The following is a 40,814-nucleotide window of genomic DNA, read 5'->3' as shown; positions in this document are numbered from 1 at the left end:
CGCCGGATGCGGCCGACGGCGACCCGGGAAACCCTCGGCGTTTCCCGCGGTCGCCACAGTGGACAAAGGCCAGGGAGGGCTTTGTCCACGTGAAGTCAGTTCGGCCGCCGGATGCGGCCGACGGCGACCCGGGAAACCCTCGGCGTTTCCCGCGGTCGCCACAGTGGACAAAGGCCAGGGAGGGCTTTGTCCACGTGAAGTCAGTTCGGCCGCCGGATGCGGCCGACGGCGACCCGGGAAACCCTCGGCGTTTCCCGCGGTCGCCACAGTGGACAAAGGCCAGGGAGGGCTTTGTCCACGTGAAGTCAGCGGGCGGCAAACCGCTTTCCGACCGCGTCCCAGTCGATCACGTTGTAGAACGCGTTGACGTAGTCGGGGCGGCGGTTCTGGTAGAGCAGGTAATAGGCGTGCTCCCAGACGTCGATCCCGAGCAGAGGCACGTTGCCGTGCATGATCGGGCTGTCTTGGTTTGCGGTGCTCTCCACCACCAGCTTCCCGCCCGGGGCCCGCGACAACCAGGCCCAGCCGCTGCCGAACCGGCCGAGGGCCGCCTTGGTGAACTCGGCCTTGAAGTTGTCGAACGACCCGAACACGCTGCGGATCGCCTCGCCGAGCTGGCCACCCGGCTCGCCCCCCTTGCCCTTGGCGAGCGACTCCCAGAACAGCGTGTGGTTGGCGTGGCCGCCGCCGTTGTTGCGGACGACGGTCCGGATCGCCTCGGGGACCTTTTCGAGGTCGGCGATCAGCTTCTCGACCGGCAGGTCGCCCAGCGCGTTGCCCTCGAGCGCCTTGTTGACGTTGGTGACGTACGTCGCGTGGTGCTTGTCGTGGTGGATCTCCATCGTCCGCGCGTCGATGTAGGGCTCGAGGGCGTCGAAGGCGTAGGGCAGGGGAGGCAGCGTGTAGGCCATCGGTGAACCTCGCTTGGAAAGGTGTGCGGGAAGTTGTGGGATCCTAGCCTTTCGCCGTGAGGGGGGCAAACAACCGCCGACGATCGGCGGCGCCGGTGGCGACCGGGAGGACGGTGCCGAACCTACCGACGGTGCGCGTTGGGATCGTGGGCCGCCGGCGGGTGCAGGTTGGCGGGGTGGGAGGTCGAAAAACCATCGGGGCGCGATTCCCGTCGGCACGGATGCCGCGGTCGTCCCCGGGGCACTGCCGCCCCCACCTGGATGGATTCTCCGGTCAGCCATGTCCTCCGCCGGCAGCCAGCCCTCGGCCGGGCAATGTCGCTCGTTGCTCCCCCTCGGTCGTTCCACCCACCGGCCCGCCCGCTCGGCGCCGCGCTATTGGGCGGCGGCCGCACCGGAACGGCAAACGCCCCCCGCCGTCTGGGTTCCGACCGGCGTGGCGCGGTTCATCGCCCTGGCCGGTGGCACGATCCTCCTCACCGCGGCCGTCATCGCCGCCGGCTCCCCGGCCGTCATCGGTCGGCTGGCCGGCGCGCCCGAGGGGCGCTTCGCCCGCTCGGCGTCCGCGTTGGCGACGTGCCTCGACCCGACGACCGCCGCGGGGCTCGCGGCCTGGCTGACGCAGCAGCTGCTGCTCGTCGCGGCGGCCACGAGCCTCGTCGTCCGGGGCATGCTCCGCTTCCGCCAGCCCCCGGCCGGGCGCGGCTTCACGGCCCTGGCACTGGTTCTCTTCGCGGCCAGCATCGCGACCACCGTCCCGGTCGGCCGCCTCGTGGCCGCCGTCGGCACCGATCTCACCGGCCTCCGGTTCGGTCCGGACGGCTGCGGGTGGTGGTACCTCGTCGCCGGCATCGCGCTGCCCGCGGCGCTCGTGCCGGCGCTGTCGGCCCTGTCGAACCGGGCAGTGCCCGCCGGATGGTTCGCCACCGGGCTGATCGGCTGGGTGATCGCCGCCTGGGCCACGCTCTCGGGTATGGCGAACGCCCCGTTCGTGGCGGCGGCGGCGACGTGCGGGGGAGCGGCGGCGATCGCCGTCGGGCTGCTGGTGACGGCGCGGGGGGTGATCCGCGAGATCCGCGGCGTTCATCCCGTGCCCGCCGGGGCAGCCAAGCCGAAAGCGGAGACGAAGCGGCCCGCCGAGGGCCCCCGGCAGGTGCCCGACGCCGAGGTCGTCGTCGCCGCGGCCACGGCCGAGACGGTCACCGAGCCGACGCTCTACACTGACGGCTCCGACGTCGATCCCGACGACGCCCGGCTGAGCAAGTCGGAGCGCAAGCGGCTCCGCAAGCTGGCGCGGATCCGCGAGGCCGAGGAAGCGGCGGCGGCCGCCTGACCGCGGGCCGGCGTCGGCAGCGTCGCCGCGATCTCCTCCCCCTGGCGAGAGTCCCGTGACAGTCCGCACCCGCTTCGCGCCCAGTCCGACCGGCTACCTCCACATCGGCGGCGTCCGTACGGCGCTGTTCAACTGGCTGTTCTCACGGAAGCACGGCGGGGCGTTCATCCTCCGCATCGACGACACCGACGCCGAACGCAACGTCGATGAAGCCCTCGCCCCGATCCTCGACGGGCTCCGCTGGTTGGGGATCGACTGGGACGAGGGACCGGGAGTCGGCGGCCCCCATGCCCCCTATTTCCAGTCGCAGCGCTCGGCCCACCACAAGGCGGCCGTCGAGCGTCTGCTCGCCTCCGGCCATGCCTACCGCGACTTCGCCACGCCGGCGGAGCTCGACGATGAGCGGAAGGCGGCCCAGGCGGCGGGCAAGCCGTTTCTCTACAGCCGGCGCTTCGCCGCCTCCGACGACGCCGCCGCGGCCCGGTTCGTGGCCGAGGGGCGCAGCGGCGTCGTCCGCCTGAAGATGCCGCGCACGGGGGCGCTGGTGATTCTCGACGCGGTCCGCGGCCGGGTGGAATTCGCCTGGGAGCGCGAGCAGGACCACGTCATCCAGCGCGCCGACGGCTCCTGCCTCTACCACCTCGCCAGCGTGGTCGACGACCAGGATTTCGCGATCACCCACGTGATCCGCGCTGAAGAACACCTCTCCAACACGCCGCGGCAGGCGTTCATCGCCCAGTCGCTCGGCTACCCGCTGCCGGCCTACGCCCATCTCCCGCTGGTCGCCGAGCCGGGGAGCCGCACGAAGCTCTCGAAGCGAAAGCTCGCCCAGTACCTCAAGAACCAGGATTTCAAGCTGGTTGCCGAGCACGGCACGCGGATCGCCGAACGGATCGGCTTGGCCCCCGAGGCCGACACGTTCAATCCGGTGATCGTCGATTTCTACCGCGAGGTCGGCTACCTCCCCTGGGCGATCGACAACTATCTCGCGCTGCTCGGCTGGTCCTACGACGACTCGCGGGAGTTCTTCTCGCGTGCCGAACTGGTGGAGGCGTTCTCGCTCGAGCGGATCAACGCCTCGCCGGCCAGCTTCGACCCGAAGAAGCTGTGGGCCGTGCAGGACCATTACATGCACGAGCTGTCGGTCGACGACAAGCTGGCCCTGATGCTCCCGTATCTGGTGCGCGCCGGCCTGGTTGGCGACCCGGCGACGCCGGAGCAGGTCGCGATCGTGCGCCAGGTGATCGAGGCCTCGGGCGACCGGCTGAAAGTGGCCGGCGACATCCTCGCCTACGCCGACTTTTTCCTCGTCGACGAGCCGCCGTTCGACGACGCCGCGGTCAAGCAGCGCCTCGCCAAGCCGGGTGTCGCCGACCTGCTGCGGGCCTATGCCAAGCGGCTGGACACCGCAGGGGCGTTTCAGCCGGACGAGCTCGAGCGACTGCTCAAGGAAGTGGTCGAGTCGCGCGGGCTGAAGGTCGGCGACTTGATCCATGCCGTCCGCGTCGCGGTCACCGGCCGCTCGGTCGGGCCGGGCCTGTATGAGACGCTCGCGATCCTCGAACGCGACAAGGTCCTCGCGCGCATCGCCCGGGCGCTGCCGCTGGCGGGGTGAGAGGGCTGGCCGCGACGCCGGGTTCATGGGCGAGCCGGGCTCGTGCGCGACGCGGGACCTAGCCTCGGCTCGGGCTCTGCAGAGGGGATCGCCAGCCCATGGGATGGTGAAGGGGGGCCCTGGGTTGTGCGGCGGGAGGTGCGGCGCTGAGTGGCGCGCTGGGCGTCGCGGGGTAGCGCGGCGTGGGTAGCGCGACGTGGGGTTGGGGCGGCGTGCGTCGGCCGGGTCGGGCCGCGCGGCCGGCGCGTCGGGCTGCCCGCGGTAACCGCCGCGCGTGGGCCGGGCGTGTGGAACTGTTTGAAGGCTGCGGACAATCTGCCCGGCCGCCGGATACGGCCGAGGGCCGCCTGGGAAACCCTCGGTGCTTCCCGCGGTCGCCTTACGGTTGGCTCGGTGAAAACCGGGCTCAGAGGGCGTTTTCCACGGACAACCAGGGCATGGGCCTGCTGGATTCCAGTTTTTTTCCTTTCGCTGTTACGACCCCACCCTTGGCTGCGGTTGCGTAAGAAACGCTGACTGTATTCCCGGCTGTTCCGGGGTGGGTTCGGCGGTTCATCCGAAACGGGGAACAAGCATGATGCGTACGAGCGTGTGCAGCGGATTGACGGCGGTGGCGTTGGCATTCGGCGTGGCGACCGCCGCCGAACCGGTTCGCCAGGTGGCATTGCTCCAGACGGCCGACATCGTCGACACGGCGGTCGCCGCCGGGACGTTCAAGACGCTGGCCGCAGCTGCGGGTGCCGCCGGCCTGGTCGAGACCTTGAAGAGCCCTGGCCCGTTCACCGTCTTCGCCCCGACCGACGAGGCGTTCAAGAAGCTGCCCGCCGGCACGGTGGAAAACCTCCTCAAGCCCGAGAACAAGGAAAAGCTCAAGGAGATCCTGCTCCTGCACGTCGTCCCCGGCTCGGTGATGGCGGCTGACGTGGTCAAGCTCAAGGAGGCCAAGACGGCCGGTGGCAAGACGATCGGGATCGCGACCGAGGGTGGTGTGACGATCAGCACCCCGTCGTCGAAGGCCAAGGTCGTGAAGACCGACATCAAGGCCAAGAACGGCGTGATCCACGTCATCGACACCGTCATCCTGCCGTGAGGCGGCGACGAGTAACTCAGCCGCGCTGACTCATAATCGCCATCGGCGACTGTTGTCAGTGCACAGATCGAAGCCCCGCGGGTTGCCCAAGCCCGCGGGGCTTTTCGTTTTTGAGGCCCGAGCCACCACCACCAGTCGCCGCAAGGACCACTCACCGCAACGACGTGGCGAAAGCGCCCGCACCGCAGCTTCCTGAATCCATTCATGGGACCCGCGAAGCCCCTCCGCCGTCGCCCTCGCATCGGCCCGTCACCCACTGGCTGCGGGTCGATGCGAGGGCATAGGCGCGAGGGGCGTCCCCCTCTGCAGAGCCGGAGCCGAGGCTTCCTCCGACCCAAGGTGACCGCGCAGTCCACAGGCGCGAGGGGCGTCGCCTCTGCGGAGCCCGAGTTGAGACAGGGCGCCGCCCCAGCGACTCACGCTCTCGCCCGCTCCCATACCATCGCCACGCTCGTCGTGAACGTCCCGCCGAGGTTGAACGACAGCGCCCGCCGCGCTCCCTCGACCTGCCGCGCTCCCGCCCGGCCGACGAGCTGGTCGAAGATCTCCGCCACCTGCCTCACCCCGGTCGCTCCGACGGGATGGCCGTCGCCGATCAACCCACCGCCGGTGTTCACCGGAAGCGACCACGGAGGCGCAGCCGTCCCGACCAGCTCGCGGCGCACCTGCGGGAGCATCGTCGCCCCCGTCTCCACCAACCGCGTCGCCCCACCCGGCTCGGCCCACCCGAGCAGCTCGTAGGTGACGATCTCGGTGATCGAAAAGCAGTCGTGGACCTCGGCGCAGTCGATCTCGCGCGGCCCGATCCCCGCCATCCGGAAGGCCTGCTCGGCCGCCCGGCGGGCGACGGGAAACTCCGGCACCTCCTTGTCTGCCAGGCGCAGCCTGTCGGTCGCCTGCCCGAGGCCGCGAAGGCGGATCGCCGGCCGGCCGGCCAGCGGCGCCGCCGCCAGGACCAGCGCCGCGGCGCCGTCGCTGATCTGCGAGCAGTCCGACACCTTGAGCGGTGGCGCGAAGCGCGGATTGGAGTCGTCGGCGGCCAGGGCGCGCTCGAGCGACATTCCGCCGCCGCGCGTCTGGGCGAGCGGGTTGAGGGCGGCATGGGCGTGGTTCTTCGCCGCCACCAGCGCCAGCGTGCGGTCAGCGAGGCCGTGGCGTGCGGCGTAGCGGTCGGCGATCGAGGCGAACATCCGCGGCATCATGTGGTCGCCATACTCCGGCCGTTCGACGGCCTTGTCGGCCGCGGTCGCCAGCACCTCGGCGCCGTCGGCGGGAGCCATCGTCTTCTGCTGCTCGGCGCCGACGACGAGGACCACGTCGTGGAGGCCGGCGGCGATCCCCCGCGCCGCCGTGGCCACGGCCAAGCCGCCCGACGCGCAGGCCGCCTCGACATGGGCGGTGGGGATGCCGACCAGCGCCGGGTCGATGTCGAGGAGCAGTGCGCCGAGGTGGAGCTGGCCGGCGAACAGGCCGGCGGCGAAGTTGCCGACGAGCCCCGCCCCGACGTCGGCGGCGGCCACGCCGGCATCGGCCAGCGCCCCGCGCCCCGCCTCGACGATCACGTCGGCCAGCGCCTTTCGCTCCTTGCGGAGGTTGCGCTGGAAGTCGGTCCGTGCCACCCCGACCACGTACACGTCACGCATCGCGTCTCCTCCTCCTCCTTGGCAAACCCCTCGCAGTGTAGGATCCGGCCGCGAGGGTGGGCGACACGATTCGGGCACCGCGCGGAGGGGGCGATGACGGCCGACACACGGGTGGCGCTGGTGACGGGGAGCTCGCGCGGGATCGGGGCGGGGATCGTCCGCGCCCTGGCGGCCGACGGGATCCGCTGCGTGGTGAACTACGTCGCCGACCCCGAGGGGCGCAACCGCGCCGACGCCGAGTCGCTCGCCGCCGAGACCGGCGCCGCGCTTGTCTGCGAGTGCGACGTGGCCGACCATGCCGCGGTCGGCGCGATGATGCGCTCGATCGTGGAGGCGGTCGGCGGCCTCGACATCGTCGTCGCCAATGCCGGCATCCTCCGCGACCGGACGCTCCGCAAGATGACAGCCGACGACTTCCGCCAGGTGATCGACGTCAACCTCGGCGGCACGTTCAACGTCGTCCAGCACGCCACCACGCTCCTCCGCCCCGGCGGGCGGATCGTGACGATCGGCTCGGTGGCCGGCTTCCAGGGGTTTTTCGGCCAGGGCAACTACGCCGCCAGCAAGGCGGGGATCGTGGCGCTGACGAAAGTCGCGGCGCGCGAGTTCGCCCGCCAGGGGACCACGGTCAACTGCGTCGCCCCCGGATTCATCGCCACCGAGATCCTCGCCGACATGCCCGCCGACGTGACCGAGAAGTTCCGCGCCTCGATCCCGCTCGGCCGGCTCGGGGCGGTAGACGACGTCGTCAACGCCGTGACGTTCCTCTGCTCCCCCCGCTCCGGCTACGTGACCGGGCAGGTGATCCACGTCAACGGTGGGTTCGCCATGTGACGCCGCCAGGCTCGGCTCCCCCGCACCGCCCCCGGACAGCTATCATTCGCTGTGGGGGTGGCAGGGTGGCCCCCCCGCCTCCCGGAGGGACGCGCCATGCTCCGCCCCGCCAGCACCGACCCCGCGGCCGACAGCGCCGCCGAGGCGATGGCCCTGATCCTCGCCCAGGCGGGGCGCAGCGCCGAGGAGATCGCCTCCCTGGCCACGCTCGACGACGCCGACAAGGCCGCCGAAGGGCAGTTTTCCGGCGCCGCCCCGACGCTCGAATCGCTGTTCGGGCGTGCCCGGGCGGTGGAGTTTGCCGCCGGCCGCTTCAATCCCGAGCCGGCGGTGGCGGCGACGATGGCCGCGTGCCTCGAGTTCACCCTCGCGCAGAAGCGCGACGGCCGGCTGCTCGACAACGAGCGGATGCTGTTCACCCCCGCGACGATCGCCGGCTTGGCACAGCGCGGCTTCTTCGGGCTCGCGATCCCGACGCGCTACGGCGGCGCCGGGGCGCGGCTCGGCGATCTCGGGCCGCTGCTGCGGGCGCTGACGCTCGTCCACCCCGACCTGGCGGTGATGTTCGAGGTCCACAACTTCCTCGGGCCGGTCACGCCGCTGCTCGACTTCGGCACCGACGAGCAAAAGGAGCGGTTCCTCCCGCGGATGGCGCGCGGCGAGCTGCTCGGCTCGTTCGCCCTCACCGAGCCGGGGGTCGGCGCCGATCCCAGCAAGCTGTCGCTCACGGCCCGGCGCGACGGCGAGCGCTGGCTCGTGTCGGGAGTGAAGTGGCCGATCACCAACGTCGTCTACGGCGGGATCTGCATCCTCGTCCTCAAGCTCGACGGCGCGGGGCTGCCGAAGGGGCGCGACTCGGCGATGCTCGTGTTCGAGGTGCCTCCCGCCGACACGCCGCAGTTCCGCATGGTGCGCAACCGGCTGATGGCGTTCGACTACCTGTGGAACGCCCGGTTCCGCCTCACCGACTGCCCGGTGCCGATCGACAACCTCCTCGGGCCGCCGGGGCGCGGCCTCGCCCAGGCGTTCAGCTCGCTGGCCAAGGGGCGCGGCGGGATCTGCGTGAACAGCGCCGTCAAGAGCTTCCGGCTCCTCGCCCAGCTGATCCGCGATCCCGAGGCGACCGGCGGGCAGGGGGCCGACGTGGCGACCGTGCGGGCTGGCTGGGTCGGCTTCCGCAGCACGTTCGGCCGGCCGATCGGCGAATCGCCGCGGATCCGCACCTGGATGGGCCGGGCGGTGGCCGGAGCACTCGCCAGCCGGGCCCTGGGCGACGTCTGTTTCCGGCTTGCCGCCAACGGCGTCCGTGACGAGACGATGGGGATGATCGCCAAGGTCTACGCGACCAAGTCGCTGCTCCAAACGGCGATCCACGCCTACCAGATCCAAGGGGGACGCTCCGTCCATGTCGACGAGCGCCGCGCCGCGGAACGCCATGGCCTGGCGATCCCCGCCGGCCGCGTGCCGATCGAAAACTACATCGGCGAGAACATCCACGAAGTGGCGATCGCCACGGTCTACGAGGGGCCCAATCCGGTCCTCGCCGACGTCGGCGCCCCCAACGCGATGACGCGCGAGATCCGCACCCGGTACCTCGAGCCGATCGGCCTGGCCGAGGCGCAGGGGCGCTCGGCGCTCGGGGCCAAGGCGGCGTTCGGCTGGTTCTGTCTGAAGACGGTCCTCGGGTCGTTCAATCCCCGGCCCGGCGATCTCGGCGGCATCGGTGCGCTGTCGCCGGCGCGCGAGCGCTGGATCCGCAACGCGTTCCGCCGCCAACGCGTGCTCGGGAGGCGCGTGCTGTGGGTGATCGCCCGGCACCAGCGGGCGTTCATCGAGAAGAGCTTCCTGCTCGGCGACGAGGGGGGGATCTTCGACCAGCTCTGCGCCTCGACGGCGGCGCTGGTCTACGCCGTGGCGCTCGACCGCGGCGAGCGCGAATACGAGCTCGTCGGTATGGCCCTCGACCTCGAGGCCGAATTGGCCTGCGCTGGCAAGGCGCCGTCGGCCCGCCTCCAGGAGACGTGGGCCGAGATCGGCCGCGATCTGATCGACCCCCGCGGGGTCCTCCACCGCGATCTCGTCGCCGACATCCCCGTCAGCGCCATCCCGCTCGACCCGCGCCACGTCGACCGCTACATCTGACGCGTCTTCCCATCGTTTTCGGAGTCGTCCGTTGGCCGAACCGGTCCGCTTCGACGCCGCGCGGCCGGGGGTGGTGTTCGCCACCCTCGACCGCCCCGAACGGCGCAACGCCCTCTCGATCGCCCTCCTCGATTCCCTCGTCGCCGGGCTCGACCGCCTGGCCGGCGACGGCACGACGCGCGTCGTGATCCTCCGCGGCGCCGGGCCGGTGTTCTGCGCGGGGCTCGACCTCGCCGAAGCGGCCGACGAAACGCTCGTCGAGCGATCGGCGCAGGGGGTTGCCCGGGCGCTCGAGCGGCTCGGCGGCGACGAGCTGGTGACGATCGCCGCGGTCCACGGCGGCGCCTACGCCGGCGGCGTCGGCCTGGCCAGCGGCTGCGACCTGGTGATCGCCGCCTCCGACGCCAAGCTCGGCTTCCCCGAGGCGCGGCGCGGGCTGCTTCCCGCGCTCGTCTGCGACGTGCTGCGGACGAAAGTGCGCCGCGGCGACCTGACCGAGCTGTTTCTCGTCGGCGAGCCGATCGACGCCCCCCGCGCCCGCGATATCGGCCTGGTACAGCGCGTGGTGCCGGCGGCGCGGCTCGAGCCCGAGGCACTGGCGGTGGCCGACGCGATCCTCGCCGGTGGCCCGGACACGATCCGCCGCACCAAGGCGCTGATCCGCCACGCCTTCGGCTGGCCGGGCGACGACGCCGCCGCCGCGGCCGCCGCGATCGCCGAGCACCTCGTCGGCCGGCGCAGCGACGAGGCGACCGAAGGGCTCCGCGCGTTTCTCGAGAAGCGCCCGCCGTCGTGGTCGCCGTCGCGGTAGCCTTCGTCAGGCCGTTTCGATCCGGGCGACATCTTGGAGGCCGAGCTCGTCGATCGCGATCTCGCGCATCCGGAACTTCTGCACCTTTCCCGTGACGGTCGTCGGGAAGATATCGACGAACTTCCAGTAGTGCGGCACCTTGAAGTAGGCGAGCCGCGCCTTGCAAAACTCCTTCAGCTCGTCGGCCGTCGCCGTGCGGCCGTCGCGGAGCGCCACCCAGGCCATCACCTGCTCGCCGAACTTCCGGTCGGGGACGCCGATCACCTGGACGTCGCGAACGGCGGGATGGGCGTGGAGGACCTCCTCGATCTCGCGCGGGAAGATGTTTTCGCCGCCGCGGATCACCAGGTCCTTGATCCGGCCGGTGATCCGGAACGTCCCGCCGGGCTCGCGGAGCGCGATATCGCCGGTGTGGAGCCAGCCGTCGGCGTCGATCGCCTTGGCGGTCATCTCCGGCATCTTGTAATACCCGAGCATCACGCCGTGGCCGCGGGCGCACAGTTCACCGGGCAGGCCGTCGCCGAGCGCCTGGCCCGTGGCCGGATCGACGATCTTCACCTCGACGCCGGGAAGCGCCCGGCCGACGGTGCCGACGCGGATCTCGAGCGGATCGTCGCAGTGCGTCTGCGTGATCAGCGGGGCCGCCTCGGTCTGTCCGTAGCCGATCGTCATCTCGCGCGCCCCCATCTCGCCGGTCACGCGCCGCATCAGCTCGATCGGGCAGGGGCTCCCGGCCATGATCCCGGTGCGGAGCGAGCCGAGGTCGCGGCGCGGATAGTCGGGATGCTCGAGCAGCGCGATGAACATCGTCGGCACGCCGTACAGCACCGTGCAGCGCTCCGCCTCGAGCGCCGCCAGCGTGGCCTCGGGCTGGAACGACTCGGCCGGAAACACCATCGCCGCCCCGTGGACGATCCCGCACAGCGTGCCGAGCACGCAGCCGAAGCAGTGGTACAGCGGCACGGGGATGCACAGCGCGTCGGCCGGCGAGAAACGCTGGGCGACGCCGGCATAGAAGGCGTTGAGGAGGATGTTGCGGTGGGAGAGCGTCGCCCCCTTGGGCACGCCGGTGGTGCCGGAGGTGAACTGGATGTTGATCGGGTCGGCCGGCGTGACGGCCGCCTCGGCGGCGGACAGCGCCTCCGGCGCGACGGCCCGCCCGCCGGCGACGAGCTCATCCCAACCGACCATCCCCGGCGGCGTCGGGCCGCGCAGCGAGATCACCGACCGGAGCCGCGGGAACGTCGCCGACTCGATCCTGCCGGGCGTCGCGGCCGCCAGTTCGGGGACCACCTCGGCGACGGCGGCGTGGTAGTCGGTCGACTTGAAGCGGTCGACCACGGCCAGCCCCGCCAGGTCGGCCTGGCCGATCGCGAACGCCAACTCGGCGGGACGGTACGACGGATTGACCGTCACCAGCACGACGCCGATCCGGGCCGTCGCGAATTGGAGCAGGACCCATTCCGGGACGTTCGTCGCCCAGACGCCGAAATGGTCGCCGCGGCGGAATCCCGCCGCGAGCAGCGCCGCGGCTACGGAGTCGACTTCGGCGTCGAACTCGCGCCACGTCCGCCGCCAGCCGGTCGCGCAGAACACGACGGCCGTGGCGTCGGGATGGCAGGCTGCCGTGGCCCGGAGCACCGCGCCGATCGACAGGCCGTCGACCCACGGGGCGTTACCTCCGGAAAGCGACGCTTCGCCGTCGTTCGTGCGCACTCCTGCCATGGGGGCCTCACCGGGTCGGGGGAGCGTCGAGGGGCATGGCGAGCACCGCCTGGGCGAGCGCCTTCCCCTGGGCATCGTTGCGGAGACCGCGGCGGAGGACGCCGCGGACGACGAAGTTGATCCCGCCGAGGGCCGGGAGCGGATAGGCCGTGACCTCCTCGACACCGAGCGGCCCGAGCCACGCCGCGACGCGCTCGGCGGTGAGCCACGACACGAGCCACGGCCAGTCGGCCGGATCGCGGACGAGGATCCCGACGTTGGCGCCGGTGCCCTTGTCGCCGCTACGGCCGAAGGCGACGTCGAGGAGGCGCCGCGGCGGCCCGGGCGGCGGGGCGGCAGGCGGTGTCGCGAAGGCCGCCCGAACCGGAGCCGGCGCGGGGGCCGGGCGCCGCGCCGGGCCGGTGTCGGCGGTGACGAGCGTCGTCATCGTCGGGATGACGCGATCGGCGCGCACCAGGCACGGCCAGTAGCGGAGCAGCCGGTGGACGCGCGGCCGCCCCTCGGCGTAGCCGGTCGTGCCCTGCGGCCCGGCGGTGACCAGCGGCATCACTTCGCGCGTGAAGGCCTCGACGGGCGCCGCGTCATCGGCCTCGACCGCGATCCGCAGCACCGTCTCCCAGGCGTCTGTGGGAACGAGATCGGGGGGCAGCACCGGAACGCTGTCTCCCTGGCCGAGGCATTCGACGAGCGTGTCGCGGAAGCGGTGGCCGGCGGCGGCCAGGCGCCCGAGCACGATCGCGCCGCAGCGGCGCGCTTTGGTCACCGACTCGGGACCGAACATGGTGAGCGTGGCGGCGGCGCGGAACCCGTCGCGGTAGGTGGCGCTGACCTTGAGCGACTCCGGGGGCGGCCCCCCGCGCGCCCCGGCGACGCGGACCCGGTCGGGGCCGATCTCGGTCACCTCGAGGCCGAGGAACGACACCGTCGCATCGGGGCTCAGGTACCGGCCGGGGTCGCCGATCTCGTAGACGAGCTGCTCCTTGACCGTCGCCGTCGTCACCCGGCCGCCGCTCCCGGCGGCCTTGGTGATCACGCACGAGCCGTCGGCGGCGATCTCGGCGACCGGGAATCCGATCGACTCCGGCGCGGGCACGTCGAGCCAGTCGGTCGAGATCCCGCCGGTGACCTGCGTGCCGCATTCGAGGAGGTGGCCGGCCACGGTAGCACCGGCGGTGAGGTCGTGGTCGTCGGCAGGCCACGCGAACGCATGGCGGCAGGCGGCGACCACGGGGGAGGGATCGGCGACCCGGCCGGTGATCACCAGATCGGCCCCGGCAGCCAGCGCCTCGACGACCGGCCCTGCTCCGAGGTAGGCGTTGGCGGTCACGAGCCGATCGCGCACCGTGTCGAGCGCGGCACCCGAGTCGAGGTTCGTGAACGCATCGGGGCCGCCGCCGGCGCGGAGCGACCCGAGCACGTCGTCGCCGGCGACGACGCCGATCGTCACCGCGCGGCAGCCCGCCTCCTCGATCACGCGCCGGCAGGCGGCGGCGCAGCCGGCGGGGTCGAGCCCCCCGGCGTTGACGATCACGCGGCAGCGCCCGCCGGTCGACCAAAAGGCCGCCAGGTCGGCCACGACGGTGAGCACGTCGCGGACGAACCCCGCCGCCGGGTCGCGCTCGCGCTGCCCGGCGAGGATCGACATCGACACCTCGGCGAGGAAGTCCATCACGAGGTAGTCGAGGCCGGGCTCGAGCGCCAGCAGCTCCCGTGCGGCCGCGAGGCGGTCGCCCCAGAAGGCATGGGCATTGCCGACGCGGATCGAGCGCTTCACACGTCCCTCGGGGCGGAAGGGGGGCGGACGAGGGCCGCCGGAGCGATCGCCGCCAGCGCCGCCGCCAGCCAGTGGCGCGTCCGGTCGGGGGCGATGATCGCGTCGACCCAGCCGCGTGCCGCGGCGTAGCGGACGTCGGTCTGGTCTTCGTAGCTGCGGCGAACGCTGTCGCGGAGCCGCGCCACCTCCTCGGCGCTCGGCGCGGCGCCGCCGCGCGAAGACTCGCGTAGCCGCAGCGCGAGGAGCGTCTCGGCGGCCTGCGCGCCCCCCATCACGGCGTAGCGGGCGTTGGGCCAGGCGACGATCAGCGCCGGGTCGTAGGCCCGGCCGCACATCGCGTAGTGGCCGGCGCCGTAGGAGCTGCCGACGATCACGGTGAACTTCGGCACCGTGGCGATGCTCATCGCCCGCACGAGTTGGGCGCCGGAGCGGATGATCCCCGACTGCTCCGCCTGCTTGCCGACCATGAACCCCTGGACGTCGTGGATGAACAGCAGCGGCACCCGCCCCTGGTCGCACTCACCGACGAACCGGGCCGCCTTTTCGGCGGCGTCGCCGTAGAGCACGCCGCCGATCTGCAGCTCCCCTGCCGCCGACTGCGAGCGCTGCCGGGCGTTGGCCACGATCCCCACCGCCCGGCCGCCGATCCGGGCGCTGCCGGCGACGATCGTCCGCCCCCACTCGGCGCGGAACTCGCGGAACGTGCCGGCGTCGACGATGCAGTCGAGCACCGCGCGCATGTCGTACTCGCCGCGTCCGTCGGCAGGCACGAGGGCGTACAGGTCGGCCGGGTCGCGGGCCGGCGCGGCACCGGAGTCGACGGCGGTCGGGGCCGGCAGCAGGCCGACGAGCTCGCGGAGCCGGGCGAGGCAGGCGGGATCGTCGGGCTCGTGATAATCGACGGTGCCGCTGGTGCGGGCATGCATCGCCGCGCCGCCGAGCTCCTCCGGATCGGCGATTTGGCCCAGCGCCGCCTTCACCAGCGCCGGACCGGCGAGGCACAGCTGGCTTCCCTCGGTCATCAACACGGTGTCGCACAGGACCGGCAGGTAGGCCCCGCCGGCGATGCAATTGCCCATCACGGCGGCGAACTGCGGGATCCCCTCGGCGGCGAGGATCGCGTTGTTGCGGAAGATCCGGCCAAAGTCGTCTTCGTCGGGAAAGATCTCGGCCTGCAGCGGCAGGAACACCCCCGACGAGTCGACGAGGTAGACGATCGGCAGCCGGAGGCGGTGGGCGATCTTCTGGGCGCGGATCAGCTTCTTGACACTCGCCGGAAACATCGCCCCGGCCTTCACCGTGGCGTCGTTGGCGGCGACCATGCAGGGGCGGCCGGCGATCCGGCCGATGCCCGCCACGACCCCGGCCGCCGGCACGTCGCCCCACTCCGGGTCGAGGCCCCACCCGGCCCACAGGCCCAGTTCCAGAAACGGCGCGCCCGGGTCGAGCAGCAACTCGAGCCGCTCGCGTACCGGAAGCCGCCCGAGGCGCCGCTGGCGCTCGTGCCCGGCCGGACCGCCGCCGGCCCGAAGCTTCTCCTCCTGGGCCAGCATCGCGCCGGTCACGTCGCCGAGGTCAGCCACGTTCGCCCCCCGCTTCGCCGCCTGTCCGCGACCGCCGCCGCGCCGATCCCCCACGACGGAAGGATTTTCCGGAATCGCCCCGGGGCTGTCCATGGCGGGTCGGGCGAGGCGCCCGGGCATGAGGTCCGCACGCGCGGGGCCGCAGAGTTTTCCCACTCTCCGTGCGTTTTCCGCCTCCGGCACCTCCGCTCAAGCGGTCGTGCCTGGCGTACCGATGGCGTTGGGGATCACGAAGGGGGTGACGATGACGAATCGCGCGATCGTTCGGCTGACGGTCTGGTTGGTCGCTTTGGCCGCGGCCGCCGCGGGGACAACCGCCCGGGCCCAGACCTACGGGATCGACTTCCGCAACACGCTGATGCCGGCGTCCGGCGGGATGGCCGGCACCAGCGTCGCCGCACCGCAAGACTTCATCTCGGCGATCAACGCTAACCCGGCCGCGCTGACGCAGTACGAGGGCACCCACTTCACCCTCGGCGGCGCCTTCGCCGAGGCGACGGCGAACCTCACACAGAGCGCGCCGCTCCCGCTGCTCGGCGTCGATCCGTTCTCGGCCAAGAGCAGCACGCCGGGGGCGATCGTGCCGGCGATCGGCGTCGCCCAGGAGGTGACCGGCCTGCCCCTGCCGACCACCGTCGGCCTGGCCGTGCTCGGCGCCGCCGGCGGGGGCTCCGACTACGTCCAGGTGCCGGCGAGCAACGGAACGTCGGCCTACCTGCTGATCCTCGAGTTCGCGCCGAGCGTGGCGATCGAGCTCACCGACCGGCTGTCGATCGGTGCCACGATGTTCATCGGCGACGGCTATTCCTCGGGGCCGTCCGTCGGCACGAGCACGATGACCAACGCCTACGCGCTGCGCGGCGGATTCGGCCTCGACTACCGGCTCGGCGACGCGACGTGGCTCGGCGCCTACTACCAGACCAACCAGGATTTCCGGTTCGGCAACCAGCTCGTCTTGTTCTCGCAGTCGCAGTCGCGCGACGTCGACATCGGGCTGCCACAGCAGGTAGGCCTCGGGATCGCCAATGAGTCGCTTCTCGACGGCCGGCTGCTGCTCGCGGCCGACGCGCTGTATCTCGACTGGCGGAGCGCCAGCCTGTTCAAGAGCATCTACACCGGCCAGTGGGTGATACAGACGGGGGCGTAGTACCGGGCCACCGACCGGGTGGCGCTGCGGATCGGCTACGCCTACGCCCAGAACCCGCTCAACGATTCGTTCGGCAGCAGGATCGGCCCGATCGAGGTGCCCGGGGGCCTGCCCGCCGCGCGCTACGTCCAGTCGCAGTTCGCGATCATCAACGAGCACCGGATGGCCGGCGGCATCGGCGTCCGCGACCTGTTGATGCGCGGCCTCGATTTCGACACCTTCGCCGGCGGGATGTTTCCCGCCAGCCAACTGCTCGGCAACTCGACGACGGTGAGCCTCGCCAGCTACTGGATCGGCGTCGGCTTCACCTGGCACTTCCACCAGGCGCCGCAGCCGGCGCGCCGGGGCGCGACATGAGCCGGCCCTGGCGCGGCATCGCCCTTGCGATCGTGGCGCTGGCGGCGGCCGCGGCCGCCACACGGGCGCGGGCTTGGCAAGAGGCGCCCCGCGAGGAGCTGGAAACCGACCGCGACTCGTTCACGTTCGCACCGTCGACCGCGGGCGCCGGGCTGTCGATCGCCGAGCTCTCCTACTCGTTCATCGACAATCGCACCGCCCCCGATGCCCACAGCTACCCGGAGCTGCTCATGCGCCGCGGCTTCGGCGACCGCTTCGAGGCGCGGCTGGGGTTCAATCTCGAGGCCGGGGGGCCGGGGCTGATCTCGGGGAGCGAGTTTGCCGGCGAGGACGTGGTCAGCGAGACGGAGAGCCGGGTGCTGTACGGCGCGAAGGCCGAGACGACCGACCAGGAGGGATGGGTGCCGCGCTCGGCGCTGGTCGTCCAGGGATTCACGCCGGTCTCCGGGCCGTCGAACAAGTCGACGGTGATGGCGGGTGAAGTCTTCGGCTGGCGCTTCGCGGGCGGCACCGAATGGAATACGGCGATCCGCTACGGGACGGGCTTCGCCGAGACCGACGCCTTCAACCAGTGGGCCCCGTCGACGGTGATCAAGGTCCCCGTCGGCGAACGGATGAACGTCCACGCCGAGTACTTCGCGATCCTTTCCGACGGCAAGGACGTTCCGCTCAACCTCCAGTACGCCAGCTTCGGTGGCCATGTCCTGGCGACCGAAAACCTCGAGCTGGGGATCCGGTGCGGGTGGGGGCTCAACGACACCTCGCCCCGATTCTTCACCAATGTCGGCGTCGGCTGGCGCTACTGAATCCCCTCCGGCGGAAACCTGACAGTGCTATACGAAAAACGACATAACACCCACTGTGCGATGGAGCTCCCGGTTTTTAGCGTGTCATATTATGCACATGAAGTGGTTTGAGGATTTCGACGCGTGGGGATCCGCGGTGACCGGCGCGCATCTCCGCCTCGCCTGCGACGGCGTCGAGACGCGGGCGTGGGGGCTGGGTATCGTCGATCTCGACGGCGTCGTGCTCCAGATCGGGAGCGAGGGTGGGGGCACGCTGTGCTACGGCGTCAACGCTCATACCGGCCCATTGCTGTTCGTGCCGCTCATCCATGCTGGCGCTCACGTCGGCAACGGCAGGGCGCTCGACGACGACTCGCTGCTCTTGATCCCCCACGGTGCCGACTTCAGCATCCGGGTCCGCCGCCGGGCCCACGCCTGGCTGTCGGTCGCGCTGCCTGCCGACACGGTGATCGACAGGGATGCAGGGGGCGGAAGTGGTCGCCACGCCACTCCGCCCGGGACGGTGGCGGCGCTGCGGCGGGTGTCGCAAACCATCGCCCAAGCGCTCCTCGGGCAGCCGCCGGGAAGCCCCGCCCACCGCGCTGCCCGCGCCGAGCTGCTCGCGGCAGCGCACGACTGCCTGGCCAGCGAGACGGTGCCACCGATGGTCACCGGACGGCCACGGCTCGACCGGGCGCAGATCATCCGCCGCTCGATGGATGCGATCGATGCGGCACCGATCCTCCCCACCGTCACCGACCTCGTGACGATCGTCGGCGTCAACAGCCGCACGCTGCTACGGACGTTCCAGGAAACGTTCGGCATGCCGCCGAAGCGCTACCTGATGCTCCGCGAGCTCCATGCCGTCCGGCGCCTGCTGACCACGGGTGTCACGCTCGATACGACCGTGGCCGAAGTGCTCGTCCGGAACGGGATCTGGGAGTTCGGCCGGTTCGCGGGGCGCTACCGGCGGCAGTTCGGTGAGTTTCCCTCGGAAACGCTCCGCCGCGCCCAGGGCTGACGGCCCGAGGCGCCCGCGGCCACCGGACGGCCCGGGCGATCCTCTGTCCTCGTCAGCCACCCCGCGCGGCCCGTGTGGGGATCGACCGCCCCTCGAGCCGCTCGGCACGGGCGACGAGCTCGGCCGAGATCGGGCGCGGCACGCCCGCCGCATAGTCGAAGACGACGCAGGTCGACGTGCCGTCGGCCGTGATCGCACCGAGCCGCCGGCTCCAGACGACATGGTCCATGTCGAAGCTCGTCCGGCCGAGGCAGGTGACACGCGTGCCGACGAGCACCTGGTCGGGGTAGTGGAGCTGGCGGCGGAAGTTGCAGGCGACGGCGGCGAGGATCGGCCCCACCCCCTCGGCCCGCATCCGCTCCTCGATCCCTTCGCTGGCCAGGTACACGATCCGCCCCGACTCGAACCAGCGGATCGGCACGGTGTTGTTGACGTGGCCGATCGCGTCTTGGTCGTTCCACTGCACGGCCAGCTCGATCACCACCGGAAACGACGCCAGCTCGTCCGGCCGCGGGCCGGACAGCGGATGGGGGTTGGTAACGGGGTCGGGCATCGGAAGGCGGGCCGGCGTCGGGATCGCTCAGGCCTGTGAATAGTCCATCATGATCGGCGCCGCATCGATTGCCGGCATCCCCGGGAAGCCGCCGTCGGCGATCGCCTCGCCGAGTTTCGTGACCCGCCGCAGGTCGCCGTCACTCGGACGAGCGCCGCGGAGGCGGCGGAGGAGATCGCTGGCGAGGACGTCGGCCGCCTCCTGGACGATCGCCTCGGGGCGTTCGGCCGCCCAGCGGCAGACCGCCACCACCGTGATCAGATCCTGGACTCGCTGCGACACCTCTGCCATCCGGCACTGCCGATCGGCGAGCTTGAGCTGGTGCTTGACCATCACGCCACTGATCTCGGTCGCCGAGCGGTCGAGCTGCTCGTGCGCCGCGTCGAGGTGGCCGCGGAGCCGCGCCGGCATCGAAGGCCACTGCACCTTCCGCCGGCCGGCAAACGCACGCCCCGCCCGCCACTTCGCATAGGGCACCAGCGCCTTGCGCAGCGCCCAGGCATGGGCCGGATTGGCGGGGTTGGGGTTTTTCAGGCCGGCGGCCTGGATCGCCTTGCCGATCGGCTCGAAGTAGGCCTTGCCATGCTCCTTGACGAGCGACTTGAAAAACGCCATCCCGAGCATCTCCCCCTCGCCCTCGTAGATGCAGGGGGCGAGGAACTCGTGGAGGTTGTCGCCGAGGAGGTGGCCGTGGAGGAACGCCCGGCCGCCGTGGGTCTTCATCAACAGCTCGACCGCCGCTTCCTTCTGCGACTCGCTGCCGAAGATCTTGGCGATGATGCACTCCATCTCGCCGCGGTAGCCCTGGTCGAGAAGGCTCGCGCACCAGTCGCGGATCGCGTCGCAGCCGACGATCAGCGCTGCCATCCGCCCCAGCCGGCGCCGGACCAGCTCCCGGCGCACGATCGCCTCGCCGTACGTCCGCCGGAACCGGGCCCAGGGGATCATGCTCGCGAGCATCACGCGCATCGTGCCGGCGGCGGCGGCGCAGAGGGCGACGCGGCCGAGGTTCAGGCCGTGGTAAGCGATCGTCAGTCCGTCGCCGTGCGGGGGGCGGAGGAGGTTCTCGCGCGGCACGCGGAACCCGCGGAACACGAGGCCGTTGTTGAACGAATGCGTCAGCGCGTAGAGACCGTAGCGCCGCACCTGGAACGTCTCGTCCTCGTGCTCGGGCAGGTCGGCGATCAGCACCGCCGGCTTCCCTTCGACGAGGCACACCAGCCCGATCGTGCGGCCGGGGATCGCATTGGTGATGAACAGCTTCTCGCCATCGACGACGTAGTGGTCGCCATCGAGGCGAGCGCTGGTGCGCAGGGCCGTCAGATCGCTGCCGGCGGCCGGCTCGGTGAGGGCGAACGCGGAGAGGCGATTCCCCGCGGCGAGATCAGGGAGGAGGCGGCGCTTTTGCTCGTCGGTCCCGAAGGCGCGCAGCGGATCGACCGCGCCGATGCAGCCGTGCACCGACGCCAGTCCGGCGACGGTCGGATCGATCGTCGCCATCTCGGTGAGGAACCGGGCGAACGCCGTGAACGGGCAGGCGCTGCCGCCGTGTTCGCGATCGACGAGCAGCCCCCAGTAGCCGACGCCGCCGAGGTCGGCGAGCACCGCCGGCGCTACTTTCCCGGCCGCATCGTGGAGCGTGCCGCCCCGCTTGTGGCGGCGGACGAGCTCGAGCGATTCGTCCATCGTCCGCCGGCAGGCGGCGTCGACGGTCGGCTCGGTGACGGAAAACTGCTCGGCGGGAAACGCCGTGTCCCACACCGTCCGGTGCGCCGGGCTCGCGGCGGTCCGGTAACGCTCGGCAAACAGCGTCTCGACCTGCTCGTCGGCGCGGTCGAGCCGGCCGGTGGCACGCGTCTCCTCGGCGCTCTTGCCCGAGAGCTCCAGGGCCGTCTCGACGAACGAGCGCTCGCCGGTATCGTCAGAGGCCACGGGCGGGCGGGCGGTGGGCGTCGACATGATCCCCTCCGGAAGTATCACGGTGACCGTCGAACAGTCCGCCGTCCCCGTCGGCGGTCTCGCCGCAATGATAGCAGGCCGCGTGGCCAGACGACCGGTGCGCGAGGCGTCAGCCGCGCCATTCCCGCTGGTACAACACCTGCGTCGTCGGCGGCACGACCGGCTCCTCGGGCAGCAGGCAGCGCACGAGGGCATAGCCGGCGCGGTGGCCGGCGGTGTCGAGCCAATTGGGATGGCCGGGATCGTGGTGGGCCAGGCAGATTTCGTAGGACCCGTCGGCGGCGACCGCGAGCGTGCGGTCGTTGAGGCAGATCCGGTGGCTCCCGTAGTCGAGGCTCTCGAGCCACGCGTTGTACAGACAGATCCCCCACCAGCGGCCGCGCGGCAGCCGACCGCGGACGAGCATCATCTGGTCGTCGCCGAACCGGTAGCGGCAGCCGAGGTAGACGTTGTCGGGGGTCGGAAACAACAGGCTGCCGTCCATCACGGCAAACACGTTGGGGACCGCACGCGCGGTCTGCTCCCAGGTGCCGGCGGTCCGGGCGACGACCGCCTCGAGGTTGCGCCGGGCGCGGCCGACGGAGGCCGCGAGCGCCGCGGCGTCGAGTGGCCGCGGGGGCGGCCCCCCGATCAGTTCGATCGCCAGCTCGAGGGGCGCTTCGCGGCTCCGATCACGGTAGTACTGGCGCACCATGACGGCGATCTCATCGCCGCTGCCGACGAGGTCGGCGTCGGGCGCGGCGGCCAGCGTGAGCGAAAACCGTCCGTCGGGACCGACGAACCGGCTGTCGTGCCGATGCGCGCCGACCGCCCCCCCTTTCCTGTAGAGCAGCAGGCCGACATACGCGCTGCCCGGCGGCACGCGCCCGCTGATCCGGTAGCGCCGGCCCCCCGAGAGGCGCACGGGGGCGCGCCAGTAGTCGGCGTCGGGATTGTCGGCGAACATCTTCCGCGACGGCCCTTCGGCATGGTGGAACCGCGGCCGGTCGATGTCGCCTTGTTCGACGAACAGATCGACGCTCGCCGACACCATCCGGAGAAGGAACCGCCGCCCTTCGACGTCGTCGAGGTCGGCCGGCATCCGCATCCGCTGTTCCAGCTTTCGCGCGGTCTCCCACAGGCCGTCGAGCGCCGCCGTGACCGCCGCGATCGGTGGCGGGGCGAGGGCGCCGAGGTCGTAGCCGAGCTCGCGCGCCAGGCCGTGGGTCGCGGGCGTGACGCGCGCCGGGTCGAAGCTCTCGAGCCAACTCGTCGCCAGCTCGGGCTGGATCCGGCCGCGGCCCGCCATGTTGGGATCCCCCACGGCGCGGGCGCCGCTGGGCCCCTCCCGCATCCGTTCCCCCTCATAGGGCGTCAGCAGCGCCTCGTGGAACGGGATCGCGAGGCGCTGGCAGACCTTCCCGAGGGCGTCCCGCGGATCGGTGACGAGGTCCTCGTAGCGCACCAGTGCCTGCCGCTCGGCGGGGATCGTCGCCAGGAAGTCGCGGAGGGCCCGGTTGGTCGAGTACCACAGATCCCCGGTCTCGGCCGCGTAACCCGACAGCATCACCTCGGCCATCGGCATGTTTTCGATCGACCGCGTCACGCTTCCCGGATGGCGCACGATCCACAGCCAGCGCGCCAGGGGAAACCACTCGACCAGCCGCCCGAGCGCCGACGGATCGACGGCCAGATGGGGGCACTTGTCGACGAGGATCCGCGGCGCGATCCGCTCCTGGACCCAGGCATAGACCTCGCGCGTGCCACGGTCGGCCAGCGACGCCTCGACGCGCTTCGCCTCATCGACGTCGACCTGCAGCAGCTCCATGATCGTCCGCCGCAGGCCCCCTTTTTCCCAGAACCTTTCCTCGAGGCGCGCCGCGCGCTCGGCCATCGTGGCGAACGGGGCGAGGAGCATCTCCGGGGGCGCGAACAGACCAGGGTGGCCGGCGAGCATCACGCGCAGCAGCGTCGTCCCGCTGCGCGGCGAACCGACGACGAACAGCGGATCGGTCATGGAGCGGCTCCGGGATGGCTGGCCGCGGCGCCGCCCGGCGTGGCGCCGAGCCCGAGCTCGCGGCGCAGCGGCTTTTTGTCGACCTTGCCGTTGGGGAGCAGCGGCAACGACGCGCGGACGACGAACGCCTTGGGGACCTTGAAGTTCACCAGCCGCACGCGGCAGTGCTCGCGGAGCTCGTCTTCTCCGACCGCCATCCCGGGCTTCGGCATCACGAACGCGTGGCCGACCTCGTCGAACACCTCGTGCGGCACGCCGATCACCGCGCAGAACAACACCGCCGGATGGGCCTCGATCACGTCCTCGACCTCGCGCGGGAAGACGTTTTCCCCGCCGGTTTTGAACATCTCCGACCTCCGCCCCTCGAGCGACAGGTAGCCGCGCTCGTCCATCCGGCCGAGGTCGCCGGTGTGGTACCAGCCATCGGCATCGATCGCCGCGGCGGTCAGCCCCGGCTCCCGGAAATAGCCGAGCATCACCGTCGGCCCGCGGAAGCAGACCTCCCCGACGGCCCCGCAGGGCAGCGGCCGCCGTGCGTCGTCGACGATCCGCATCTCGAACGGCGGCACGACGCGGCCGCAGGTCGTGGCGAGCAGATCGAGCGGATCGTCGGGCATCGAGTAGGTGGTGAATCCGCACAGCTCTGTCGAGCCGTAGCCGGTCGAGAGGCGCGCGCCGGTGGCCGCGGCGATCCGCGACAGCACGCCGAGAAGCAGGGGCGACGCCCGCGCGCCACCCCAGACGATGCTCCGCACGCGCGACCAGTCCAGCGTGGCGAACGCCGGCGACTGCATCTGCATCAGGAACATCACCGGCACCTGGCCGACCATCGTCACCCCCTCGCGGGCGATCGTCTCGAGCGATGCCTGAGGGTCGAACCGGTCCATGAGCACCAGCGTGCTGCCCACCAGCAGGCTCGTGGCGGCGATCTCGACGTCGGCGGCGACATGGTTGATCGGAAAGTGGAGGAGCAGCTTCCCCGCCTCGTCGGCGAGCATGTGGCGCGACTCGGTAGCGGCGCTGGTGAGGATCGCCCGGTGGCTGTGGAGCACCCCCTTGGGCCGGCCGGTCGAGCCCGACGTGTACATCAGCAGGGTCGGGTCGTCGGGCGACACCTCGGCCTGGCGGGCGGCGAGTGCCGCGGCGAGCTCGGGGCGGTCGCGGTCGACGAACGCGGCATGGTCGTCGGCCGCGCCGCCGCCGATCACCAGCACGCGCCGGACCGCCGGCACGACCGTAGCCAGCTCGCGCGCCCGCGCGGCGATGTCGGCACCGAGATACTCGCCGAGCGCGACCAGCACCGTCGGCTCGGCGTGGGCGACCAGCTCACGCAGCTCGTCGATCGTGAACTTGGCATTCAGCCCCAGCCAGATCGCGCCGACACGCCCTGCGGCCAATATCGTGGTGACGAATTCGGGGCAGGGGGCGCCGAGCAGCGCCACCCGATCGCCGCGGGCCACCCCCGCCTCGAGCAGCGCCAGGGCCGTGCGCTCGACCGCTACCTCCAGCTGCCGCCACGTGATCCGCACGGTGCCACAGACGACCGCCTCGGCGTCGGGCCTGGCGGCGGCGTGCCGCGACACGCACTGCCACAACAACTCAGGACCGTCGTCCGCGTGCTGCTGACTGGCCACGGTCGGTCTCCGCGCGCCCTGTTCTACTCCCCCCGTCGGTCGAGTATCGTTCGGCGAGCGGGGGATGGGCAAGCGACTCTCACGGACCAGCAGTTTGGAGGTGACCGGTGGCACTACGAGATCCTGGCGGTGCGGCCGACCTGACCGCGAAGACGGTGTTCGTCACCGGCGCGTCGCGCGGGATCGGCCTGGCGATCGCACTGGCAGTGGCGCGCTGCGGGGCCAACGTCGTGATCGCGGCCAAGACCGCCGCGCCGCATCCCAAGCTCCCGGGCACGATCCACGACGCGGCGCGCCAGGTGGAGGAGGCGGGGGGCCGGGCGCTGGCCGTCGCGCTCGACATCCGTGACGACTCAGCGGTGGAGGGGGCGGTGGCCGCGGCCGTCGAGCGGTTCGGCGGGATCGACGCCTGCGTCAACAACGCCGGTGCGATCTTTCTCGCACCCACGCTCGACACGCCGGTCAAGCGCTTCGACCTCGTCCATCAGGTCAACGCCCGCGGCGCGTTCGTCGTCACGCGCGCCTGCCTGCCGCACCTGTTGAAGAGTGCCAATCCCCACGTGCTCTCGATCTGCCCGCCGCTGTCGCTCGAGCCGCGCTGGTACGCGCCGCACCTGGCCTACACGCTGTCGAAGATGGGGATGAGCCTCGGCGTCCTCGGGCTGGCGGAGGAGTTTCGCGGGCGCGTCGCGGTCAACGCGCTGTGGCCGCGGACGACGATCGACACCGCCGCGGTCCGCAACCTCCTCGGCGGCGAGCCACTGGCCAGGCAGAGCCGGCTGCCGGCGATCATGGGGGACGCGGCGGTGGCGATCCTGACCCGCGCGCACGCCGGCTGCACGGGGCGGTTCCTCCTCGACGAGGAGGTGCTGCGCGACGAGGGGGTCACCGACTTCGAGCCCTACGCCGTCACCCCCGGCGGTCCGCTCCAGACCGACCTGTTCGTGTGACGTGCCGCACGGGGGCCCGCGCGGGACGACCATGGTGCACGGAAGAAAAAGTCGCGCCGCGGGGAAGGAATGCCCACCGGCCGCGGTGTCCGGGCACGGCCGTCGGTCGCGACCGATGAGGGCACGGTGCGGACCGCGCCGCTCACGGCCAGGACGGTGATCGTTCGGCGATCAGCGACTCGATCCGCTCCGCGATCCAGGCATCGCCGGTCGCACCCTTCCACTTCAGCTCCCCTGGCCAGAACGCGCGGAGATACCCGCGGCGGTCGATGACATAGACCGACGGCCACATCGAGTTTCCCCAGGCATTCCAGTTGGCCTTGTCGCCGTCGATCAACACCGGAAACCGAAAACCGGCGTCGCTCGCCATCTGGCGCACCCGGTCATCGTCCTGCTCCGCTTCGGTCTCCGGCGTGTGGATCCCGACGATGGCGACGTCGTCGGCACTGAAGCGTTCGCGCCACTCGCGGTACACGGGATAGTTGGCGACGCAATTGTGGCAGCCGAACGCATAGAAATGGATGACGACCACCTTGCCGGCAAGTGCCGCCAGGTTCACCGGATCGCCCCCGACCCAGTGACCGGAATCGATCAATTCGGGGACGTGGTAGGCCGGCTGACCGAGCGAACCGAGATCGAAGTCGCGCCCGAGCGCACGTTGCCAGGCCGACTTCTGCGCCGGCGAGAGCAGCGCCGTCACGTCACGCATCTCGTCCTTCCTCAGTTGGGCATACCGCGTCTCGAGGGGTCCGCGCGGCTCGCCGTCGGCGGCGCGCCGTTCGAGCTCCCTGACGGCCCGCGCCGCTCCGAGAATCACCTCCTCGAGCCGCTCGCGCCGGTCACCATCGAGATCCAGCCGATCCGCGAGACCGGGCCTGAGGACGGCCGTGGTGCCGTAGACGCAGGTCCTTATCTCCGTGAATCGCCGCCACTGGCGGGCGTCGAAGATCCCCTGGACCCGCTCGAGCAGGTCGTTGACGGTGCTTTCCACATGGCGCGCGGCATCGTCACCGGAGCGGTTGCGAAGTGGGAAAAACCGCGCGTCATACTCGTCGAGCAACGTCCGGAAGTGCCGCTGCTGGGAGGCGGAGAGGGTGAGCTCCCGGGCCACCGCCGGCTCGTGCAGCAAGCTCCACACCGGGTCGGCCCCGTAAAACGGGTCGGCAGCCCGCGCCCCACAAGCGAGTGCGCTGACGACGAGTGCCACGCCGACGACCGTCAGCGATCGTGGGCCTCCGCGCCAGGCGGTGGGGCGACCGCCGGGCAGCGGCGTCAAGCTCACGGCGGCCGACTTGCGGCCCTCGCCAGCGCGATCGAGACCATACGGCATCGTTTCGGCCCCACACATTTCGTCACCGCTTTTCCGGGAGCGGACTGCTGCCGAGCAAACCACACCGGCCGCTGCTTTCGTAAGCCTGCCGGACCGATTGTACTGGCGCGACTGGAGAGTCGCTCCGTTGTCCCGCGACCGTGGCGGGGGCTGGAAGACGAGTCGTGATCCCGTGGCTGCTACACTCGCCGCATGCAAGCGCCTCTGGAATTCCTCGATACTTTTCGCCGTGATCTTCGGTCCGGAGGGCTGCGCTTTGCCATCACCAGCGGCATGGCCTGCGTGCGGTACGGGCTGCAGCAAACGACCAAAGACTCCGATTGGATCGTTCCCCCTGAGCAGGCCGAGATGCTCCGCGAATTGCTTGCCCGCCGCGAGGGCGGGCTGGCTCCGTGGGCCATCCGCTACCGCTCCATCTTCGGCGCGCCGTTGGAAGCAGAGTGGCTGGCCGGGGGTTGGACGTCGCATCTGGCCATCCGAACCGAGGCAACCGGATCGGACCACCACCTCGACTTCTTCGGGAAGCCTCCACGGGTGAAGGCTTGGCAGACCGACCCGGCCGAAGCCGACTTCGCCGATCGGGACACCGTCACCCGGATGAAGAAAACCGATCGTGACAAAGACTGGCCGATCGTCGGCGGGTTGGCCGCCCAGTCATTCGCACGCGGCGACGGAAAGGCGCTGCTCCACCTCCAGGCGGTGGAACCGCTGCGGCGGGCTTGGTCGGCCACACCAGACGCCGAACGCGGTGCGGCGATCGCCATGCGGCCACTGCTGGCGGCTGTCGATCGCACGGCCGACGATCTCCATTTGGAGTTCCTGGTCAGGGCCGAGCGGCTGGTCTGGGAGGCTGTCAATCGCGGTCGCTACGGCCTCTACCAATCGACTTGGAAAGCATTTTACCGGCGGTGGCAGGGAGCCGAAGACTGTCCCTGGCCTCGATCCGGTCCCTTCGCCGACCAGCACCATGCCATCGTCTCCGCCGCCCGGCGCCACGGCCTTCCCTCCGCTCCGCTCACGCCGTCGGCCCGCGTTACGATTTATGAAGCCGGGTTGTCACGGGCTGCCGTACTCGCGAACCTCGAACCGGCTCGGCTCGCGGCCGTGGCTCCGCCGATCGACGAGGTCCTTCCATGAATGATCCCGCTTCGCCCGAGCAGGCGGGTGATGCCGAATACCCGGAGTGGTACTACGACCTTCTCGCCCGCACGATGGGAGAGGAGAAAGCGGCGTGGGCCAGGCTGCCGCCCCACGAGCGCGAGGCCGAGTTGACCGCTCTCCACCGGGCGTTCGACACGCCCGACGACCTGTCGGTCTGGCCGGCGGAGCTCGATGGCGGCTGCGACCGGCCCTGAGGCCACGACATCGCGGTCTATCTGTCCGTGGAAAAAAGTCATCCATGACCTTTTCCCACTTCGGACACCCCGAGAAAAGCCGGGGCTTTTTCGGGGTGTCTGCCGCCGCATCCAGCGGCGGATCACTGTGACCACGGTCTGCTATCGCGACGCGGCGATCACGGCCGCCACGACCGAGCCGCACTCTGCCCGTCAAGTGAGCCGGCCAGAAGCCAGCCGCGCCTTGACCGCCTCGAGGAGTTGCTCGGCTACCGGTTGCGAGAGGCCCGGAAAATCCACGAAATCAGCCTCGGCGACGACGTTGCCCCGAAACTTCAGCAACGCCCGTCCGGGTCGAGCACCCTTGCTACAGAGCCGCAGCGTCTCCAAGCACGTGACGGAAAACGACCCGGTCGGGACGCGAACGCTACCCCCGTGAACAATCACAGAGCGCTGGGCATTCAAATACTTCTCATGCAATGTATAGAAGTGCAATGCAGTCAACACGATCTGCATCGCCGCACCGCCACCGAGACTCAGGGCGCTGAGATTGCCCTCCCGGCCAAGGGTGCGCCCCGCAACGACGGACACGATCATGACGCCAAGATACGCAGCCGCGAGGCCCCGCCAGCTATACAGCCATGTGGGGAAAAAATGCCGGATGCACGGCAACCCGTAGATGCCACTGGTACTACTCCGGGCATTAAATAGTTGACTTGCGGGATTTGCCTCGCTATGATCAGTGCATGGCACACAAAGACGCTCGCTCGCTGTCGCCTGAAGCCCAAGAAGACCTTCGCCGCCGCGTGATCGACGCGGTGCTGACGCAAGGGATGAAGAAGGCCCACGCATCAAGAACGTTCGGCGTCTCACGCCAGGCAATCAACAATTGGCTCGACGCTCACGAACGCGGTGGTGACGCCGCTCTGGCTGCAAAGACGCGAGGGCGGCCGAAGGAGCGAATGATCGCCCCGAAGCAGCAAGCGAAGATCGTTCGGATCATCCAAGGCAAGTGCCCCGACCAACTCAAACTTCCGTTCGCTCTTTGGACGCGTGAGGCGGTTGTCGAACTCATCAAGACGCACACCGGTCGGCAGGTCTCGGTCTGGACGGCGGGCCGATACCTGAAGGATTGGGGCTTCACGCCGCAGAAGCCGGTGCGGCGAGCCTATGAGCGAGATCCGGTTGCTGTGCAAGCCTGGCTCGACAAGGAGTACCCGGCGATCCAACGGTGGGCAAAGGCCCAGAATGCCCTGATTCTCTGGGGAGACGAGATGGGGCTCCGGTCTGACGACACCGTCGGACGCACCTATTCGCCACGAGGGCAGACGCCCATCGTTCCCGCGACCGGCCGCCGGTTCGGATGCAGCATGATCTCGGCCATCAGCAATCTGGGACGCCTCTGGTTCATGGTGTTCTCATGCCGCTTCAACGCCGATGTCTTCATTCGCTTCCTCGCCCGGCTCCTGCGATCCACCGACGGCAGGAAGATCATCCTCATCGTGGACTCGCATCCCGCCCACAAGGCCGCGAAGGTAGCCCGCTGGATCGCAGCCAAGAGGGAGCGGCGGGCGGGCCTCGAGCTCTGCTTCATGCCCGGCTACAGCCCCGAGCTCAACCCAGACGAGTTGCTCAACCAAGACACCAAGCAGGCCATGCGGCGACAACGGCCCCGAGATCAGTCGCAGATGATGGCAAACGCCAGAGCACACCTCCGCCGCCGCCAGAATCAGCCTGGCGTAGTCCGCAACTTCTTCGAAGAAGAACACGTCCGCTACGCGGCCGCCGCCGGATAGAAAACGTCAACTATTGGATGCTCCCCGTAGTAACCGGAGGCCGCCAACACAGCGTCCATCCATCGGGCGTTTCGTCGATTCGCCAGGTATCCGGCAATAAACCTGGATCCGGTAGGACATCCATCGCCCATCGCCTCCGCGGTGTTCACGCGATCGATGACGCCACGATGCCCCGCCGCGGCGTTACCCACGCTAGCCAGTGACCCTTGCCGAATCAGACCCCCGTCGGGTCGGCCGGTGTCGAAGCATACACGCCGTCGACCAGGTCGCGGAAGCGCTCGAGGACGAACGCGCGGCGGATCTTGAGCGTGGTCGTCATCTCTTGGCGGGCGAAGTCGAGGGGCCGCGACAGCACTACGAACGCGCGCACGCGCTCCGGCTGCCCGACCACCCGCATCGCCAGATTGACCCGCTCGGCGATGAACTCGACCAGCGCCGGCGTCACGATCCGTTCCCCCTCGACGTCGAACCCGCAGCCGAGCTGCTCGGCCTTCGCTCGAAGCTGGTCGAGGGCCGGCACGAGCAGCGCCCCCACGAACGGCCGCCCCTCGCCGAACACCACCGCCTGGTCGATCCAGGGATCGGCCACGAGCAGGGCCTCGAGCGCCGTCGGGGCGACGTTCTTGCCGCCGGCGGTCACGATCAGGTCTTTCTTGCGGTCGGTGATCCGCAGGTAACCGTCGGCATCGAGCGCGCCGACGTCGCCGGTGGCAAACCAGCCGTCGGCGTCGAGGACAAGATGCGTCGAGGCATCGTCTTTCCAGTAGCCCCGCATCACGTGCGGGCCGCGGGTGAGGATCTCGCCGTCGGCGGCGATCCGAACCTCCACGCCGGGCAGCGGGCGGCCGACGGTGCCGTTGCGATTGGAGTCGGGGGTGTTGAACGAAATGATCGGGGAGGTTTCCGTGAGACCGTAGCCCTGGAGGATCGGGATCCCCGCCGCCGCGAACCCCTCGGCGATCGCCACCGGCAGGGCGGCGCCGCCGGCGCCGAATTCGCGGAGCCGCGGACCGGCGACAAGACGGAGGCGCTGCGCCCGGGCCGCCGGCTCGAGTGCCGCGAGCGCCGACCAGAGCTTCTCGTAAAACCGCGGAACGCCGTTCATCCAGTGGGGCCAGGTCTCGCCGATGTTGGCCACCAGCCGTTCCTGCGACTCGGCAAACGCCACGGTCTCGGCGTGGAGCATCGTCATCGTGTGGTCGCAGGTGCGGGCGTAGATGTGGCTCAAGGGCAGCCAGGCGAGGGTCGTGTCGTCGGGCTTGCGGCCGGCGATCGAGAGGGCGGCCTCGGCGTTGGAGAGAAGATTCCCGTGGGTCAGCATCACCCCCTTCGAGATGCCGGTCGTACCGCTGGTGTAGATGATCGTCGCCAGGTCGGAGCGCGTGATCGCCCGCTCGCGCGCGATCACGGCCGCGCGCCAGTCGGCCGCGGAGAGCCGGCCGCGCTGGCAGAGGCCGGCCCACGACATGACCTGCTTGCCGGCGAGCGGACCGGCGCCGGGATCGATGACGACGACCCATTCGAGGTCGGGCAGCGTGTCGACGACCGCGGCGATCTTCGCCGCCTGAGCCGGGGTGCTGACGATCGCGGCGCGGGCGCCGGAGTGGGCGAGTTGGAAGCCGACCTGCTCGGCGGCGAGCGTGGCATGGAGCGGCACGTCGATCGCCCCGGCCGAGAGGATCGCGATGTCGGCCACGAGCCACTCGGGGCGGTTCTCGGCGAGGATCGCGACCCGATCGCCGGGGGCAATTCCAAGGGCGACCAGACCGGCGGCGGCCGCGTCGGCGGCGGCGCGGTACTCGCGCCACGAGATCTCGCGCCAGCGGCCGTGTTCCTTCCAGCGGAGCGCGGGCTTCCCCGCGTGGCGATCGGCCACCGCCCGGTGGGCGACGGGAATCGAGGGATGTTCCATCGTCTTCTCCTCCCCGCTCAGAGCGCCTCGAACAGCGTCGCCACCCCCTGTCCCTGACCGATGCACATCGCCGCGATCCCGAGGCCGGCTTTCTCCGCGCGCATCCGGTGGAGGAGCGTGGTCGCGATCCGGGCGCCGCTGGCGCCGAGAGGATGGCCGATGGCGATCGCACCGCCGCGCGTGTTGACGCGCGACTCGTCGATGCCGAGCAACTGCAGGCAGGAGAGTACCTGGACCGCGAACGCTTCGTTGATCTCGATCGCTCCGACCTCGTCGAGCTTCACACCGGCGCGGGCGAGGAGCTTGTGGATCGCCGGCACCGGGCCGATCCCCATCTCGCACGGCTCGACGCCAGCGACGGCGACGGCGCGGATCCGGGCGATCGGCGCGAGGCCCAGCTCGGCGGCGCGGGTGTCGCTGGTCACCAGCAGCGCCGCGGCGCCGACGTTGACCGGCGAGCTGTTGCCGGCCGTCACGCTACCGCCGGCGGGGTTGAATGCCGGGGGGAGCGCGGCGAGGGCCTCGGGCGACGTGTCACGACGGATGCACTGGTCTTCGCCGACGAGCACCTTGCGGCCGGCGGCATCGCGCCCCCAGGTGGGAAGGATCTCGGCGGCAAACTGGCCGGAGTCGGTGGCGGCGGCGGCGGCGAGGTGGCTGCGGAGGGCGAAGGCATCCTGGCGCTGGCGGCCGATCCGGTACTTGGCGGCGAGGTATTCGGCCGTCAGCCCCATGTGCATCACCCCTTCGCCGTGGCGGCGAAGGAGGGCAGGGCAGGGGTCGTAGCCCTTGTTCATCGGCACGTGGTCCATGTGCTCGACCCCGCCGGCGATGACCAGCGATTCGTGGCCGGCGCCGACCGACGCGGCGGCATCGTTGATCGCCTGGAGTGACGAGCCGCAGTTGCGATTGATCGTCACGCCACCGGTCTCGACCGGCAGGCCGGCGACGAGGGCCGCGATCCGGGCGATGTCGAAGCCCTGCTCCCCCTGCTGCTGCACGCAGCCGAGGCGCACGTCTTCGACGAGGGCCGGGTCGATCCGGGTCCGCTCGACGAGGCCGGCGATCACGCCGGCGGCGAGATCCTCGGCGCGGACGTCGCGGTAGCAGCCGGTGTCGGCGGCGGCGCGGCCGACGGGCGTGCGGACGGCATCGATGACGACGGCGTGGGGCACGGGGCGACTCCTCGGGAAAATGGTCGGGTGAACGGGTGAGAATCAGGCACGACAGGACCGCGATGGTCAGCCACGGAACCGCGCGCCGCGACGGGCCATGTCGGAAAACAGCGCCGACGGCTCGAACCGGCCGCCGCACTCGTGGAGGGCGGCGACGCGCGCGGCGACCTTGTCGATCCCCTCGGTGTCGCACCAGCGCAGGATCCCGCCGCGCGCCGGCGGAAAGCCGATCCCGAGGATCAGCCCCATGTCGACGTCGACAGGGTCGCGCACGATCCCCTCCTCGAGGGCCCGCGTGGCCTCCATGAGCATCGGGAGGAACAGCCGGTCGGTGATCGCCTCGGGGGTGTGCGGCCCGCGCGGCGCGACGCGCAGCGGGGCGACGATCGCGGCCAGTTCGGGGTCGTTTTCCGGGCGCCCCTTTTTGCCGGTGAAGCGCCGGAAGCCGGCGCCGCTCTTCTTCCCGAGCCGGCCGCGCGCGACCAGGCTGTCGAGCACTGCCGGCACCTCGGCACGGCCGGGATAGGCGGCCGCCATCACCTTGCCGGCATACAGGCTCGTATCGAGGCCGACGAGGTCCTGCAACGCGATCGGACCCATCGGCATCCCGAAGCGCTCGGCGGCGGCGTCGAGGGCGTCGGGCTCGACGCCTTCGAGGAGGAGGACGAGGGCCTCGTTCATGTAGGGAAACAGCAGGCGATTGACGAGGAACCCGGCGCAGTCCTTGACGACGATCGGGGTCTTGCGGATCCGCTTGGCGAGCGCCACGACCGTGGCCACGGTCTCGTCGTCGGTGCGGTCGCCGCGGATCACCTCGACCAGTTCCATCCGGTCGACGGGATGGAAGAAGTGCATCCCCACGAAGCGCTCCGGCGCCTCGGCGTGGGCCGCCATCCGCGAGATCGAGATCGTCGAGGTGTTGGAGGCGAGGATCGCCCCCGGTTTGAGGCGGCCGGCGAGGCCGCGGAAGATCTCCGACTTGAGCTTCTCGTTCTCCGTGACCGCCTCGACGACGACGTCGGCCTCCGCGAGGAGGTTCCAGTTCGTCCCCGCCGACACGAGCGACAGCATGTCGGCGAGCTGCGCCGGAGTGGCGCGGCCGATCGCGATCCGGCTTTCGACCACCTGCCGCACGCGCCCGATGCCCTCGGCGACGCGGCCGGCATCGACGTCGACCAGCGATGCTGGAATCCCGCTCCGCGCGTGGGCGGCGGCGATCCCCGCCCCCATCTGGCCGGCGCCGACCACTCCCACCGCACCGACTGGCCGGGGCTGGATCGCCGCGTCGGCCACGCCGGGGTCGCGGGCGAGCTTCTGGCGGGCAAAGAACAGGCCGATGAGGTTGCCGGCGATCGGCGACCCCATGATGTCGAGGGCGGCCTTGCGCTCGACGGCGAGCCCGTCGGCGAGCGGCCGCGTGCAGCCGCCGAGGACGGCCCGCAGCGCCGCCACCGGCGCCGGGTATTGCCCCTTCGTCTTTCCCATCACGGCGCCTTCGGCGACGGCGCCGGTGAAGCGCAGCTCGTCGGTGGAGATGGCGATCGGCCCGGTGCGCTCGGTCCGCCGGTGCTTCCACCGATCGCCCTCGCGGAGGATCCCGATCAGCCGCCGCCCCTCGTCGAGGAGGCGGTCGGCGGGAACGGCGTCGAACGCCAGGCCGATCGCCACCGCCTTGGCAGGATCGACCGACTCGCCGGAGGTGATCATCTCGATGGCGTAGTTGAGGCCGACGAGGCGCGGGAGGCGCTGCGTGCCGCCCCAGGCGGGAAGGAGGCCGATCTTCACCTCGGGCAGCGCCACGCTCGTGTGGGGCGCGCGCGACATCAGCCGTTCGTCGAGCGACAGCACCAGCTCCGTGCCGCCCCCCATACAGGCGCCGTCGATGAGGGCGACGGTGGGGAACGGAAGCTTCGACCAGGCGGTGAACAGGGCATGGCCGGCGTCGACGGTCGCGGCGACGGCGTCGCGGTCGGCATGGGCGAGGCCGGCGAGCTCGGTGAGATCGGCACCGGCGATGAATTGCCCCGGCTTGCCGCTGGCGACGAGCAGCCCGTGGAAGTCGGGGCGCGTGGCGAGCGCGGCGACGAGCGCTCCGAGCTCGCCGAGGACGGCGCGGCCGAGCGTGTTGACCTTCTTGTCGGGGGCGTCGAGCGTGACCAGGCCGATCTGGCCAGGCAGCTCTTCGAACCGCACCGTGCGGCCCCATCCGGTACCCGCCAGCGGCTGGCTTCCCATCGGTTGGTCTCCCCGGAACGGCACGATCCGGACATCGCTCCGGCACCGGCCGGACGAACAGGACCTCCTCACCCCCGCGACGAAGGATACCAGTCACGCCGACGGCCGACAGGGGGACGCGGCAGTGGACGGGGCCGCGCCACCACCGATACCATCCCCGTGTCCGACGCCCCCACGCCGGGGCCGTTCGCCGGCGATCACGAACGTCGCCGGCCGTCACCGCAGGGAGTTTGCACCGTCATGCCGTTGCTCGTCGTCGGAAGCGTCGCCCTCGACTGCGTCGAAACCCCCACCGACCGGCGCGACGACGTCCTCGGCGGCTCGGCGGTTTTCTTCTCGTACGCCGCCCGGTTCTTCACGCCGGTGAAGATGATCGGAACCGTGGGAGACGACTGGCCGGTCCGGCACACACGGTTCCTCGAGGAGCAGGGGATCGACACCACCGGGATCGAGACGATCGCCGGCGGGAAAACCTTCCGCTGGCGCGGCCGCTACCTGCCCAACATGAACGACCGCGAGACACTCGAGGTCCACCTCAACGTGTTCGGCGAGTTCAAGCCGAAGCTCGCGGCGGCCCACCGCGACAGCAAGTTCGTGTTTCTCGGCAATGCCTCGCCGACGACGCAGCTCTCCGTCCTCGACCAGGTGCCCGGGGCGGTGCTCACCGTCGCCGACACGATGGACCTGTGGATCAACATCCAGCGCGACGAACTGGCGACGCTCCTCCGGAGGATCGACGGCCTGGTGCTCAACGACTCCGAGGCGAAGCTCCTCGCCGAAGACGAGAACCTCGTCCGCGCCGGCCATGCGGTGCGCGCGATGGGGCCGAAGTTCGTCGTCATCAAGAAGGGGGAGCACGGGGCGATGTTCTTCAGCGAGCACGAGATGTACGTCATGCCCGCCTACCCGACCCCGCACGTCGTCGACCCGACCGGCGCCGGCGACAGCTTCGCCGGCGGGATGATGGGCCATCTGGCGGCGCTCAACCGCTTCGACCCTCAGGCCCTCAAGGAAGCCCTCGCCTACGGCGTGGTGACGGCGAGTTTTACGGTCGAAGACTTCAGCCTCGACCGTCTCCAGGGGATCGACCGCCGGCACCTCGATACCCGCCTCGCCGAATACCGGCAGATGCTGAGCTTTTGAAGATAGCGCCCGCCGGGCCATCCATGGCCCCGGCGGGCTTACGCGAGCGGAGGGAACGCCAAGGGTTCCCTCGCCCGCGGCGGTCGCACCTCCGGGCGACCGTGGCCGCCGCCGCCGGCGGCAGCACCGGGGCAGACGCCGCCTTGGAATTGCTCGCCACTGGCGTGGAGGGGCTGCCCATGCCCCGAGAGCCGGCGTATGTCGACGAGCGCAGCCATGGATGGCGAAGCGAAGTCGACATCCGAGCGAGCGGGAGGCCCGGAAGGCCGACGCGAGCGTCCGGCGACGGGGCGTGGGCAGCCCCGAACCCATGGCCAAATACCGCTGCCCCGGCACTGCGCTCCGCCCAGCGACCGTAAGCCGGCGGCGGTGTCGGCAAAACCGACCGATTTCCTCTTGCCTTTCCCGCAGAACCCCGATACTATACAGGTATTCAGTATACGGTTCCGGGGCGAATCGCTCGATTCATGGTGGCAGTGCAGCCACCCCGACGACGAGCCGGGAAACGGTGGAGGCAGTTGCCATGGTGTCGGGAATCGCGACCGCGGGAGTCAACGGACGGATGGCCAAAGAAAAGAATTCACGCGACGGCAGCGACAAGGCAGGCCGGCGGGGAGCCGCCAAGCCGGCCCCCTCGTTTCTCGACGACAATCCGGCGCTGCGCAACACGCTGGCCCAGATCGAGAAGGAGTTCGGGGCCGGCTCGATCATGGCGCTGGGGAGCGACGTGGCGGCGCCGATCGAGGGAATCTCGACCGGCAGCCTGTCGGTCGATCTGGCCCTCGGCGGCAAGGGGCTGCCACGCGGCCGGATCATCGAGGTCTTCGGCCCGGAGTCGAGCGGCAAGACGACGCTCGCCCTCCATGCCATCACCAGCGCCCAGCGGGCCGGCGGGATCGCCGCCTTCATCGACGCCGAGCACGCCCTCGACCCGAGCTGGGCGAAGAAGCTGGGAATCTCGCTGGAGAAGTTGCTCGTCAGCCAGCCGACCAGCGGTGAAGAGGCGATGCACATCGCCGAGATGCTGATCAAGTCCAACGCGGTCGACATCATCGTCGTCGACTCGGTGGCGGCGCTGGTGCCGCAGAAGGAGCTCGATGGCGAGATCGGCGATTCGTTCGTCGGCCTCCAGGCCCGGCTCATGAGCCAGACCATGCGGAAGCTGACCGGCGCGATCGCCAAGAGCAAGACGTGCGTGATCTTCATCAACCAGATCCGCGAGAAGATCGGGGTGATGTTCGGCAGCCCGGAGACCACGCCGGGTGGCCGGGCGCTGAAGTTCTATTCGTCGTGCCGGATCGATGTCCGCCGCATCGGCACGCTCAAGGATGGCGAAGACGTGGTCGGCCAGCGCGTGCGGATCAAGGTGGTGAAAAACAAGGTCGCTCCGCCGTTCCGCGTCGCCGAATTCGACATGATGCACGCCGACGGCATCAGCGTGGAGGGGGACCTGCTCGATCTGGCGATCGCCGGCAAGCTGGTCGACAAGACCGGCACGTGGCTGCGGTTCGGTGAGACCCACCTCGGTCAGGGCCGCGAAAAGGCGCGGCTCTTCCTCCGCGAAAACCCGGCCGTGGCCGAAGAGATCCGCAGCCGGATCCTCGCCAACAAGGATGCGGTGATCGCCGTCGAGGGAGAGGCCGCCGCCACGAGCGACGACGAATGACGCCGCCGGCGCCGCGCCGCCAGCCCGACGATTCCTTCTGTTCACCGCCCACGCGTGGCTGACCCAAGCAGCCGCGTGTGGGCGGTGGCTTTTCAGGGGGCTGCTCGGCGGGGCATGAGCCCATCCGGGGGAGCCGTGTATAGTGTCGCCGCCGCGGGCGGATCCCCGCCGCGGCGAGTCTTTCGGGAGCCGATCGCGACATGAAGGCCGATGAACTGCGCGAAGCCTATCTGGCGTTTTTCGAGTCGAAGGGGTGCGTGCGCCGGCCGAGCGACGTGCTCGTGCCGCGCTGGGATCCCTCGGTGCTGTTCACGCCGGCGGGGATGAACCAATTCAAGGACCATTTCCTCGGCAAGTGCAAGCTCGACTTCACCCGCGCGACGACCTGCCAGAAGTGCCTCCGGACGGGTGACATCGACACCGTCGGCCGGACGCCGCGGCACCACACCTTCTTCGAGATGCTCGGCAACTTCAGCTTCGGCGACTACTTCAAGCGCGAGGCGATCCACTGGGCGTGGGAGTTCGTGACGGCGCGCAACTGGCTCTCGATCGCGCCGGAGCAGCTCTCGGTCACGGTCTACCAGGACGACGACGAGGCCTACCGGATCTGGTCCCACGAGATCGGCCTGCCGGCGACGAAGATCACGCGGATGGGGGAAGACGACAATTTCTGGCCCGCCGGGGCGCCCACCCAGGGGCCCGACGGCGTCTGCGGGCCGTGCAGCGAGATCTTCTACCGGATGCCCGACGGCAGCGACGTCGAGATCTGGAATCTCGTGTTCACGCAGTTCAACCGGGTCGGAGCGCCCCCCGACAACCTCCGCCCCCTTCCCAGCCGCAACATCGACACCGGGATGGGCCTCGAGCGGACCGCGGCGATGCTCCAGGGGGTCGACAGCAACTTCCACATCGACATCCTCCGGCCGCTGGTCGAGGCGGTCGCCGAGACCTGCCACCGGCCGTACGTGGCGGGCGACGACGACGGCCGGCGGATGCGGCGGATCGCCGATCACGTCCGCGCCTGCACGTTCGCGATCCATGAGAACGTGCTCCCGGGGAACAACGAGGAGAAATACGTCGTCAAGCGGCTCCTCCGCCGGGCGGTCCTCGACGGCCGGCAGATGGGGATGAAGGAGCCGTTCCTCCACACGCTGCCCGGCACGGTGGCCTCGCTGATGCGCCGCCCCTACCCGGACCTCTCGGACACGGTCGAGCGCGTGGCGGGGGTGATCAAGCGCGAGGAGGAGTCGTTCCTGGCGACGATCGACGGCGGCCTGCAGCGGATCGACAAGCTGTTCGCGGCGATCGAGCGGTCGGGGTCGGCGCTGGTGAAGGGGTCGGACGCTGCCGAGCTCTACACCACCTACGGCTTTCCACCGGAGCTGCTCGAGACGCTCGCCGCGGAGCGCAACTGCGCCTTCGACTGGAGCGGGTTCCGCGAGGCGATGGAGGGGCACGGCCAGCGCTCGGGGGCCGGCGTGCGCGTCGAGGTGTTCACCTCGGGGCCGCTCGACTCGCTCAAGAAGGCGATGCACGGGACGGAGTTTCTCGGCTACGAGACGGAGCGGGCCGAAGGGAAGGTGATCGGGATCATCGCCCAGGACCGGCTCTGTGACTCGCTCTCCGACGGCGGCGGCGCGCGGGTGACCGTGGTCCTCGACCGGACGCCGTTCTACGGCGAGTCGGGAGGCCAGGTCGGCGACACCGGCCGGCTCGAGTGGCCGGGGGGGGCGTTCGAGGTCCACGACACGCTCCGCGAAGGGGGCTTCGTGCTCCACGTGGGCAGCCTCGCCGCCGGACGGCTCGACCTCGGCCAAACCGTCGATGCCCGCGTCGACAGTGCCCGGCGAGCGGCCCTGCGCCGTGCCCATTCGGCCACCCACCTCATCCATGCCGCGCTCCAGCACCACCTCGGCCCGCATGCCGTGCAGCAGGGCTCGAAGGTCGATGCCGACCTGCTCCGCTTCGACTTCTCCCACGGCGGCTCGATCGACGCGGCAACGCTCGAGGCGATCGAGACGATGGTCAACGACAACGTCCTCGCGGCGGTGCCGGTGTCGGCGAGGCTGATCCCGCTCGCCGAGGCGCGGCACGCCGGGGCGATGATGCTGTTCGGCGAGAAATACCCCGACGTCGTCCGGATGGTGTCGATGGAAGGGGTGAGCCGGGAGCTGTGCGGCGGGACGCACGTGTCGAGCACCGGCCAGATCGGCCTGGTGCGGATCGTGGCCGAGGAGAGCGTGTCGGCCGGTACGCGGCGGATCAGCGCCGTCACCGGGCAACGGGCCCTCGGCCGGTTCCGCGACGCCGAGCGCTCGCTGCACGACGCCGCCGCGGCGCTCAAGGTGCCGGCGGGGGAG

General features: G+C 70.7%; 31 protein-coding genes (1 of these 31 only partly in view). 17 read left to right on the top strand and 14 right to left on the bottom strand.

Annotated elements, in window-relative coordinates; genetic code table 11:
* Positions 1 to 305 precede the first annotated feature (305 nt).
* A complete protein-coding gene (locus FJ309_00900; protein ID MBM3953175.1) occupies positions 306 to 911 on the bottom strand; it encodes a superoxide dismutase in 606 nt (201 codons plus the stop codon).
* Positions 912 to 1,347: 436 nt separating this feature from the next.
* Between FJ309_00900 and FJ309_00895 the strand changes: the two genes are divergently transcribed.
* The 3 genes from FJ309_00895 to FJ309_00885 all read left to right on the top strand — a co-directional run bounded on the left by FJ309_00895 (position 1,348) and on the right by FJ309_00885 (position 4,949).
* On the top strand, positions 1,348 to 2,244 hold the full coding sequence (locus FJ309_00895) for a hypothetical protein (protein MBM3953174.1): 897 nt from the start codon (positions 1,348 to 1,350) through the stop codon (positions 2,242 to 2,244).
* Between the two features lie 55 nt (positions 2,245 to 2,299).
* Positions 2,300 to 3,859 (top strand): glutamate--tRNA ligase, encoded by a 1,560-nt coding sequence (gene gltX, locus FJ309_00890; protein MBM3953173.1) that lies wholly within the window; start codon positions 2,300 to 2,302, stop codon positions 3,857 to 3,859.
* Between the two features lie 577 nt (positions 3,860 to 4,436).
* Positions 4,437 to 4,949: a fasciclin domain-containing protein gene (locus FJ309_00885; GenBank protein MBM3953172.1), complete on the top strand. Its 513-nt coding sequence runs from the start codon at positions 4,437 to 4,439 to the stop codon at positions 4,947 to 4,949.
* A 416-nt stretch (positions 4,950 to 5,365) separates the two neighbouring features.
* On the opposite strand, the gene FJ309_00880 is transcribed toward FJ309_00885, so the two are convergent.
* Positions 5,366 to 6,592, bottom strand: coding sequence for a thiolase domain-containing protein (locus FJ309_00880; protein MBM3953171.1), 1,227 nt, complete (start codon positions 6,590 to 6,592; stop codon positions 5,366 to 5,368).
* Positions 6,593 to 6,685: 93 nt separating this feature from the next.
* Between FJ309_00880 and FJ309_00875 the strand changes: the two genes are divergently transcribed.
* The 3 genes from FJ309_00875 to FJ309_00865 all read left to right on the top strand — a co-directional run bounded on the left by FJ309_00875 (position 6,686) and on the right by FJ309_00865 (position 10,379).
* The gene (locus FJ309_00875; protein ID MBM3953170.1) at positions 6,686 to 7,426 is read left to right on the top strand and encodes a 3-oxoacyl-ACP reductase FabG; all 741 of its coding nucleotides are present in this window, start codon (positions 6,686 to 6,688) and stop codon (positions 7,424 to 7,426) included.
* A gap of 96 nt (positions 7,427 to 7,522) precedes the next feature.
* Entirely contained in the window at positions 7,523 to 9,568 is a 2,046-nt protein-coding gene (locus tag FJ309_00870) for an acyl-CoA dehydrogenase family protein (protein MBM3953169.1), read from the top strand.
* A gap of 73 nt (positions 9,569 to 9,641) precedes the next feature.
* A complete protein-coding gene (locus tag FJ309_00865; GenBank protein MBM3953168.1) occupies positions 9,642 to 10,379 on the top strand; it encodes an enoyl-CoA hydratase/isomerase family protein in 738 nt (245 codons plus the stop codon).
* A gap of 6 nt (positions 10,380 to 10,385) precedes the next feature.
* Here FJ309_00865 and FJ309_00860 read toward each other — a convergent pair whose 3' ends face one another.
* From FJ309_00860 to FJ309_00850, 3 genes are read right to left on the bottom strand one after another with little or no spacing between them, the layout of a single operon-like run.
* Positions 10,386 to 12,104: an AMP-binding protein gene (locus FJ309_00860; GenBank protein ID MBM3953167.1), complete on the bottom strand. Its 1,719-nt coding sequence runs from the start codon at positions 12,102 to 12,104 to the stop codon at positions 10,386 to 10,388.
* Between the two features lie 7 nt (positions 12,105 to 12,111).
* Positions 12,112 to 13,878 (bottom strand): DUF1446 domain-containing protein, encoded by a 1,767-nt coding sequence (locus tag FJ309_00855; GenBank protein MBM3953166.1) that lies wholly within the window; start codon positions 13,876 to 13,878, stop codon positions 12,112 to 12,114.
* The gene (locus tag FJ309_00850) at positions 13,875 to 15,554 is read right to left on the bottom strand and encodes an acyl-CoA carboxylase subunit beta (GenBank protein ID MBM3953165.1); all 1,680 of its coding nucleotides are present in this window, start codon (positions 15,552 to 15,554) and stop codon (positions 13,875 to 13,877) included. Before FJ309_00850 ends, FJ309_00855 begins: the two co-directional genes overlap by 4 nt.
* 121 nt (positions 15,555 to 15,675) lie before the next feature.
* On the opposite strand from FJ309_00850, the gene FJ309_00845 reads away from it, so the two are divergent.
* From FJ309_00845 to FJ309_00830, 4 genes are all read left to right on the top strand, one after another.
* On the top strand, positions 15,676 to 16,608 hold the full coding sequence (locus tag FJ309_00845; GenBank protein ID MBM3953164.1) for a hypothetical protein: 933 nt from the start codon (positions 15,676 to 15,678) through the stop codon (positions 16,606 to 16,608).
* 18 nt (positions 16,609 to 16,626) lie between these two features.
* Positions 16,627 to 16,965 (top strand): hypothetical protein, encoded by a 339-nt coding sequence (locus FJ309_00840; protein ID MBM3953163.1) that lies wholly within the window; start codon positions 16,627 to 16,629, stop codon positions 16,963 to 16,965.
* Positions 16,962 to 17,771 (top strand): transporter, encoded by an 810-nt coding sequence (locus FJ309_00835; GenBank protein MBM3953162.1) that lies wholly within the window; start codon positions 16,962 to 16,964, stop codon positions 17,769 to 17,771. Before FJ309_00840 ends, FJ309_00835 begins: the two co-directional genes overlap by 4 nt.
* 91 nt (positions 17,772 to 17,862) lie before the next feature.
* Positions 17,863 to 18,771: an AraC family transcriptional regulator gene (locus FJ309_00830; GenBank protein MBM3953161.1), complete on the top strand. Its 909-nt coding sequence runs from the start codon at positions 17,863 to 17,865 to the stop codon at positions 18,769 to 18,771.
* Between the two features lie 52 nt (positions 18,772 to 18,823).
* Here the strand turns inward: FJ309_00830 and FJ309_00825 are convergent, their stop codons facing one another.
* The 4 genes from FJ309_00825 to FJ309_00810 all read right to left on the bottom strand — a co-directional run bounded on the left by FJ309_00825 (position 18,824) and on the right by FJ309_00810 (position 25,027).
* Positions 18,824 to 19,324 carry an acyl-CoA thioesterase gene (locus FJ309_00825; GenBank protein MBM3953160.1) on the bottom strand — a complete coding sequence of 167 codons (501 nt, stop codon included), beginning with the start codon at positions 19,322 to 19,324 and terminating at the stop codon, positions 18,824 to 18,826.
* A gap of 27 nt (positions 19,325 to 19,351) precedes the next feature.
* Positions 19,352 to 21,283 carry an acyl-CoA dehydrogenase gene (locus tag FJ309_00820; GenBank protein MBM3953159.1) on the bottom strand — a complete coding sequence of 644 codons (1,932 nt, stop codon included), beginning with the start codon at positions 21,281 to 21,283 and terminating at the stop codon, positions 19,352 to 19,354.
* 109 nt (positions 21,284 to 21,392) lie between these two features.
* Positions 21,393 to 23,279: a DUF1214 domain-containing protein gene (locus FJ309_00815; GenBank protein ID MBM3953158.1), complete on the bottom strand. Its 1,887-nt coding sequence runs from the start codon at positions 23,277 to 23,279 to the stop codon at positions 21,393 to 21,395.
* Positions 23,276 to 25,027: an acyl--CoA ligase gene (locus FJ309_00810; GenBank protein ID MBM3953157.1), complete on the bottom strand. Its 1,752-nt coding sequence runs from the start codon at positions 25,025 to 25,027 to the stop codon at positions 23,276 to 23,278. The genes FJ309_00815 and FJ309_00810 overlap by 4 nt, the downstream gene beginning before the upstream one ends.
* A gap of 26 nt (positions 25,028 to 25,053) precedes the next feature.
* Between FJ309_00810 and FJ309_00805 the strand changes: the two genes are divergently transcribed.
* Positions 25,054 to 25,863 carry an NAD(P)-dependent oxidoreductase gene (locus tag FJ309_00805; GenBank protein MBM3953156.1) on the top strand — a complete coding sequence of 270 codons (810 nt, stop codon included), beginning with the start codon at positions 25,054 to 25,056 and terminating at the stop codon, positions 25,861 to 25,863.
* 142 nt (positions 25,864 to 26,005) lie between these two features.
* On the opposite strand, the gene FJ309_00800 is transcribed toward FJ309_00805, so the two are convergent.
* A complete protein-coding gene (locus FJ309_00800) occupies positions 26,006 to 27,661 on the bottom strand; it encodes a redoxin domain-containing protein (protein MBM3953155.1) in 1,656 nt (551 codons plus the stop codon).
* Between the two features lie 66 nt (positions 27,662 to 27,727).
* Between FJ309_00800 and FJ309_00795 the strand changes: the two genes are divergently transcribed.
* Together FJ309_00795 and FJ309_00790 are read left to right on the top strand one after the other, a co-directional pair.
* On the top strand, positions 27,728 to 28,330 hold the full coding sequence (locus tag FJ309_00795) for a hypothetical protein (protein ID MBM3953154.1): 603 nt from the start codon (positions 27,728 to 27,730) through the stop codon (positions 28,328 to 28,330).
* Positions 28,327 to 28,548, top strand: coding sequence for a hypothetical protein (locus FJ309_00790; GenBank protein MBM3953153.1), 222 nt, complete (start codon positions 28,327 to 28,329; stop codon positions 28,546 to 28,548). The genes FJ309_00795 and FJ309_00790 overlap by 4 nt, the downstream gene beginning before the upstream one ends.
* Positions 28,549 to 28,740: 192 nt before the next feature.
* Here FJ309_00790 and FJ309_00785 read toward each other — a convergent pair whose 3' ends face one another.
* Positions 28,741 to 29,124, bottom strand: a complete 384-nt coding sequence (locus tag FJ309_00785) for a hypothetical protein (protein ID MBM3953152.1) — start codon at positions 29,122 to 29,124, stop codon at positions 28,741 to 28,743.
* Positions 29,125 to 29,273: 149 nt separating this feature from the next.
* Here FJ309_00785 and FJ309_00780 point away from each other — a divergent pair, with 149 nt between their 5' ends.
* The gene (locus FJ309_00780) at positions 29,274 to 30,323 is read left to right on the top strand and encodes an IS630 family transposase (GenBank protein MBM3953151.1); all 1,050 of its coding nucleotides are present in this window, start codon (positions 29,274 to 29,276) and stop codon (positions 30,321 to 30,323) included.
* Positions 30,324 to 30,537: 214 nt separating this feature from the next.
* Here the strand turns inward: FJ309_00780 and FJ309_00775 are convergent, their stop codons facing one another.
* The 3 genes from FJ309_00775 to FJ309_00765 all read right to left on the bottom strand — a co-directional run bounded on the left by FJ309_00775 (position 30,538) and on the right by FJ309_00765 (position 35,645).
* Complete coding sequence (locus FJ309_00775) at positions 30,538 to 32,235, bottom strand: long-chain fatty acid--CoA ligase (protein ID MBM3953150.1); 1,698 nt, start codon at positions 32,233 to 32,235, stop codon at positions 30,538 to 30,540.
* Between the two features lie 17 nt (positions 32,236 to 32,252).
* Positions 32,253 to 33,410 (bottom strand): acetyl-CoA C-acyltransferase, encoded by a 1,158-nt coding sequence (locus FJ309_00770; GenBank protein ID MBM3953149.1) that lies wholly within the window; start codon positions 33,408 to 33,410, stop codon positions 32,253 to 32,255.
* 66 nt (positions 33,411 to 33,476) lie between these two features.
* Positions 33,477 to 35,645, bottom strand: a complete 2,169-nt coding sequence (locus FJ309_00765; protein ID MBM3953148.1) for a 3-hydroxyacyl-CoA dehydrogenase — start codon at positions 35,643 to 35,645, stop codon at positions 33,477 to 33,479.
* Between the two features lie 240 nt (positions 35,646 to 35,885).
* Here FJ309_00765 and FJ309_00760 point away from each other — a divergent pair, with 240 nt between their 5' ends.
* From FJ309_00760 to alaS, 3 genes are all read left to right on the top strand, one after another.
* The gene (locus tag FJ309_00760; protein MBM3953147.1) at positions 35,886 to 36,788 is read left to right on the top strand and encodes a sugar kinase; all 903 of its coding nucleotides are present in this window, start codon (positions 35,886 to 35,888) and stop codon (positions 36,786 to 36,788) included.
* Positions 36,789 to 37,311: 523 nt separating this feature from the next.
* Positions 37,312 to 38,454 (top strand): recombinase RecA, encoded by a 1,143-nt coding sequence (recA, locus tag FJ309_00755; protein MBM3953146.1) that lies wholly within the window; start codon positions 37,312 to 37,314, stop codon positions 38,452 to 38,454.
* Positions 38,455 to 38,654: 200 nt separating this feature from the next.
* On the top strand, positions 38,655 to 40,814 hold the 5' portion of the coding sequence (alaS, locus tag FJ309_00750; protein MBM3953145.1) for an alanine--tRNA ligase. Its footprint extends 447 nt past the window's final position; only the first 2,160 of its 2,607 coding nucleotides appear in the window; the start codon lies at positions 38,655 to 38,657; its stop codon lies off the right edge, out of view.

It is taken from the genome of Planctomycetota bacterium (assembly GCA_016872555.1).
Taxonomy (GTDB): Bacteria; Planctomycetota; Planctomycetia; order Pirellulales; family UBA1268; genus F1-20-MAGs016.
The sequence above is the reverse complement of the archived record's forward strand: the minus strand, read 5'-3'. Positions and strand labels throughout refer to the sequence as shown.

Coding starts and splice junctions, on each gene's coding strand:
- FJ309_00900 (MBM3953175.1), bottom strand. CDS start 911: ATGGCCTACACGCTGCCTCCCCTGCCCTACGCCTTCGACGCCCTCGAG.
- FJ309_00885 (MBM3953172.1), top strand. CDS start 4,437: ATGCGTACGAGCGTGTGCAGCGGATTGACGGCGGTGGCGTTGGCATTC.
- FJ309_00880 (MBM3953171.1), bottom strand. CDS start 6,592: ATGCGTGACGTGTACGTGGTCGGGGTGGCACGGACCGACTTCCAGCGC.
- FJ309_00875 (MBM3953170.1), top strand. CDS start 6,686: ATGACGGCCGACACACGGGTGGCGCTGGTGACGGGGAGCTCGCGCGGG.
- FJ309_00870 (MBM3953169.1), top strand. CDS start 7,523: ATGCTCCGCCCCGCCAGCACCGACCCCGCGGCCGACAGCGCCGCCGAG.
- FJ309_00860 (MBM3953167.1), bottom strand. CDS start 12,104: ATGGCAGGAGTGCGCACGAACGACGGCGAAGCGTCGCTTTCCGGAGGT.
- FJ309_00850 (MBM3953165.1), bottom strand. CDS start 15,554: ATGGACAGCCCCGGGGCGATTCCGGAAAATCCTTCCGTCGTGGGGGAT.
- FJ309_00845 (MBM3953164.1), top strand. CDS start 15,676: ATGGCGTTGGGGATCACGAAGGGGGTGACGATGACGAATCGCGCGATC.
- FJ309_00835 (MBM3953162.1), top strand. CDS start 16,962: ATGAGCCGGCCCTGGCGCGGCATCGCCCTTGCGATCGTGGCGCTGGCG.
- FJ309_00830 (MBM3953161.1), top strand. CDS start 17,863: ATGCACATGAAGTGGTTTGAGGATTTCGACGCGTGGGGATCCGCGGTG.
- FJ309_00825 (MBM3953160.1), bottom strand. CDS start 19,324: ATGCCCGACCCCGTTACCAACCCCCATCCGCTGTCCGGCCCGCGGCCG.
- FJ309_00820 (MBM3953159.1), bottom strand. CDS start 21,283: ATGTCGACGCCCACCGCCCGCCCGCCCGTGGCCTCTGACGATACCGGC.
- FJ309_00815 (MBM3953158.1), bottom strand. CDS start 23,279: ATGACCGATCCGCTGTTCGTCGTCGGTTCGCCGCGCAGCGGGACGACG.
- FJ309_00800 (MBM3953155.1), bottom strand. CDS start 27,661: ATGCGACGTCCAACCCCCGGCCAGCCACTCTGCTTCCAACGGCGCGCC.
- FJ309_00790 (MBM3953153.1), top strand. CDS start 28,327: ATGAATGATCCCGCTTCGCCCGAGCAGGCGGGTGATGCCGAATACCCG.
- FJ309_00785 (MBM3953152.1), bottom strand. CDS start 29,124: ATGATCGTGTCCGTCGTTGCGGGGCGCACCCTTGGCCGGGAGGGCAAT.
- FJ309_00780 (MBM3953151.1), top strand. CDS start 29,274: ATGGCACACAAAGACGCTCGCTCGCTGTCGCCTGAAGCCCAAGAAGAC.
- FJ309_00775 (MBM3953150.1), bottom strand. CDS start 32,235: ATGGAACATCCCTCGATTCCCGTCGCCCACCGGGCGGTGGCCGATCGC.
- FJ309_00765 (MBM3953148.1), bottom strand. CDS start 35,645: ATGGGAAGCCAGCCGCTGGCGGGTACCGGATGGGGCCGCACGGTGCGG.
- FJ309_00760 (MBM3953147.1), top strand. CDS start 35,886: ATGCCGTTGCTCGTCGTCGGAAGCGTCGCCCTCGACTGCGTCGAAACC.
- recA (MBM3953146.1), top strand. CDS start 37,312: ATGGTGTCGGGAATCGCGACCGCGGGAGTCAACGGACGGATGGCCAAA.